Source organism: Lentimicrobiaceae bacterium (genome assembly GCA_020636745.1).
Lineage (GTDB): Bacteria > Bacteroidota > Bacteroidia > Bacteroidales > Lentimicrobiaceae > Lentimicrobium.
Genome location: JACJXH010000006.1, coordinates 115,344 through 173,014, shown reverse-complemented (window position 1 = coordinate 173,014; position 57,671 = coordinate 115,344). Strand labels below are relative to the sequence as shown.

The 57,671-nt window shown below is 40.0% G+C and carries 42 protein-coding genes and 1 tRNA gene (1 of these 43 only partly in view); 32 read left to right on the top strand and 11 right to left on the bottom strand.

The window, feature by feature from the left end; genetic code table 11:
• The first annotated feature begins 202 nt into the window (after positions 1-202).
• From gdhA to H6541_10730, 7 genes are all read left to right on the top strand, one after another.
• Complete coding sequence (gene gdhA / locus H6541_10760; protein MCB9016265.1) at positions 203-1,540, top strand: NADP-specific glutamate dehydrogenase; 1,338 nt, start codon at positions 203-205, stop codon at positions 1,538-1,540.
• A 285-nt stretch (positions 1,541-1,825) separates the two neighbouring features.
• Positions 1,826-2,281, top strand: coding sequence for a ferritin family protein (locus tag H6541_10755; GenBank protein MCB9016264.1), 456 nt, complete (start codon positions 1,826-1,828; stop codon positions 2,279-2,281).
• 143 nt (positions 2,282-2,424) lie between these two features.
• A complete protein-coding gene (locus H6541_10750) occupies positions 2,425-2,880 on the top strand; it encodes a hypothetical protein (protein ID MCB9016263.1) in 456 nt (151 codons plus the stop codon).
• A gap of 135 nt (positions 2,881-3,015) precedes the next feature.
• The gene (locus H6541_10745; protein MCB9016262.1) at positions 3,016-5,082 is read left to right on the top strand and encodes a BatA domain-containing protein; all 2,067 of its coding nucleotides are present in this window, start codon (positions 3,016-3,018) and stop codon (positions 5,080-5,082) included.
• Between the two features lie 39 nt (positions 5,083-5,121).
• Complete coding sequence (locus tag H6541_10740; protein MCB9016261.1) at positions 5,122-7,803, top strand: DNA gyrase/topoisomerase IV subunit A; 2,682 nt, start codon at positions 5,122-5,124, stop codon at positions 7,801-7,803.
• 37 nt (positions 7,804-7,840) lie between these two features.
• Positions 7,841-9,067, top strand: coding sequence for an FprA family A-type flavoprotein (locus tag H6541_10735; protein ID MCB9016260.1), 1,227 nt, complete (start codon positions 7,841-7,843; stop codon positions 9,065-9,067).
• Complete coding sequence (locus tag H6541_10730) at positions 9,061-9,933, top strand: hypothetical protein (protein MCB9016259.1); 873 nt, start codon at positions 9,061-9,063, stop codon at positions 9,931-9,933. Before H6541_10735 ends, H6541_10730 begins: the two co-directional genes overlap by 7 nt.
• An 81-nt stretch (positions 9,934-10,014) precedes the next feature.
• On the opposite strand, the gene tsaD is transcribed toward H6541_10730, so the two are convergent.
• Positions 10,015-11,034, bottom strand: a complete 1,020-nt coding sequence (tsaD, locus tag H6541_10725) for a tRNA (adenosine(37)-N6)-threonylcarbamoyltransferase complex transferase subunit TsaD (protein ID MCB9016258.1) — start codon at positions 11,032-11,034, stop codon at positions 10,015-10,017.
• 202 nt (positions 11,035-11,236) lie between these two features.
• Between tsaD and H6541_10720 the strand changes: the two genes are divergently transcribed.
• From H6541_10720 to H6541_10710, 3 genes are all read left to right on the top strand, one after another.
• Positions 11,237-15,634: a translocation/assembly module TamB domain-containing protein gene (locus tag H6541_10720; GenBank protein ID MCB9016257.1), complete on the top strand. Its 4,398-nt coding sequence runs from the start codon at positions 11,237-11,239 to the stop codon at positions 15,632-15,634.
• A 298-nt stretch (positions 15,635-15,932) separates the two neighbouring features.
• Positions 15,933-16,355, top strand: coding sequence for a hypothetical protein (locus tag H6541_10715; protein ID MCB9016256.1), 423 nt, complete (start codon positions 15,933-15,935; stop codon positions 16,353-16,355).
• 220 nt (positions 16,356-16,575) lie between these two features.
• Positions 16,576-17,832, top strand: a complete 1,257-nt coding sequence (locus H6541_10710; GenBank protein MCB9016255.1) for a nucleoside permease — start codon at positions 16,576-16,578, stop codon at positions 17,830-17,832.
• A 174-nt stretch (positions 17,833-18,006) separates the two neighbouring features.
• Here H6541_10710 and H6541_10705 read toward each other — a convergent pair whose 3' ends face one another.
• Complete coding sequence (locus tag H6541_10705; GenBank protein ID MCB9016254.1) at positions 18,007-18,594, bottom strand: bifunctional nuclease family protein; 588 nt, start codon at positions 18,592-18,594, stop codon at positions 18,007-18,009.
• Positions 18,595-18,903: 309 nt separating this feature from the next.
• Here H6541_10705 and H6541_10700 point away from each other — a divergent pair, with 309 nt between their 5' ends.
• Together H6541_10700 and gcvP are read left to right on the top strand one after the other, a co-directional pair.
• On the top strand, positions 18,904-21,438 hold the full coding sequence (locus tag H6541_10700) for a sodium-translocating pyrophosphatase (protein MCB9016253.1): 2,535 nt from the start codon (positions 18,904-18,906) through the stop codon (positions 21,436-21,438).
• A gap of 242 nt (positions 21,439-21,680) precedes the next feature.
• Positions 21,681-24,569, top strand: coding sequence for an aminomethyl-transferring glycine dehydrogenase (gene gcvP, locus H6541_10695; protein MCB9016252.1), 2,889 nt, complete (start codon positions 21,681-21,683; stop codon positions 24,567-24,569).
• A 126-nt stretch (positions 24,570-24,695) separates the two neighbouring features.
• On the opposite strand, the gene H6541_10690 is transcribed toward gcvP, so the two are convergent.
• The 3 genes from H6541_10690 to H6541_10680 are packed head-to-tail and all read right to left on the bottom strand — an operon-like array spanning position 24,696 to position 28,663.
• Positions 24,696-25,763: an RluA family pseudouridine synthase gene (locus tag H6541_10690; GenBank protein ID MCB9016251.1), complete on the bottom strand. Its 1,068-nt coding sequence runs from the start codon at positions 25,761-25,763 to the stop codon at positions 24,696-24,698.
• Positions 25,764-25,774: 11 nt separating this feature from the next.
• Positions 25,775-27,790, bottom strand: a complete 2,016-nt coding sequence (locus tag H6541_10685) for a T9SS type A sorting domain-containing protein (GenBank protein MCB9016250.1) — start codon at positions 27,788-27,790, stop codon at positions 25,775-25,777.
• Between the two features lie 39 nt (positions 27,791-27,829).
• Positions 27,830-28,663, bottom strand: coding sequence for a PASTA domain-containing protein (locus H6541_10680; protein MCB9016249.1), 834 nt, complete (start codon positions 28,661-28,663; stop codon positions 27,830-27,832).
• Between the two features lie 190 nt (positions 28,664-28,853).
• On the opposite strand from H6541_10680, the gene H6541_10675 reads away from it, so the two are divergent.
• The 5 genes from H6541_10675 to H6541_10655 all read left to right on the top strand — a co-directional run bounded on the left by H6541_10675 (position 28,854) and on the right by H6541_10655 (position 33,439).
• Positions 28,854-29,855, top strand: coding sequence for a D-alanine--D-alanine ligase (locus H6541_10675; protein ID MCB9016248.1), 1,002 nt, complete (start codon positions 28,854-28,856; stop codon positions 29,853-29,855).
• Positions 29,856-30,065: 210 nt separating this feature from the next.
• Complete coding sequence (locus H6541_10670; GenBank protein MCB9016247.1) at positions 30,066-30,398, top strand: hypothetical protein; 333 nt, start codon at positions 30,066-30,068, stop codon at positions 30,396-30,398.
• 29 nt (positions 30,399-30,427) lie between these two features.
• The gene (locus tag H6541_10665) at positions 30,428-31,636 is read left to right on the top strand and encodes a histidine kinase (GenBank protein ID MCB9016246.1); all 1,209 of its coding nucleotides are present in this window, start codon (positions 30,428-30,430) and stop codon (positions 31,634-31,636) included.
• A gap of 5 nt (positions 31,637-31,641) precedes the next feature.
• Positions 31,642-32,412, top strand: a complete 771-nt coding sequence (locus H6541_10660; protein ID MCB9016245.1) for a response regulator transcription factor — start codon at positions 31,642-31,644, stop codon at positions 32,410-32,412.
• A gap of 7 nt (positions 32,413-32,419) precedes the next feature.
• Positions 32,420-33,439, top strand: coding sequence for a hypothetical protein (locus tag H6541_10655; protein MCB9016244.1), 1,020 nt, complete (start codon positions 32,420-32,422; stop codon positions 33,437-33,439).
• Positions 33,440-33,550: 111 nt separating this feature from the next.
• On the opposite strand, the gene H6541_10650 is transcribed toward H6541_10655, so the two are convergent.
• Positions 33,551-35,464 carry a T9SS type A sorting domain-containing protein gene (locus H6541_10650; protein ID MCB9016243.1) on the bottom strand — a complete coding sequence of 638 codons (1,914 nt, stop codon included), beginning with the start codon at positions 35,462-35,464 and terminating at the stop codon, positions 33,551-33,553.
• Positions 35,465-35,908: 444 nt separating this feature from the next.
• Between H6541_10650 and H6541_10645 the strand changes: the two genes are divergently transcribed.
• Both H6541_10645 and msrA read left to right on the top strand, forming a co-directional pair.
• Positions 35,909-37,252, top strand: a complete 1,344-nt coding sequence (locus tag H6541_10645; GenBank protein ID MCB9016242.1) for a PAS domain-containing protein — start codon at positions 35,909-35,911, stop codon at positions 37,250-37,252.
• Between the two features lie 172 nt (positions 37,253-37,424).
• The gene (gene msrA, locus H6541_10640) at positions 37,425-38,072 is read left to right on the top strand and encodes a peptide-methionine (S)-S-oxide reductase MsrA (protein MCB9016241.1); all 648 of its coding nucleotides are present in this window, start codon (positions 37,425-37,427) and stop codon (positions 38,070-38,072) included.
• 51 nt (positions 38,073-38,123) lie between these two features.
• Here msrA and H6541_10635 read toward each other — a convergent pair.
• Positions 38,124-38,205, bottom strand: a tRNA-Leu gene (locus H6541_10635).
• Positions 38,206-38,360: 155 nt separating this feature from the next.
• Here H6541_10635 and H6541_10630 point away from each other — a divergent pair.
• On the top strand, positions 38,361-39,212 hold the full coding sequence (locus H6541_10630) for a hypothetical protein (protein MCB9016240.1): 852 nt from the start codon (positions 38,361-38,363) through the stop codon (positions 39,210-39,212).
• A 103-nt stretch (positions 39,213-39,315) separates the two neighbouring features.
• Here the strand turns inward: H6541_10630 and tpx are convergent, their stop codons facing one another.
• Together tpx and H6541_10620 are read right to left on the bottom strand one after the other, a co-directional pair.
• Positions 39,316-39,813 carry a thiol peroxidase gene (gene tpx / locus H6541_10625; protein MCB9016239.1) on the bottom strand — a complete coding sequence of 166 codons (498 nt, stop codon included), beginning with the start codon at positions 39,811-39,813 and terminating at the stop codon, positions 39,316-39,318.
• A gap of 124 nt (positions 39,814-39,937) precedes the next feature.
• A complete protein-coding gene (locus H6541_10620; protein ID MCB9016238.1) occupies positions 39,938-42,877 on the bottom strand; it encodes a serine hydrolase in 2,940 nt (979 codons plus the stop codon).
• Between the two features lie 383 nt (positions 42,878-43,260).
• On the opposite strand from H6541_10620, the gene H6541_10615 reads away from it, so the two are divergent.
• Positions 43,261-44,643, top strand: a complete 1,383-nt coding sequence (locus H6541_10615; protein ID MCB9016237.1) for a VWA domain-containing protein — start codon at positions 43,261-43,263, stop codon at positions 44,641-44,643.
• Positions 44,644-44,749: 106 nt separating this feature from the next.
• Here the strand turns inward: H6541_10615 and H6541_10610 are convergent, their stop codons facing one another.
• Entirely contained in the window at positions 44,750-45,442 is a 693-nt protein-coding gene (locus tag H6541_10610) for a Crp/Fnr family transcriptional regulator (GenBank protein ID MCB9016236.1), read from the bottom strand.
• Positions 45,443-45,655: 213 nt separating this feature from the next.
• Between H6541_10610 and H6541_10605 the strand changes: the two genes are divergently transcribed.
• From H6541_10605 to H6541_10570, 8 genes are all read left to right on the top strand, one after another.
• On the top strand, positions 45,656-46,045 hold the full coding sequence (locus tag H6541_10605; GenBank protein ID MCB9016235.1) for a hypothetical protein: 390 nt from the start codon (positions 45,656-45,658) through the stop codon (positions 46,043-46,045).
• Positions 46,046-46,075: 30 nt separating this feature from the next.
• On the top strand, positions 46,076-46,984 hold the full coding sequence (locus tag H6541_10600) for a hypothetical protein (GenBank protein ID MCB9016234.1): 909 nt from the start codon (positions 46,076-46,078) through the stop codon (positions 46,982-46,984).
• 44 nt (positions 46,985-47,028) lie between these two features.
• Entirely contained in the window at positions 47,029-47,445 is a 417-nt protein-coding gene (locus H6541_10595) for a c-type cytochrome (protein MCB9016233.1), read from the top strand.
• Positions 47,446-47,601: 156 nt separating this feature from the next.
• Positions 47,602-48,642: a hypothetical protein gene (locus H6541_10590; protein MCB9016232.1), complete on the top strand. Its 1,041-nt coding sequence runs from the start codon at positions 47,602-47,604 to the stop codon at positions 48,640-48,642.
• 455 nt (positions 48,643-49,097) lie between these two features.
• Positions 49,098-50,081 carry a hypothetical protein gene (locus tag H6541_10585; protein MCB9016231.1) on the top strand — a complete coding sequence of 328 codons (984 nt, stop codon included), beginning with the start codon at positions 49,098-49,100 and terminating at the stop codon, positions 50,079-50,081.
• The gene (locus tag H6541_10580) at positions 50,081-50,698 is read left to right on the top strand and encodes a cytochrome b/b6 domain-containing protein (GenBank protein ID MCB9016230.1); all 618 of its coding nucleotides are present in this window, start codon (positions 50,081-50,083) and stop codon (positions 50,696-50,698) included. Before H6541_10585 ends, H6541_10580 begins: the two co-directional genes overlap by 1 nt.
• Before the next feature lie 394 nt (positions 50,699-51,092).
• The gene (locus H6541_10575) at positions 51,093-52,592 is read left to right on the top strand and encodes a NapC/NirT family cytochrome c (GenBank protein ID MCB9016229.1); all 1,500 of its coding nucleotides are present in this window, start codon (positions 51,093-51,095) and stop codon (positions 52,590-52,592) included.
• Positions 52,593-52,932: 340 nt separating this feature from the next.
• A complete protein-coding gene (locus tag H6541_10570) occupies positions 52,933-53,277 on the top strand; it encodes a cytochrome c (protein ID MCB9016228.1) in 345 nt (114 codons plus the stop codon).
• A gap of 78 nt (positions 53,278-53,355) precedes the next feature.
• Here the strand turns inward: H6541_10570 and rho are convergent, their stop codons facing one another.
• Entirely contained in the window at positions 53,356-55,293 is a 1,938-nt protein-coding gene (gene rho, locus H6541_10565; GenBank protein MCB9016227.1) for a transcription termination factor Rho, read from the bottom strand.
• A gap of 414 nt (positions 55,294-55,707) precedes the next feature.
• Here rho and gcvT point away from each other — a divergent pair, with 414 nt between their 5' ends.
• The 3 genes from gcvT to H6541_10550 form a co-directional block, all read left to right on the top strand.
• Entirely contained in the window at positions 55,708-56,796 is a 1,089-nt protein-coding gene (gcvT, locus tag H6541_10560; protein MCB9016226.1) for a glycine cleavage system aminomethyltransferase GcvT, read from the top strand.
• Between the two features lie 70 nt (positions 56,797-56,866).
• On the top strand, positions 56,867-57,595 hold the full coding sequence (locus tag H6541_10555; protein ID MCB9016225.1) for a 2-phosphosulfolactate phosphatase: 729 nt from the start codon (positions 56,867-56,869) through the stop codon (positions 57,593-57,595).
• A 23-nt stretch (positions 57,596-57,618) separates the two neighbouring features.
• Positions 57,619-57,671 carry the beginning of a dihydrofolate reductase gene (locus tag H6541_10550; protein MCB9016224.1) on the top strand. It continues 2,005 nt past the right edge of the window, so 53 of the gene's 2,058 nt are visible here — the first part of the coding sequence; it begins with the start codon at positions 57,619-57,621; its stop codon lies beyond the right edge, outside the window.

Genomic DNA, 57,671 nt, shown 5'->3' with positions numbered 1-57,671 from the left:
AGCTTACTCAGGCACAAGTTTAGAATTAGTCTAAAGTATCTGAAAACGAAAAAATTAACTTAGTGTAAAACAAAAAAAATAAACAATAAAATAAGTTTTGGGAAATTTGGAAATCTCGTTTTTTATCCCATAAATTTGCGCTGTTATTTAGTTAACACTGTTACAAAATTCACATAAATTAATCATCCTAAACATCCACAAGATGAATCTGGAAAAAATCATGACCGACCTGGAAAAAAAACATCCGGGTGAAGTTGAGTACTTGCAAGCGGTACGCGAAGTTCTGGAGTCCATTGAAGATATCTACAATGAGAACCCTCAATTTGAAACAGCCAGTATAATCGAGCGCATAGTTGAGCCCGACCGTATTTTAAGTTTCAAAGTGCCCTGGGTTGATGACAATGGTAAAGTACATGTAAACCTTGGCTACAGGGTTCAGTTCAACAACGCAATAGGCCCTTACAAAGGCGGACTTCGTTTCCACCCGAGTGTGAATCTCAGTATCCTGAAATTCCTCGGTTTTGAGCAAATTTTCAAGAACAGCCTTACCACACTGCCTATGGGTGGTGGTAAAGGTGGCAGCGATTTTGACCCTAAAGGAAAATCCAATGCCGAAATTATGCGTTTTTGCCAGTCATTCATGCTGGAATTATGGAAAATAATTGGCCCGGAAACCGATGTACCTGCTGGTGACATAGGTGTTGGTGGACGCGAAATTGGCTTCCTGTACGGAATGTACAAAAAACTTGCACGTGAGCATACCGGCGTTCTAACCGGTAAAGGAATCAGCTGGGGCGGTAGCCTTATCAGACCTGAAGCTACAGGATTTGGCGCTGTTTATTTTGCTCAGGAAATGCTCAAAACCAAAGGTCAGGACTTCGTAGGTAAAACTGTTGCAGTTAGTGGTTTTGGTAATGTTGCATGGGGTGCAGTAACCAAAGTGAATGAACTTGGTGGAAAAGTTGTAACGATTTCAGGACCTGACGGATACATTTACGATCCAGATGGTATTTCAGGTGAGAAAATTAACTACCTGCTTGAACTCAGAGCTTCAAACCAGGATATCGTTAAACCATATTCTTACGAATTCCCGAATGCCCAGTTCCATCAGGGAAAACGCCCATGGGAAGTTAAATGCGATGTTGCATTACCCTGCGCAACCCAGAACGAACTTGGCAAGGAAGACGCCCTCACTCTTATTAAAAACGGCGTTTACTGTGTAGCTGAAGGTGCTAATATGCCTTCAACTCCCGAAGCTATTGAAGCTTTCCAGGAACATAAAGTTATGTTTGCTCCGGGTAAGGCTGTTAATGCTGGTGGTGTTGCTACTTCAGGTCTTGAAATGTCACAAAACTCAATGAAACTTAACTGGGCTTCCGAAGAGGTAGATATGCGTCTGCACCAGATCATGAAAAACATTCATGGGCAGTGTGTTAAATACGGAACTCAGGCTGACGGATATATCAACTACGTTAAGGGTGCTAACATTGCAGGTTTCCTTAAAGTGGCTAACGCTATGCTCGATCAGGGAGTCATCTAAGAGCTAATTTTCCAGCATATACTATGTTGGATAACCCAGAGCCCCGGTTTTCCGGGGCTTTTTTATTTGTTCCGTTCCTCCTCTTTGCTTTATTGTTGCAGCAGGCTTTTCATTCTCATCTCTCCTGCATTTCATTTTCAGCCTTCAGATAAACTTTTAAAACGGCATAATCCTTAAAAAGTCCGGATAAGTATTACACTGAAAATCTCAATTGACAATAAAAACCTCAACGAATGAATGATATATCACTATTTTTGCATAAGACTTTACCCAAATCTACATAATATGGAGCCATTTAAATCTATTGATGAAATTCTTCTTTTTGCCATTAATGCTGAACAGGAAGCTGTTGATTTCTACAGCCGATTATCAGCACAATCGCGCAATACTGAGATGAAACAGATTTTCAAGCAATATGCGCAGGAAGAGATGGAACACAAAGCCAGGCTGATAACTGTTCGCGAGCAAGGTCTTTTTAAGATTTCAACAGAAACAATACAGGATTTAAAAATCAGTGATTATATCATTGACGTAATGCCAGGCCCCGAAATGACTTATCATGAAGCATTGGTTCTGGCCATGAAAAAAGAGAAAGCAGCTTTCCGGATGTACCTTGATCTTGCGGCTAAGGCACCTACCGAAGAAATAAGCGCTATTTTCAACTCGCTTGCCCAGGAAGAAGCCAAACACAAGTTGCGTTTTGAGCTTGAATACGACCAATCGGTATTAAAAGAGAATTAAATTCACACCATATCACCTTGATAGCCTGTTTATTCAACAGGCTATTTTTATTTTAACCTATTACTTTTTTCATAATCAGGGATTAATAAGAAAACTACCGGGAAATATAAATGCTGTATTAACCTCTAAGCACCAACAGCCCTATGAAAAACGCAAGCTCAATCGATGAAATTCTGCTTTATGCGATAAAGTCGGAAAAGGAAACCGCAGATTTTTATCTTCATCTTTCCAATATAGCCCGAAATTCTAAAATCAGACAGACCTTTGAGCTATATGCGCGTGATGAATTTGCTCATATAAGCAAACTAACACGTGTAAGAGAAAATGGCCCGGTTGAAAATATCAGTGAAAAATTGCAAGATTTCAAACTCAGTGATTACACTATTCAGATAGACACATCCAAAAAACGCTCTTATTCTGAAGAACTTGTACTTGCCATGAGAAAGCTCAGGGCATCATCACAGCTATTCTGCGATTTAGCATCCAGAGCCCATGACCAGGAAACCAGCAAAATTTTAAAAACACTGGCCGAGGAAGAGTCAAAACACAAATTAGGCGTTGAAATTGAATACAACGACTCTCTTTTATTGTGTCACTAAACATGGCTCAAAATAACTTTATAGCCTGCTGATAAATGCAGGCTTTTTTTATGATCTTATCTTTCAGACAGCTTCAATTCAACGCGGATTTGTTTAATTTTGCATACCAATGAATTTTGCCTTTGTTAATCTGATATGCTATTTATTAATCCCTATTTACTTTTTGGACTATTTGCGGTATTGATACCCATTGCTATCCATCTTTTCAATTTCAGGAAATACCGGAAAGTATATTTCAGCAATGTCAGATTTCTGCGAGAGCTACAGCAAAAAACGCAAAAACAATCCCGGTTGCTGCATCTGTTGGTCCTTTTGCTCAGGATTTTAACCATAGTTTTTTTGGTGCTGGCTTTTGCTCAACCATATTTACCTTCTGCAACAAAAACTGCACCCGGCCAAATCAGTGTTGTCAGTATATTTATTGACAACTCATTCAGTATGGAAGCCTCAGGCACAAAAGGCCGCCTGATTGATGAAGCAAAGATGGCGGCCAGTGAAATTGCGGCTGCTTATAAACCTGACGATTTATTTCAATTGCTTACCAATGATTTTGAAGGCAAACATCAGCGGCTTGTTACAAAAGACGAATTTATAGAAATGCTCAAGGATGTGAAGCCTTCTCCATCAGTGAGATCGCTTGCAGAAATTGCACCGAGACAAGCCGATTTGCTCAATGCTCATCGCACACCATCGAAGTCAGCCTATATTATTTCTGATTTTCAACAGAGTACAATAATGGCTCATTGGCCTGAGACTACTGAGGGCATTGCATTTTATGCCGTACCAATCCAATCAGCAAATACCAACAATTTATACATTGATTCCTGTTGGTTTGAGAACCCGTTTATAAGGCTTAATCAAACGGTAAAGCTCATGGCAAGTGTAAAAAATACAGCCACATCAGATCTTGAAAAAATACCTCTAAAACTGATGATTAACGGGCAGCAGCGGGCAGTTGCTTCTGTATCAGTAAAAGCTGGCGGAAACACCCTGATTGAATTACCTTTTAATAATACCCAGGCCGGAATCATTCAAGGAATGGTTGAAATAAGCGATTATCCGGTTACTTATGATGATAATTATTATTTTACCTTCAGGGTTTCAGACAAAATTCCGGTTCTGGCTATCAACAGCAAAGATGACAACGCCTACTTACATTCAGTTTTTGCCCTTGATTCAGTGATTGATTTTTCAACAATTCAGGCTAAACAAACTGACTATTCAACGCTTAGCAATTACCCGTTAATTATATTAAATGACGTTGAACAATTATCCTCCGGGGCTATTCAGGAATTAATCAAATATACCAATCAGGGAGGTAACCTATTCATATTCCCATCCTTAGGAGCAGATCTTAACTCATTAAACCAACTTCTGGCTTCATTAAAGACCGATCAACTCATAAAAATTGATTCAGCTCGCAGTGCGGTTGCATCAGTCAACATGAAACATAGTATTTTCAAGGATGTTTTTGAGAAACAGGGCCTGAGCGAAGAAAATACTGACTTACCATTTATCAGCCGGCACTTCAAAATATCAGCATCAAGCACAGGAAGTAGTGAAGTGCTGATGACGCTGAACAACGGAGACCCATTTTTAATCACAACAAATACCGGCGAAGGACGTGTTTACCTGTGCGCAGTACCTGCCAGAGATAATGCCGGTAACTGGCCAAGACATGCCCTGTTTGTGCCTGCCATGCTTAATATTGCCTTCAACAGCGGGCATCCCGTACCCATGATGTATTACACCGGCACATCAGAAGGAATCAACCTGGGAAACATCAGGCCAGCAGAAGACAATATCTTTAAAATTTCGGCAAATAATGAATCCAATGCTTTTATCCCTGAGTTCAGAAGAATGGAAGGACAAAGCGTCATCTTTATGAACGATCAGATTAAAGAGGCTGGTATTTATCAAGTATTAAGTGGCCAGAAACTTGCAACACAACTCGCTTTTAACTACAACCGGAATGAATCTGATTTAAGTCTGGCAGACAATTCCGCTATAGAAAAACTTGCTGAAGAACATAAAGAATTTACAATATTAACGCCCGGTGGAAAACCACTGAATGAGATTATTTCGGATAGCCAGCAAAAGAAAGAACTTTGGAAGTGGCTCATCATTGCAGCTTTGCTGTGCATTGCCGGAGAAGTTATATTACTCAGAACATTCAGAAAAAATAAGGCCGTTTCGGCTTGATTTTAATACGCTTGCATGCAAAGGCATGCTAAAGAAAATATGACAGAAGAGGAGAATATTAACGATTTTACAGGAGATAACCAGGAAGAAAGCCCTGAAGTACAGCCTGTTGCCGAAATTGTTGAAATGCACAAAACCATTCAGCTATCAGGCATGTACAAAAATTGGTTTCTGGACTACGCATCCTACGTAATTCTGGAACGAGCCGTACCTGAGATACTTGATGGACTAAAACCCGTTCAGCGCAGAATTTTACATGCTATGGATGAGTTGGACGACGGCAGGTACAACAAAGTGGCCAACATTATAGGTCACACCATGAAATACCACCCTCACGGCGACGCCTCTATTGGAGATGCACTGGTTCAGCTGGGGCAAAAAGATTTGCTGATTGACCAACAGGGAAACTGGGGCAACATTCTTACAGGCGACAATGCTGCTGCCCCCAGGTATATAGAAGCAAGGCTCAGCAAATTTGCACTTGAAGTTGTTTTCAACCCCAAAACAACCAAGTGGAAAATGTCGTACGACGGACGAAACAAAGAACCGGTCACTTTACCCGTAAAATTTCCGCTATTACTCGCCCAGGGAGTTGAAGGCATTGCAGTTGGACTTGCCTCAAAAATTCTTCCGCATAATTTCAATGAACTTATTGATGCTTCCATTAAAGTACTACAGGAAAAAGATTTTGAGCTTTACCCCGACTTTATTACCGGAGGACTGGCCGATTGCTCAAAATACAATGATGGCCTGAGAGGCGGCAAAGTAAGATTAAGGGCAAAAATCAGCCAGTTAGACAAAAAAACACTGGTCATTACCGAAATCCCTTTTGGTACTACAACCGGAGGTTTGATTGACAGCATCGTTAATGCCAGCGAAAAAGGCAAAATTAAAATCAGGAAAATTGACGATAACACTGCCAATGTTGTTGAAATACTTATACACCTGACCCCTGGTGTATCACCAGACACCACCATAGATGCATTATATGCCTTTACTGATTGCGAAGTATCCATCTCTCCCAACAATACCATTATTCAGGATGGGAAACCCCGCTTCATCGGTGTCAAAGAAATCCTGAGAGAATCGACTTTTAATACAGTAGAACTACTCAAAAAAGAACTACTGATAAGAAGGCAGGAATTGATGGAAAACCTGCTGTTTGCTTCGCTTGAAAAGATTTTTATTGAAAACAGAATCTATCACGACATTGAAGAATGCGGTAGCTGGGAAGAAGTTCTTCAAACTATTGACCATGGACTCGACCCATATAAACCACAATTCTACCGTGAAATTGTAATGGAGGATATCCTAAGGCTGACAGAAATAAAAATTAAGCGAATCTCCAAATTCAATTCATTCAAGGCCGATGAGATCATTAAAAACCTGAACGATGAAAAAGCTCAGGTAGAGCATTATCTGGCCAACCTGACTGAATATGCCATCGAGTATTTCAGGAATATCAAAAGAAAATACGGAAAAAACAGAGAACGACGGACTGAATTAAGAAGCTTTGATAACATTGAGGCTGTGATGGTAGCTGCTGCCAATCAAAAATTGTATGTAAACAGAATTGAAGGGTTTGCAGGCACAAGCCTCAAAAAAGATGAATTTGTTTGCGATTGCTCTGATATCGATGATATTATTGTATTCAGGGAAGATGGAACCTTTATTGTAACAAAAGTTACTGAAAAAGTATTCGTTGGCGAACAGGTCATTCACATCGACATTTTCCGCAAAAATGATGACAGAACTGTATATAATATGGTTTATCAGGACGGGAAAGCCGGAGGAGCATTTATCAAGCGGTTTTCGGTGCTGGGAGTTACCCGCGACAAGGAATATGTGCTGACCAAAGGCACTAAAGGGTCTAAAGTACTATACTTTACGGCCAATCCTAACGGCGAAGCAGAGGTTATTAAAGTTATTTTAAAACCCAGGCCCAAACTTAAAAAACCTGTTTTCGACTTTAATTTTGGCGATTTAGCTATCAAAGGCAGAAGCTCACAAGGCAACACGCTCACCAAATATCCGGTTAAAAAGATTTCACTATCCGAAGCAGGGGTATCAACGCTTGGAGCACGCGATATATGGTTTGATGACTCCATCAGAAGGCTGAATACCGAAGGAAGAGGCCGGTATTTGGGCGCTTTCTCAGGCGACGATAAAATCCTCACCATCATGCAATCAGGCCAATACCGGCTTTACAATTTTGACATCGCCAATCACTTTGATGAAGACATGCTGATCATCGAAAAATTCAACGAGTCCAAGCCTGTCAGTGCAGTGTATTACAATGGAGAAAAAGAGTTTTATTATCTCAAACGATTCCAGGTTGAAATTACCGACAAAAAAACTGATTTTATTGGAGAAGAGCCTGATTCAAAGCTTATTGAAGTTTCAACTGACTGGCTTCCACGTTTTGTGATTGTGTTTGACGACAAAATCAACAACAAGGTATTGGACGACGAAGAAGTTATAGCCTCGGAATTTATTGATGTAAAAAGCCCAAAAGCAAAAGGCAAAAGGCTTACAACATATGCTGTAAAAAAAATAAAACAACTGGAACCTCTTCCCTATACACCACCTGAAAGCGAACAAACAGAAGAACTTTCTGAAGAACAGAAAGAACAAATAACCGAACACACTGTTGAATTGCCGCCACGGGACCATAAACTGCCTCCTGATGACGATGCCGTGCAGATGAGTATAGAGTTTTGACAACTAAAATTAACCACTAAACTAAGCTTTGATTTCAATGAAAGACAAACAAATTCTTGATGTGACTAATGATGTAAAATGGATAGGTGTGCTTGATTACGACATCGTAACTTTTGATGTAGTAATGGAGACCAAATATGGCACAACCTACAACTCCTATTTTATCGATGCAGAAAAACCTGCCATTATCGAAACCACCAAGGAAAAATTCTGGGACACATACCGCAATAAGATTGAACGCGTATGTAATCCCTCCGATATTGAATATATTATTCTTGATCACACTGAACCGGATCATTCGGGAAACCTTCACAATCTGCTTAAAATTGCCCCAAATGCAACTGTAATTGGGAGTGGGAATGCACTGAGGTACCTGAAAGATATGCTTGGTTATGAATTTAAGAGCAAGCAGGTAAAAGACGGAGATACCCTTTCGCTGGGCAATAAAACATTGAAATTTATCGGAGCGCCCAATCTGCACTGGCCTGATTCAATTTACACCTATCTGACAGAAGACAAAGTATTGTTTACCTGCGATTCCTTTGGTGCTCATTACTGCAGCGAGCTGATGTTTGACGACCTGGTGGGTGATTACGCTGATGCTTTTAAGTATTACTTTGATGTAATTCTTAAACCTTACAGCAAATTTATGGTTAAGGCCATTGAAAAAATCCGACCGCTGGATATTGAACAAATTTGCACCGGACATGGCCCTATTTTGCGCAGCACCTGGCAAAATGCAGTCAACACTTCAGAAGAACTGGCCAGACAGGCTCTGCAGCTACCCGACAAGCGAAGGGTTTTTATTGGATATGTATCTGCTTACCACAACACGGCTCAACTGGCTGAGAGTATAGCTGAAGGCATTAGAAGTGCAGGCGAAATTGACGTTCGTTTACACGACATTGAAACCATGCCTCTTGGTGAAATTGACGAAGAACTATCAAAAGCCGCTGGCTTTATCCTGGGAACACCTACCATTAATCAAAATATTCTTCTTCAGATTTATCAGGTTTTTGCGCTCATCAATCCTTTAAGGGATAAAGGGAAACTTGCCGGAGCTTTCGGTTCATACGGGTGGAGTGGTGAAGGACTCAAACTGATGGAATCAAACCTGACCACGCTCAAACTTAAGCTGGCTGGCGAAAGTTTATTTATTAAATTTACACCTCATAGCAACGAGTTAGAAAAAGCACGGGCATATGGCAATAATTTTGGCAAACTTTTGTTAGAGCAGGAATTAATTGTTGATTCTGAATGCTAATCGAAGCATTTATTATGCAAATAAAACCATTTATCAGAAAGTCTTTGATAGCTGCCTTGGCTGTTATGCTGATGTTATTAACAGGATCGTGCAGTGTTGAAAGACAACTTGCAGCTGAATTTATGAAGAAAAAGGAGCCCGTAGCAGTTTTGCTGCTGGCTCCTGATTTTATGTATAAATACAGCTACAAAATACCTCCAGTTGATAATTTCAATCAATTACCTGCTGAAGTCCAGGATTCTCTGCTGTTTTTTAACAGCGATCTGATTCAGTATCTGAATGATTCCAGCTTCTTTAACGCTTATATCAATGGTTTATCTCGCGGACTTAGACAACTCGGTTACACCGTTTACAGGGAAGCTTCAACCGGAGATTTTATCAACAATAAATCAAAAGCAATGATAGTAAATCTGGCTCAGCTGCAACTTGAAGAGTTTTACGACTCTATCAGCGATGAAGCCAGTTACAGCGATGAGGAAAATTACAATTACGGATTGTTCATTACTGCTTTAAACGTAAACAGTTGGCTTGAGCTATCACATTTAAATCAGAATGATACTGCAAAACGTGTCTTATACGCCAGTGAAACATATACCGATTATTTTGATGGAGGATTCAGATATTTTCCTCTAACAGGAGAAGTAAAATACTATTACACCATTGACACGCTCACACCTGACCAGGTGTACTATTATGCCTCAAACACCGGATATCAATATGCAGGATATCTTTTTGACTATTTGCTGAACAGTTACATTACACAACATATGCCCGATAAAAGTCAGCCAATACAGCCCTACACCTACGACAGAAACTCAGGCATGATCAGAAAAAGCAAGGGTCAGGGCTTTATCGAATTAAAATGATAAATAAAACTAATTAAACCTTTTCATCCGATATTATCCATCACAGCCAATGCATGGCTGGCTCAAAACAATTAAAACAAATCAAACCCCGGATCTTGAATAAGGCGAAAGCGACAAATCAGCAAAATCTTTATTCAGATATCTGAAATATCCTGCAACCGCAATCATGGCGGCATTATCGGTAGTATATTGAAATTCAGGAATAAATGCTTCAATTTTACCCTGCTCCTGCAGGCTGATGAAAGTACCCCGTAAGGAAGAATTGGCCGAAACTCCTCCGGCAACAGCCACCTGGTGTATTCCAGTTTGCTTCACAGCCAATAAAACTTTCTCCATCAACGAAGAAACAATGGCATGCTGAATGGAAGCACATAAATCATTCTTGTTTTTTTCAATAAAATCAGCATCTTCCTTTAATCTGTCGCGCAAAAAATATAGAAAAGAAGTCTTTAAACCACTAAAACTATAATCCAGACCCTGAATGGAAGGGCGGGCAAATTTAAATGCCAGGGGATTGCCTTCTTTCCCGAATTTATCGATAAGTGGCCCGCCAGGATAGGGAAGACTCATGATTTTAGCTGCTTTATCAAATGCTTCACCGGCCGCATCATCAATTGTCCGGCCAATTATCTCCATTTCAAAATAATTACTCACCTTTACAATTTGTGTATGGCCTCCTGAAACTGTAAGGCAAAGAAAAGGGAAGGATGGCACCTTATTTGTACGTTCAGGGTTTTGAATGAAATGTGCTAAAATATGAGCCTGCATGTGATCCACCTCAATCAAGGGAATATCCAAAGCCAGCGCGAAAGCTTTGGCAAATGAAGTTCCTACAAGCAAAGAACCCAATAAACCGGGCCCACGTGTAAAAGCAACAGCACTGAGTTCATTTTTTTGAATGCCGGCCCGCTTCATGGCTTCATGAATGACCGGAATAATATTTTGCTGATGAGCACGTGAAGCCAGTTCAGGCACAACACCTCCAAAATTGGAATGTACCAGTTGATTGGCAATAACATTTGATTTGATAACATCGTCACAAATAACTGCTGCTGATGTATCATCGCATGACGATTCAATTCCTAGAATATATGCTGGCATATTTTTTATTACAAAAGGATCAAATTAGTAAAAAAATTAATTTTAACCGGCTTGAAGCCTGTATCGTGATTTTTAAGACTTTTGTAAGTTAAAGCCTTATCTGACGAACATTGGCTGAGAACCCCGGTTTTCAAAATAATCTGATTGCAAAGTTATCAAAAAGACACTTAACATATCATTCATCGTAATTGTTTCGCTGGCAATGTTATTGCTCAGCATTTACGGCGTTTTCAGAACTTCGCGTGTACAAACATGGATGGCTCAGAAAACAGCTAAATACCTATCGGAAGAGCTGGGTACAACTGTACAGGTTGGAGGACTTGACATTTCATGGTTTCTCGACATTGAACTGCAAAACATCAGAATAACCGACAAGCATTACCGCAATATTCTAAAAGCACGATCACTCAGGCTCGATTTAGGTAAGCTCAACCGTAAAAACCGGTTTATTGGAATCTATGCCATTAGCCTTCATCAGGGCGAAATCAATCTGGTAAGACAAGCGGCTGACAGTGCGATGAATTATTCGTTTATAGTTGACTATTTCAGCCCTCATGACACCACGCCGGCTGACACTACCCTGAAGCCATGGAAACTGGGCATTTCTGGAATCAGGCTCAAAGATTGCAGTTTTTCGTACAACGACGAATTATATCAACCCATTTCCGACGGCGTTGATTACAACCATTTGAATATCAATAACCTAAACCTTGACATCCGAAAACTGGCTATTGCCGGAGACAGCATCACTGCCAGATTGAAAACACTTTCATTAAAGGAGAAATCAGGTTTTGTTCTAACCGATTTATCTGCTGTTTTTTCAGTAAAACCCACTCAAATAAGTGCAAATAACCTGCATATTCTTACGCCGGCCAGTCACATACAAATGAACCTTTCTTTCAGTCATTCGGGGTTCAATGCCTACAACAGCTTCATTGACAGTGTAAAAATGACCGGCGACTTCAGGGAAACCTCCCTTAACCTCAACGACATCAGCTACTTTGCACCTGAAATAAAGGGAATGGACAATGAAATTAAAATTGCCGGACTTGTAAAAGGGACTGTGGCATCGCTCAAATCAAAAAACCTGCAGCTTGCCTTGGGGAAACAAACCATTTTTAAAGGCAATGTTAATATGGACGGATTACCCGATATTACTGAAACATTTATCCATTTGAAGGTTAAAAAATTCAAAACCGATTATTACGATCTTGCCAACTTTAAACTTCCTGGTTATAAAAATCTGGAAATACCGGAGGCTGCAAAAAACGCAGGTATTATTGGTGTCACAGGCTATTTTACCGGGTTTATCAACGATTTTGTATCATCGGCAGATTTTAAAACCGGATTGGGAACACTGAAAACAGACTTAAGCCTGAAAACTATCAGTAAAAATAATATTGCCTACGACGGTCACCTTAGTCTTATTGACTGGGATTTGGGGAAAACATTTCCCGAATCAGGCAAACTAGGGCTTGTCGACTTCTCCTCATCTATCAATGGAATAATCATTGACTATAAAGATATAAATCTGTATTTAAAAGCCAATGTTTCGAAAATTGAGCTACTTGGAAATGAGTTTAATGGAATAACCATTGATGGAAAACTTGAAAACAGAAAATTTAACGGAAACCTAAACCTGAATGACGATCTGATCAAACTTGATTTTCTGGGACTGGTAGATTTTAGTGATAGTTTGCCCCGATTCAATTTCAAATCAAAAGTCACCAATGCTTATTTGCACCGGTTAAATTTATGGGAAAGAGACTCAACTTCATGCCTTAGCTCCACCATGGATTTTGATTTTAAAGGGTCCAACATCGACAATCTGACAGGAACCTTAAGGTTTGACAGCACAACTTATATCGAAAAAAATAAAAAATATGAGCTTAAGGAGTTACTGCTTTCCACGAATAAAAGTGCAAACGAAAATAAAACCTTACAATTGAAATCCGATTTTTTGGACGCTGTCATTAATGGGAAATACACTTTTCTCGGGTTTTACAGTTCGCTTAACAACATCATCAACACCTACCTCCCTTCTGTGCAATTTGCAGATAAAGCTGAACGCCATGTTGAGATTGAGCAACTTTTTGATTATGAAATTAACATAAAAAATATCACCCCTTTAACAGAATTATTTTTACCGCAATTTAAATTGCTCACAAATGCCAATCTTTTTGGCAGTTATAACTCTACCACCTCCACCATTTTACTCAATGGCGAAGCCAGCCAGTTCAGGTATGAAGGGCTGCTGATTTCCGACTGGTATATTCGCGGACAAAACACCGGAAGGTCGATGAGTATTAACACAGGAGCGCAATCCATCCTTTTAAAAGAGCCAACAGCAGATGACCCTGCCAAACTGGGCATTGAAAATTTTTCAATCGACACCTATATGCAGGGTGATAGCATCAGATATCAGTTTACATGGCAAAATCAGGATTCTATCTTAAAAAACCGTGGTGATATTTCCGGACAATTTTTATTTGCCGGATTCCCGGTCATCAGGTCTAATTTATCAAATGTTGATGTTGTGATCAACAATCTTCCCTGGATGGCTCATCAGGAAGGTGACATTTTGATTGACTCCACTTCTGTTGCCATTAACAATCTGATTATTTCAGGAAATAAGCAGAAACTAAGGATTGACGGGAAAATCTCTGAAGATCCGGCTGACATTTTTAGTCTGTATTTCGACAATCTCGACATTTCAAATGCTGATATGCTGATTCGCAATGACGACCTGAATTTTGACGGTTTTCTTAGCGGCAATATTTCTCTTAATGATTTTTACAATGCGCGCACTCTTCAATCCGATATCAATATAAATAGCCTTGCATTCAACGAAGAAAAAATGGGCGATGCGCACCTGTTAAGCCGCTGGGATAATGAAAAATCAGGACTCGAAATTGACGGAAAAATAATATACAAGGGCAATATTGGCACTCATAATCCCATAACTGTGAAGGGATATATATACACAGGCAAGAAATTAAAGAATAATTTTGATTTGGATATAGGACTCACCAACTATAAATTGGCTTCACTCAATCCTTTTCTTCAAGGTTTTGCCTCAAATTTAAAGGGCATGGCTACCGGCAATATAAAACTTGACGGCTCCTTTTCCGAACCTTCATTTACAGGAAGCATCCAGCTGTTGCGCACTCAGATGAAAATTGACTATTTGAATGTAACCTATTCATTTGCCGATCAGGTAACCATTGCACCTGACCTGATTTCTGCCAGAAATATCACAATTTACGATTCTTTAGGAAACACCGGCAAATGTGACTTCAGACTTACGCACCAGTATTTCAGCAATATGCTGCTCGATATTACGGTGAATGCCAATAACCTGGCCGGGCTTAACACAACTCTTAAAAACAATGAGCTATTTTATGGAAGCGCCTTTGCTACCGGCACAGTTAAAATCAAAGGACCATTTTCTGACATCAAGATGGATATCAATGTAAAATCGGAGCCCAATACCAATATTGTCATACCCATTAACCTATCAGTTGATGCCACCGAAAATGAATATATAAGATTTGTAAACAAAGCCGGGCCTGATATTCTGCAAAAGACCTTTGAAGCCAATACTTCAGGGGTTAACCTGAATATGATACTTGATGTTACAAAAGATGCAGGAATCCAGATTTTTTTACCCGAAGACATTGGAAATATCAAAGCAAACGGAAGTGGAAACATACAAATGGGGATAGACACTCGCGGAGATATCACCATGTTTGGCGATTACAGAATGAATGAGGGAACATTCCTGTTTACACTTCGCAATGTACTCAACAGGGTATTTTCAATAGAGCCGGGCAGCCTCATCTCTTTCAAAGGAAGTCCGTACGACGCAGATATTAACTTAAAAGCGGTATATAAGCTCAAAGCGTCGCTGAAGGGAATACCCGAGCTTGCCAACAACCCTGATTATGCCGGCAAATCAGAAGCTGTTGACTGTATCATTAGCCTCAACAATAACCTATATAACCCTGATATCGGATTTAGCATCCGTTTGCCAGAAGCCGACCAAAGGCTCAGACAAATGGTTTTTTCAGCTATTGATACAACCAACAATGTAGTGATGACTCAACAAATGGTTTCCCTGTTGATGCTGAAATCTTTCAGTTTTTCGTCTGAAAACACTTCTCTGGCAAGTACGGTGGGCTCTTCTTCCATTGAGATGCTCACCAATCAATTAGGCAACATGCTTTCGCAGATAAGTAAAGATATAGATATCGGACTCAATTACCGGACTGCTGACGCTCTTTCTTCCGAAGAACTTGAACTCGCTCTTTCTACCCATTTGTTTAACGACCGCGTAACTATTGATGGAAACTTAGGAGTAACCACCACAGGTTCAACACAAAACACCAGTAATATTGTTGGTGATGTTAACATTGATGTAAAAATTACACCTGACGGCAGGTTTAGGGTTAAAGCGTTTAACAAAGCCAACAACCCTTACGACATCAGTTCGTCCGTATCTACTTATAAACAAGGTATTGGCGTTTATTACAGATACGAATTTGACAAGTTTTCAGAGATTTTCAGAAAACAAAGAAAAAAACAAATTCCACCCATGTAATCAAGCTCTAAAGGCTGCTCCCCCTCTTTCTTACACCATTAAACCATCAGCAAAACGCTGAAATAACAATATTTATACATATCTGATTTTTTCTGCAGGTACAATTGTGCTTCAACAAATGGCCGCAAAACACCTTTGTTCGCCAGCGGCCAAACACTATCCGAAAATGAACACATTCAACTGAAATGCAATTAAACACTAATCTTATACTTCTCATTTTCATACACTTACAAACTCTGGCACATTATTAGCTAAGGACATACTGAACAACATAATGTTGAACTTAATATTTACAACCATGAAAGCCATTATAACCACTTTGGTCTTTTTACTGACAATCATCAGTGAAACATCGTTTGCCATCAGAATTAATTCATCGCCGGTTACAACCACCACAATAACACTTGACATTGACTCATTAACAATCCTTGATAATCCGGCTCAGATGCTTGCATTTGTAGATTCAGAAGAATTTATCAATGACATTCCGTTTAACACATCCGAAATAAGCAGCCGTTTTCTACCTGCGATAAATCAGATGCCTGAACCAGAAAAGTTCATCAATGATATTCCTTTTGAAACTTCAGCCATAGCCAGCAGATACATTCCAGCTAAAGCACTGGGAATCTGCCTGGAAGAAGAAAAATACATCAATGATATTCCTTGTGACATCCTGAAAATCGCCGAAATCGAGCTGCAAAAAACCCATCAGGCGATGTAAACCAAAATACAACCGGGATAACAGTAAATGAAATTGTTTTTGGTGAAACAATATTCCTTTGTTGCTCTCTCAATGAATCAGGGGATTACCTAAACGGTAGTCCCCTGAAATTTTTATAAAATATCCTTAAAGTAAACAAACCGGACACCTTGATTTTTGTACAAATCTTAGTACTTTAGCTCCCGCTAAAAAAAATACTAATAAAACATTCCTCCACATTATGGGTATCAAAAACCGGCTTGTTATCATGAATTTCTTCCAGTTTTTTGTTTGGGGATCATGGTTAATTACAATTGGGAATTATTGGTTTCAAACAAAAAACTGGCCCAGTGATGATTTCGGGATCATATTCTCAACAATGGGAATAGCCTCATTATTTATGCCAGCAATAGCCGGAATAATAGCTGACCGGTTTTTGAATGCCGAAAAACTTTATGGCATTCTTCACATTTTAAGTGGTCTTGCACTGTTTTTCATTCCGCAAATCAACAATCCTATTGCTTTTTTCTGGGTCATTCTGATAGCCATGGTCTTTTATATGCCAACTATCGCCCTTTCAAATTCAATTGCTTACACTGCACTTAAAAATGCACGGTTTGATGTCATTAAAAGCTTCCCTCCTATCCGGGTATTCGGTACCATTGGATTCATAGTAGCCATGTGGGTTGTCAATCTATCGGGAAACAAAAGCTCTGAAAATCAATTTTACCTGGCTTCATTAGTTTCAGTTTTATTGGGCCTTTATTCATTTTCGTTACCCAAATGTCCGCCTTTTGGCAATAAATCTGAAAAGTTAACATTTGCCAAGCGCATGGGTCTTGATGCTTTTAAATTATTCAAGTCGCGAAAAATGGCTTTTTTCTTTATTTTTTCCATGTTTCTGGGTGCAGCACTGCAACTCACCAATGCATACGGAGATGTCTATCTGGATGATTTTAAACTGATACCTGAATACGCCGACTCATTTGTAGTTAGATATTCCACAATCATTATGTCTATTTCACAAATGTCTGAAACTTTGTTTATTCTGGCAATCCCATTCTTTCTGAAACGATTTGGAATTAAGAATGTAATGCTTATCAGCATGATTGCCTGGGTACTCAGGTTTGGCCTTTTCGCTTACGGCAATCCATCCGACGGACTTTGGATGATCATATTATCCTGCATCATTTACGGCATGGCTTTCGACTTTTTCAACATCTCAGGTTCATTATTTGTTGAAACTTCAACCGATTCTTCTATCAGATCAAGTGCTCAGGGCTTGTTTATGATGATGACAAACGGGTTTGGAGCAATATTAGGCAGTACTATCAGTGGATTTGTAATTTTAAAATTCTTCACTTTAGCTGATAATGTTAAAGACTGGCATTCAATCTGGCTGGTTTTTGCTATTTATGCATTGGTAATTGCCATCTTGTTTGCTTTTCTGTTTAAACACAAACATGACCCTAAGGCTGTAAGCGAAGTGAGTCACTGATAATAAACATACCTTTTACGCTTCAATCAGCTGAATACACAAAAATTCCCTGATTTCCGGCATGCAAAACAAACAATTGCATGTTGTAAATCAGGGAATTATTTTATAAGGTATTTGCCAGAAAGGTAAATGACTGATTAAAACTGAAATAAGAAATAAAGTATCAGTGCTGATTTACTTGCCTGCTTTTCTTCTGGTAATGGAATCGCGAATCAATGAAGCCTTTTCATATTCTTCTTTTTCTATAGCTTCATTCATCATCTCTTCGAGCTCTTCTATTGAAAATTTATCATAATCATGCTCATCAGAGTCTGATAGTCCACCAGTTGCCAAATCATCAATATCAGGCTCCTCATCAATTGAAACACCGGCGCCTGTCAGCACTGCTTCGTAAGTGTATATAGGACAGTTATATCTGACAGCCAAAGCAATGGCATCAGAAGTACGAGAATCTATTTCTTTAATTTCTTTTCCGTCATCACATACCAATGTGGCATAAAATATCCCTTGGGCAAACTTACTTATAATGACTTCGGCAAGAGAAATGCCAAATGCATCAGAGAAATTTTTAAACAAATCATGCGTAAGGGGCCGGGGAATTTTAATCTGTTCAATATGAAATAAAATAGCCTGAGCCTCAAACCCATTGATTAATATAGGCAACCGGCGTTTACCTTCAGTCTCGCCCAGAATGAGTGTGTAAGCCCCACTCTGCGACTGGCTGTTAATCATACCCAATAATTTAAGCGGAATTTTTTCCATCAGGAATTGCAACTTGTTTTGGATTGATAAAAATAGAAAATAAAAATAACAGGTGGGCAATTTGCCTGAAATAAAAATTTATTCACAAAATGAAATACTAGATCAGATGAACATAAAAATTTCGCAAACGATTGCGGAATCAGGCAAATACAAATAAAAAACGCAGGAAAAACAGACTGAAAATCCCGTGAAACTGTTGATAAATAGAGGCTCAGTTAAAAAAAACAGGCCTCAGCTTGCATTGTTATTCATGCAGACTTCTCTATATTTGTAAAACTTAAAATTAAATTCAAATTAATAGCAGAACTTATGAAGAGAATCTTGACAATGCTGGCTGTCGCACTCCTGCCGGCAATTACGAAAGCAAGTGAAGCTAACCTTGTAATTCCGGCTGGAATTCACGAAGAGCCTCTTTTGTACTGGGGATTTCTAATCACACTAGCTGGTTTTTTGTTTGGGCTATACCAATTCCTGAAGGTAAAAAGAATCAAAGCTCATCAATCGATGCTGGATGTGGCCCATGTAATTTATGAAACAGGTAAAACTTACCTGATTCAACAAGGGAAATTTCTTGCAATTTTATTCATTTTCATAGGCTCGGCAGTAGCCTTTTATTTTGGCTTTTTGTCAGAATCTCACTTTGGATTCGGTGGCGTTTTAATGATTCTTGGATGGACTGTCATAGGTATTTTGGGTTCATACAGTGTTGCCTGGTTCGGAATCAGAATGAATACCCTGGCAAATTCAAGAATGGCATTTGCTTCTTTGGAGAGAAAACCTATTAAACTGTTGAACATTCCTCTGAATGCAGGAATGAGTATCGGTGTTGTACTGATTTCTCTCGAATTAATGATGATGCTCATTATTCTGATGTTTGTACCGGGCGAATATGCCGGAGCCAGTTTCATCGGTTTTGCCATTGGTGAATCATTGGGCGCTTCAGCATTAAGAATAGCAGGTGGTATTTTCACCAAAATAGCCGATATCGGTTCCGACCTGATGAAGGTTATCTTTAAAATCGGGGAAGACGATCCGAGAAACCCCGGTACAATTGCTGACTGTGTTGGTGACAATGCCGGCGACAGTGTAGGCCCTACCGCCGATGGTTTTGAAACTTACGGAGTTACCGGTGTTGCATTAATCTCTTTTATTCTTTTGGCTGTTGGCTATGGCTTAAAATCTATTGCTGATTTCAACCCCGAATTTATTACCAATCTGGCTGTTAGTCTGAATGTAGCTAATTTTGACATCACCAGTGCTGAATCTCTGGCCACTTTATCAGGCATTTTACAGGTTAAATTACTCACCTGGATATTCCTGATGCGCATTCTCATGATTGTTACTTCAATTGTTTCATTTTGGATCAATGGGGCTCTTACAAAAGCCAAATACAGCAATGCCGATGATATTGATTTTGAGAAACCACTCACATCGCTGGTTTGGATAACCTCTATTCTTTCCATTATAGTTACTTTCATCATTAGCAAACTCACCATTAGTGATCTTCCCAATAATCTTTGGATTACTTTATCGGTGATAATCAGCACCGGTACGCTTGGCGCTGCTCTTATTCCTGAATTTACCAAATTATTCACCAGCCCTAAATCAACCCACGTGAATGAAGTGGTTGAAGCTTCGAAAAAAGGTGGCGCTTCGCTGAATATACTTTCCGGATTAGTTGCCGGTAATTTCAGTGCATTCTGGATGGGCATGGTATTCTTCTTGCTGATGTTTATTGCCTATTATGCAAGCACTTTTGGTTTGAGTGATTTTATGGTTTACCCATCTATTTTTGCCTTCGGTCTTGTTGCGTTTGGTATGCTTGGAATGGGGCCTGTAACTATTGCTGTTGACAGCTATGGACCTGTAACCGACAATGCCCAGTCAATTTATGAACTTTCATTAATTGAAGAAGACAAAGCACAAAAAAGTGCTGAGATTGAAAAGGAATTCGGATTTAAACCCGATTTCGAGAAATCGAAATATTATCTTGAGGCAAATGATGGTGCCGGAAACACTTTTAAAGCAACAGCTAAGCCTGTATTGATAGGTACAGCTGTTGTAGGGGCTACCACCATGATATTCTCCCTGATTCTGGTTATCAAAGAAACCCTTGGCGTAAAACCCGAAGAAATTCTGAATCTGCTGAATCCATATTCAATTCTGGGCTTCCTGTTGGGCGGCGCTGTTATTTACTGGTTTACCGGAGCTTCTGTTCAGGCAGTGACAACCGGGGCAGCCCGAACCGTTGAGTTTATCAGGAAAAACATTAACCTTGACCCCAATGCTCCTAAAAAGGCCGATGTTGAAAAATCAAAACAGGTTGTTCAAATTTGTACTGTTTATGCTCAAAAAGGGATGTGGAACATTTTTATAGCCATTTTCTCCTTTGCCCTTGCATTTGCATTCCTTTCATCGCCTACAGGTCTGGAACCCGGAATGATTGCCTCTCAAACACTCAATTATTCACTTCCGGTTTCTCTTTTTGTCAGTTACCTGATCTCAATCGCATTCTTTGGTCTTTTCCAGGCTGTGTTTATGGCAAATGCAGGCGGTTCATGGGACAATGCCAAAAAAGTTATTGAAGTGGATATGCAGGAAAAAGGCACAGAACTTCATGCAGCCTCAGTGGTTGGCGATACAGTTGGTGATCCTTTCAAAGATACTTCTTCCGTAGCACTCAACCCTATTATCAAGTTTACCACTTTATTCGGACTTCTGGCCATGGAAATTGCACTTGCTGAACGTTTCCGGCCTGTTGCCCATTACATCGGAATCTTCTTCCTGATAACTGCCCTTGTTTTTGTCTGGAGGTCATTCTATAAAATGAGAATCAATCAATAAACGGATTTGATTTACTGTAAAAAATGGCTATCACTTAAAGGGTAGCCATTTTTTTTATAAAATCCCTTAAACACAAATCCTGATTCTTAAAAATGAAATATTCAAAATACTGTATATCTCTAATTAACAATACTATACATACAATAAAGAATCCCATCGAAATTTCAGCAGGTATTTGATAATCTTTATCTTTGCCACGAAATTCAACTGCAATTTAACACCACCAATAATATCTTTCATCCATGTCGAAACTAACAAATAACTTTATCAACCGTCACAACGGCCCCAGAAAAAATGAGGTTGGTGACATGCTTAAAACAATTGGCGCCCAGAGCCTCGACGCATTAATTGATGAAACTGTTCCTGCATCCATCAGGTTACCCAAAGCACTCAACCTTCCTGATGCCATGAACGAGCATGAATATCTGACACACCTGAAGCAATTAGGTTCAAAAAATAAATTATTCAAAACGTATATCGGGTTGGGTTATTACAACAGCATAACTCCCGGAGTTATACAGCGCAATATACTTGAAAATCCGGGCTGGTACACAGCCTACACCCCTTATCAGGCTGAAATATCGCAGGGAAGACTTGAAGCCCTGCTGATTTACCAGACGATGATTAGTGATTTGACCGGCATGCCTCTTGCCAATGCATCATTGCTTGACGAAGGAACTTCGGCTGCCGAAGCCATGATCATGCTTTTCAATTCCCGCTCAAGAGAAGCTGTAAAAGCAGGTGCAAACCGTTTCTTTATTTCTGACAAATTATTTCCTCAGACAATTGATGTACTCATTACCAGAGCAGAGCCTCTTGGAATAAAAGTTGAAACCGGCGACTGGCAAACCATTGAATTTGACAACAGCTGGTTTGGAGCAATCATTCAATATCCTGATGAGCAAGGACAAATATATGATTACCGCGATTTTGTAAATGCAGCTCATAATAAAGGAGTAATGGTGGCCGTTGCGGCCGATTTAATGAGCCTGGTTTTACTCACTCCTCCGGGCGAATGGGACGCAGATGTTGTGGTTGGAACTAATCAGCGCTTTGGCCTCCCTATGGGCTTTGGCGGACCTCATGCAGGCTACTTTGCCACCAGGGAAGAATACAAACGCAATATGCCGGGGCGAATCATAGGCGTATCGGTTGACGCTCAGGGCAACAGGGCGCTGCGCATGGCACTTCAAACCCGCGAGCAGCACATCAAACGCGAACGGGCTACTTCAAACATTTGTACAGCACAGGCCTTACTGGCAATCATGAGTGGAATGTACGGCGTTTATCATGGCCCTGAGGGCTTGCATCAAATTGCTGATCGCATCAATATTCTGACAGGAGTGCTTGCTACTGAAGTTTTAAAATATGGGTATACGCAATTGAATGAAACTTACTTCGATACAGTTCGCATTCAGGTTCCTGAAACAGTTCGTATGGCCGAACTTCGGAAGCTGGCCCTCGAAAATGAAATTAATTTCAGATACATCAGCGAACGCGTAATTGGCATTAGTCTGGATGAAACCACTAATCTGGAAGATGTAAATACACTTGTCAATATTTTTGCATCTGCCGCCCGTAAAGAGTTTAAAGATTATGTTTGCATTCCGGAAGACTGCTGCCAGATTAAAACCATACCGGATCAATTCAGACGCACATCTGCCTTCTTACAAGACACTGTTTTTAACAGCTATCATTCTGAAACGGGTATGATGCGTTTTCTGAAAAAATTAGAGGGCAAAGATTTATCACTTAACCGTTCCATGATACCACTGGGCTCCTGTACAATGAAGCTTAACGCTGCAGCCGAATTGTTTTCACTCAGCTGGCCCGAGTTTAATGCCTTACACCCGTTTGTTCCTGAAGAACAAGTTGAAGGATATCACCTGATGATTCGGAATCTCGAAAAAGCATTGTGCGAAATTACAGGGTTTGCAGGCATGTCTTTTCAGCCAAACTCAGGTGCTTCAGGCGAATATGCAGGACTTCTTGTCATCAGAGCCTACCACCACAGCCGTGGCGAAGCAGGCCGCAACGTATGTATTATTCCTGCATCAGCTCACGGCACCAACCCGGCAAGTGCAGCCATGGCAGGCATGACAGTGGTCGTGGTGAAAACCGACGAAATGGGTAATATCAATCTGATTGACCTCAAGGAAAAAGCAGAAAAATATAAAGATACTCTTGCCGCCTGTATGATAACCTATCCTTCAACACACGGTGTTTTTGAAGAAGGAATTCTTGAAGCTGTCAAGATTATTCACGACAATGGAGGCCAGGTTTACATGGACGGAGCCAACATGAATGCTCAGGTCGGCTTAACCAGTCCGGGCTATATTGGGGCAGATGTTTGCCATCTTAACCTGCACAAGACTTTTGCTATTCCCCATGGCGGTGGCGGCCCCGGAGTTGGCCCCATTGGCGTAGCCAAGCATCTTAAACCATTCCTGCCAGGTCATAAATTTGTAAAAACCGGAGGTGACACGGCCATTACTGCTGTGGCTGCAGCTCCTTTTGGAAGTGCATCTATTCTTACAATTTCTTATGGATACATTAAATTGCTTGGAGGTGCCGGACTTACAGAAGCCACCAAGTTGGCCATACTTAACGCCAACTACCTGAAAACCAAACTCGAAGGGCATTATAAAATTTTATATACCGGTAAAAATGGAAGAGTTGCCCACGAAATGATTCTCGACTGCAACGAATTCAGCCGCACAGCCGACCTACAGGTAATTGACCTTGCCAAACGATTGATGGATTATGGGTTCCATGCTCCCACTGTTGCATTCCCTGTACATGGCACTCTTATGGTTGAACCAACTGAAAGTGAACCACTTGAAGAACTCAATCGTTTTGTTGATGCTATGATTGGTATCCGTCAGGAAATCAATGAAATAATTGAAGGTAAAGCTGACAGACAGGTGAATGTGATTAAAAAAGCGCCACATACTTTATGTATGGTTGCTGATGATAACTGGGCCCTGCCATACAGCCGCGAAAAAGCAGCTTTCCCGGTCGCCTGCGATAAAACGGACAAATATTGGCCTTCAGTTACAAGAATTGATGATGCTTATGGCGACAGAAATCTGGTATGTACCTGCGCTCCTGTTTCTGCTTATGAGCAATAACGAAAAACCTGACAAAGTTCATGTTATCAACAAAAACGCCTGCTTCTCAGCAGGCGTTTTTGTTAAACTAACATCATTCTAAGTTGTTAAAAATGGGGTGGAAAAATTAATATCAATCCACTTGAATCAGCTTCGCGCAGAAATATACTTTTCCCACTTTTCAATCACCGAAGCCATATCAGCTGGCAGATCTGAGTCAAACTGCATTTGCAATCCCGTAACAGGGTGAACAAATCCTAAAGACTTTGCGTGAAGAGCCTGTCTTGGCAGCATTTCAAAACAATTTTCAACAAATTTCCTATACGATCCGCTGGTAGTTCCTTTCAGAATTTTACTACCTCCATACCTTTCATCACTAAACAGCGGATGGCCTATATATTTCATGTGGGCACGAATCTGATGAGTGCGGCCAGTTTCAAGGCGGCATTCAACCAGACTTACATAATCAAAGCTACGCAATATTCTGTAATGGGTAACGGCGTGTTTACCATGTTCTCCGTCAGGAAATACAGCCATTATCAAACGATTGGTCAAATTGCGTCCAACATGGCCTGTAATGGTTCCTTCATGTTCTTTAGGAGTTCCCCAGACTAAAGCCTGATAAGTGCGACGGATAGTGTGATCGAAAAAATTCTTGGCCAGTTTCGACTGTGCTTCTTCCGTTTTAGCCACCAGGATGATGCCAGAGGTATCTTTATCAATTCGATGCACCAATAACGGCATGGCATCCGGCGATGCGCCTGGCTGATTTCTCAGATGCCACACCAAAGCATTAAGCATTGTCCCTTCAAAATTAGCATACCCGGGATGTACAACCATACCGGCTTCTTTATTGATTACCAATAAGTAATCATCTTCATAAACTATATTGAGCGGAATATTTTCAGGCAAAACCTCAGTTTCTCGCGGAGGATGCGCCATCACCACTGAAATAACATCAAGTGGTTTTATTCTGTAATTTTGCTTAACAGCCTCGCCATTTACAAGAATATTACCAGCTTTAGCGGCTTGCTGTATTTTGTTACGCGAAGCATTTTCAATTCTGGTCATCAGAAATTTATCAATTCTGATGAGGCCCTGTTTGCGATCAGCTACAATACGATGATGCTCATACAGCTCATTTTCAACACTTTCATCATCAACAAACTCAGGTGAATCATGTTCTTCTTCCATGTAATTCAGCTCATCAACCATAAAATGAATTCTTAGCGATTGATCAGCAATTTACTTCTTCCAACCAATGCGCCATCAGCATTCAACACCTGAATTACATACAAGCCTGATGACAGATGGCTAAAATCTTCCTGACGATTGAATACTTTATCCACAACCAGACTACCTGTTGAATTATAAACTGTAGTTCTTAAATCCGTTACCTTTTCTCCTGCCGGAAGTTGTAAAACTACATAACCATTATGGCTGGGATTTGGATATACATTCAATGATTTTTCAAAATCATTTTCACTAATGCCAACAACTTTTTCTTTACCCAAAACAGGACGTATCATTAAAGCACCTTTATACAGGCTCTGGCTCCATCCTCCGAAGGTTTTATAAAATATATCGGCTGATGCATCATTATTTTTATCGTAGCCTATATTCAGGTTATCATCAGTGGTTTGTTCCCAACCCACATAAAAAGTAAGGTTAGGAAACTGACCTGCCTGAATTTTTATGACACTATCAAGTTTATAGGTAAAAAACATATTAAGGCTATCTTCATAAGAAGGTTCGTACCCAAACTTAGAATAGATGAGCTCTCCGGGTTCTCCAAAAAAGTCGTTCCACACATTCAGGTAAAAACTTTTAACATTTCCACCTTTGAGAGTTTTATTAAAGTACATCTGCAAAGCAACAAGTGAATCGGGGCCATTTAATTTGAAGCGATATGCAAGCTGCGCACCCTGAGGGGTAAGACCATAGCCTGCTTCTGCCGTACCGTCATCGTAAGAAAGATAGTTTGAAAACAGCTGAACATTCCTGATTGTATCATTTTGTCTGCGGCTAAGATTAGCTTCAGTATTAAGAATATGTGTTGTTGTAAAATACACCTTCTCCTGAGTACCTATGGGAAATAAAAAATTAACAGGCGGATGTGCAAATGGCTGATGCGATGTGTAACCGTCGGTAGAAAAAGGTGCGATAAAATAATTTCCTCCATTATAGTTAAATACAGGTTCGTTGTTTTCGCGGGTTACCTCGAAACGGTAAGATGCATTGTAGTTAATATTATTAAGATTGGTAATTCTTAAATGAATACTATCCACCATTTCATTGATAAAATTAAACCGATATTGATTATAAGGCATTGAGGTATAATTCTTTAACATCCTTGGAGCTTTAGCTGCAAAAGCAATATCCCGGTGAAGGGTATCAGCCAGGCTACGTCCAATGTTCAAATACACATAATCAATATTCCACTGGTCACCATTGCTTTGCCAATCGGGCAATATGGAGCTGGCAAGGCTGGCATAATTCCGAAATCTGAACTGAAATCCTGAAGTGTAAAACATAGCACTATCACTAACAGGAATAATCACCTGCCTGAACCAGGTACTATCTTCATTATAGAAACTACTCAGGCTTTGCCCCGGAGAGCTCCAGGCTTTACGCCAGCCTTCGATAATAACAGTATCATTTACAATAGTATCAACGCCATTAATAACCGTATCAACAGGAAAAATCAGGGTTTGCGTTTCGCCCGGGGCTAAAAATTCGAGGACCAAAGAATCGGCGCGGGCTGGAGCATTACCATTACCCTGTGGCTGATAATAAAAACTAAAATAAACAGAATCAGCACGTGTAATAGCCCTGGGCACAGGAGAGAACACCGAATCGAGCCTGATTGGTTGTGAGGTCAAATAATCGGCCATAAAAGCAAAAGGGCTGGCGTTGTCATGTAATCTTCCCAGATGGTTAATAGCATCAAGTGTTGCGACACCCACTGTAGGAGGGTAAACAGCATAATCATCGCTGATAAAGGCATCCTGATCTATCCAGCGTGCAGGATCCGGAAAAACAGTTGCACCAGAAAAATCGTCAAAAAAAGGCATCAAAAGCGGAGTATTTAACTCAACCGAAGCCTTTTGTTGTTTGGCTTTTTCAGCAACCATAGGATTTACGACTATTCCAGTGATAACTTCCTGACCATTTACAATGCCACGACAAAATATTGTTAAAATGACAAAATAAAAAATGTGCTTCATTTTACTTCTCATCATATAATTCTTGGTTCAAAAACAGCAAATCAACGCTCTCAATTAATATACAGAATCACTAACAGTTCCCAGTGTATCTGCGCCCATATTTTCGAGGTAAGTATCAAAATCAAAGATAACAGGGTCGCGAAACACCAGACTTACCTGCTGGCCGGCATTAAGCATCATACCACGCACAAAAGACGGGCTTTGCGAATAAACTCTGGCAGTTGCCGGCTCGGCATCATCTTCAAAAGTTTCCTCCCCCACACTTAAATAATTTCGCTCAAGAATTTTCCTAGCCTCATCACGGGTTTTTCCGATCAGAAACGGAATCTGGTAGCGGCCATTTCCCATGCTCTGTCCGACTTTTAACGAAATAACAGAACCTTTAAGAATACCCGTTCCCGGTTCAATATTCTGATTTCTGTATAACTGTGCCAATACCGCATTTTCAGCAATATCGGGAACATAGCTGATATTCCCAAGTTTTAAACCATAAGTTTCCAATGTCGCACTGGCCTGCCTTAAAGTCAGATCCACCAGATTAGGCATATTCACCTGTTCAGGCAATACAGCCACTGTAGTAAGGTAAATCTTGCGCATGCGTTTAACATTAGATCCCGGCTGCGGGTCCTGAATAATAACGGTACCCTTAGGTTGCCTTGAATCAAAAACAGAATCGACAACAATGACCTCAAAGTTACTGATGGTTTCGAGTTGCGAAATCTGCTCAGGCGTCAATCCCACAAGAGCAGGCACCTGAACTGATTCTCCGTGATGTGTATACCATTTCAGTGCACCCAACACCAAAATAATGATTAACAGAGTTAGCGCCACCGTTAAGATGAAGTGCTTTAGAAAAACGCGTGTTTGTATAAATTCGAAAAAATTCATGAAGTTGCCATTTAGCCGAAAAAATCTTTTAAAAGAAATACACCAGCCGGATAGGTTAATTAACTTTGCCCGCTGCAATTTATTGCGCAGCGAGCAAAGATATAAATAATTGGCGGGCTTAAGAAAAGCCGGAATATGATAATTTTGCATTCTGCAACCAAAGAGATTCAACTTCTTGCATAAAACAATTATGAAAAAAAACATTGCACTGCTTACCGGAGGCTATTCTGAAGAATTTGACATTTCTGTAAAAAGCGGAAAAGTAATAGCAAGCCAACTGGATAATGAATTGTTCAACACCTATCAGATTACAATAAACAGGGATAGATGGGTTTATACAACTGAACAGGGCAAGGAATATAATATCGATTTGAATGATTTCTCGCTTCGGTTGCCAGACGCTGTAATTCATTTTGATGCTGCTTTCATTGGTATTCATGGCACACCGGGAGAAGACGGCAAGCTACAGGGCTATCTTGATATGATGCATGTACCCTATAATACTTGCGGCAGAGTAACTTCATCACTTACGTTCAATAAGTTTTTCTGCAACGGCTTTGTAAGTAACTTAGGTATAAATGTGGCAAAAACCTTTTATCTGCATCGCCGCGACCGGATAAACGAGGACGAAATACTAAAATACACAGGACTTCCATGCTTTGTAAAGCCCAACAGTAATGGGTCAAGCATTGGCATTTCAAAGGTAAAAGAAGCCGGTGAGTTACAGGCGGCTATTTCAAAATCTTTTGAAGTTGACGATGAAACACTCGTTCAGGAATTTATTCCGGGAGCCGAAATTACCTGTGGCATTTATGAAAAAGATGGCAAGCTGAATATATTACCGCTTACTTTGGTTGTAAGTCATAAGGAGTGGTTTGACTATGAAGCAAAATATACTGATGGAATGGCTGATGAAATTTCGCCAGCACCCATTGATGAAAAACTGGCCATCCAATGCCGTGAAATTTCTGCCATGCTTTACCGAAAGCTGAACTGCAAGGGAATTGTAAGAATTGACTATATTTTAACCCCTGAAACATTTCCGGGAGGTCAGCAATTTTATTTTCTGGAAGTCAATACAATACCTGGCCTTTCCGAGGCAAGTATCGTTCCCCGGCAGGCCGCCAGCGTGGGCATTAGCCTGAAGCAGCTGTTTACTGATGTCATGAATGAAACCCTGAATAATTATTAGATTCATTCCTTAATTTTGCTTTACCTGAATTCACAAGAGCTGTAATTCAGGCAAATACCAAAATCTGCTCAACACTTCACCTGTTTATTCAATCAATTCACACACGTTGAATGTCGGTTCGCATGAAATGCGTTTCGCTGACCTTCATGGCGATATATCTTTGTTTCATCAACAGTAAATAACTGATAAACAAACTTAAAACCCAAAGCCATGAAAACTTTAATTCTTTCAACAGCCATTGCCCTGATGATGTCGCTCAGCCTTTCTGCAGCAACCGATGGAACCAAAACCGCCTCCGCAACCAAAGTTCAGATTTTTCAGACTAACCCAGAGAGTGTAGACGTTTATGTCGCCAAAATATCTGACGACTTGTTAAAAATAAGAATTTACAGTGAATCAGGAACACCTTTGATGACCACCAGAGTTAAGAAGCAAAAAACCAGGTACATCCGCTTTCATATGAATGAACTTCCTGAAGGGAAATACAAGGTTTGCGTTGAAAAAGACAATGAACCTATCTCGAGCTTCAACATTTCCAAATAGTCATATAAACACAAAAAAATACAGTAAAAATGTCAATCGCTCTGAATAACATGGCATTACCACACAATTACCCTGAAAGTACCGGCTATCTTACCGGTACTTTTCAGGATAATGGCAACACCTGTTCTTTCAGAACAAAAACGAAGACTTCAGCTCCTTACATCAATTTATTACCTTTGAAGCTTAATTTTCAACCCGAGATGATTTTCAACATCTTCAAAAAACCTTTATTAAGGTTGTTGTCAACGCTTCTGCTGAGTTTCCCGCTCAAGATGCTTCTTGATGTAATCTTTGGATTACTTTATCGCAATTACTTAATATTAAGACCCTTAGAAGAATACATTGGCGCAGCTTTCATCACTGTTTTAACGCTTGAAATTGTCTTCTTCATCAAACAAAAGCTTAACAGAATACTACCTTGGGAAAAGAGTCCGACGCGCAGACTGGGCATTGAACTTGGCATAAATCTGCCTTTCATGTCTGCTGTTATTTTTCTGCTGAGTTTTCTTGTCAATATATATTTCATCAAATCGGTATTTATCAAACTAAGCGACCAGATTCTTACCACCCTGTATTACATAATAATTCTGGTTATCATACCAGCATTCACTGAATTTGCGCTTTTTCTTCTCAACAAATGGAAATTGAATATTGCTGAGATGGAGCGTTACAAAAAAGAAAATGCAGAATACAAGTTCGAAACTTTAAGGACTCAATTAAATCCGCATTTTCTTTTCAACAGCTTTAACACCTTGTCATCGTTAATTTTTGAAGACCAGCAAAAAGCAGCCAACTTTATACGCGATCTTTCTGATGTTTACAGATATGTATTAGAAAACAAAAGCCGCGACACTATCTTACTAAGCGAAGAAGTCAGGTTTATCAAATCGTTCGTATACCTATATCAACTAAGATTTGACAACAAACTTACAGTTGTCATTCAGATTTCTGACGACCTTCTGCACAAACTGATTGCGCCCATGACTTTGCAGTTGCTGGTAGAAAACGCAATCAAGCACAATATCATATCTCAAAAAAAACCGCTTGAGATAACCATTACCTCGAATCAGGATGCAAGCATTGTGGTAAAAAACAACCTTCAGAAAAAAAACACAGAAGTGATTTCATCAGAAATAGGCTTAAAAAACATTATCAGCAGATATGCCTATCTTACAGGCAGACCCGTTGAGATAACAGAAAATGAAAACGAGTTTGTTGTTAAAGTCCCCTTAATCTGACTGTTATGAAAGTATTGATTGTTGAAGACGAACCTTTTGCACAACAGGAACTCATAAGGTTATTGAATACCACCTGTGACGATGTTGACATACTCGAATGCATTGATTCGATTGAGGACACTGTGCAATGGCTCAGGGCAAATCCCCTGCCCGATTTGATTTTCCTTGACATTCAACTTTCAGATGGGTTGAGCTTTGAGATTTTCAGGCAGGAAAAAATACTTTGCCCGGTAATATTTACCACCGCATATGACGAATACGCTATTCAGGCGTTTAGAGTCAACAGTATTGATTACTTACTTAAGCCTGTTAAACCATCAGATTTAGCTGCAGCAATTCAAAAATTTGAAGCAGTGAGTAACTTGTACAAATCAACAAACAAGCCGGCAATAGACCTGAGCATGCTTGAACAGCTCCTCAGGCCTGGCGATAAAAATTACAAAACAAGGTTTATAGCCAGGTTAGGTGACCAAATAAAACACATTCCGGTTGAAGACGCTGCATGGTTTTATGCTGAAGACAATGTCGTGTTTCTGGTTACTGCAAGCAACAACCGGTTTATTATTGATTATACGCTGGACCAGGTAAGCCTGCAATTGGATCCTGCACAATTTTTCAGAGTGAACCGTGGATGCATTGCATGCATAAAAAGCATTGGAAAAGTTAGTCGGTACTTCAATGGCAGATTGCTCATTGAATTAAACCCCGCTTCACCAGAGCCCGTTTATGTAAGTCGTGCAAAGGCACAGGAATTTATTCAATGGCTTGACAAATAATATCAAGATGAAGAACTTGACTTTTCAAAACAAAACCATAAAAATCAGCTTTCTTTTGCTGATAACCGCGTTGTTATCTTCCTGTTACAAACAACAGGTAATTATAGACCGGATACCCCTCAATACACCCGAAGGAAGTGATATTTTCATTACCGGAAATTTCAACAATTGGGATCCGGGCGATGACAAATACCGGATGACACGCCAAAGTGACGGTACATATTCCATTACTTTACCACGTGGAATTGGCAAACTAAACTACAAATTCACCAGAGGCGACTGGACCCGCGTTGAGAAAAACCAATGCGGATACGATATAAAAAACAGAAGTCTCAACTATGGAGAAAAAGAAACCCAAATTAATCAGGTTGAATGCTGGGGAGACACAGAGCCTATGAACTGTGTTCAAAAAGTAATTGTCATACGTCAGCTTCCTGACAACACACCCCAGGACGCTCTTATTTACATGGCTTGTCAATTTAACAACTGGAATCCCGGAAACATTAATTATTCACTGCAAAAACACCCCAAAGGCTTTTATTACATTAACATTGACAACTATGGTGATTGCTTGTATTTCAAATTTACACTTGGCGATTGGTGGACAGTAGAAACCAATGCCAGTGGCCGCGACATTGACAACCGCCAATTTTGCTTCGACGGAAAAGACACACTTTTTGTAAAAATTGAAAAGTGGAAAAGCATTAAATATAAAAAGACCGGGAAAGTAACATTTGTAATCAATAAGCTTCCCGCATTAACATCTGCCGGAGATCCAATTTTTTTGACGGGAGACTTCAACAACTGGAATCCGGGAGAACAACAATATATCTTTAAACCGGATAGTACAGGGAAACGAATGATTACGCTTCTTACTGACGAAGAACTGATATCCTACAAAGTTACCCGTGGAAACTGGAAAAGTGTTGAAACACTTCCGTCAGGAATGGATATTCCGAACCGCACTTTTATTAACGGACAATCCGACACTGTATATCTGCAAATTGAGCGCTGGAAAGACCGGTAGGTGCGCAAAGTTACTGCCATCAAAAGGATGAGCATTCAGTTGTACACATTCTCAAAATGCGTTTACACACAACAAGCCAAAGCCAGCCAGCACAGGCACAAAAGTCACCTGTTAATGAACCAATAACAACCTCGCAGATTCAGTAAAAAACCGATTTTGTATTGTTACCAGGTAAAAGCCCGCCTTTAATGCTGACATATTCAGCCTGTAAAATGGCTGAGCAGGCACTCCTGCAGGACTTTCATAAACAATTCTACCTTGTGTATCTGCAATACTAATCCGGGTTGACTCATCTGATTCGTCACCCATCATTACAAAAAATTCACCCTGCGTCGGATTTGGGTAAATACGAGGCACAACTTTAATATAATTTTCGCGCAACAAGCTGTCAGCGCCAAAAGCATTGGTAACTTTAAGTTTTACATCGAAGAGGCCTGTTTGATTATAAGCCACTCCTTTGGGATGTTGCATATTTGAAGTACGGGGTTCGCCGCCTTCAAAATACCAGTTCCAAAGCGAAGGGTTGCCCGTTGACTGGTCAAAAAAATCTAATGTAGTTCCAACAAGGATAATGGCTGTATCAGCTTTAAATCTGGCCAAAGCCATATTTGAATTAAATGAGCCGTTGATACTGGTTAAACCTGTATTTAACGGATCGAGCCAGGGTTTAAGCCTGACCGAATCTGCGATACCGTTTGATTCCCACGAGAATGCCAGTTTTCCGTAATAATCAGGGCCGGTGAGATTTGAGCACCCCGACTCACCTCCGGTTAGTTGCCCTATCAATCTGCCCATGTTATCAAAAACTGGAGAGCCTGATGAGCCACCTTCGGTAACTCCATGGCCATTTTCCGTTGCACTCCAAACAACTCTGAAATGCGTTCCCGCAACGTCACCCCATTCACTTGATGTTAAAGGAGCTGTATAAGTTGAGATTTTCTTAACATCGCCTGCAGGATGATGAATACCCACACCGGCCGGGCTCATTTCACCGGTTCTGCTCCATCCGGCGTAAAATGGCTCATAGCTGGCTGGTATGGGTTCATTTAAGGTAACAAGGTAAAAATCACTTCCATCGTTGCCATTTGGAGAACTACTTGCCAGTTTAACAGCACCTGTGAGACTTTTTGAAGCCTCTACGGTTTCATCATCGCAGGATTGTGTTTCATACAAAAAGTAAAAAATCCATTGGGCAACATCAGAAGGAGTGGCGTAGGTTTCTGAGAAGGAGCGGGCACAATGGTCGGCTGTTAAAACAAGCGGGGAAAAATCACCTGCGGTATTATTGATGATGGTTCCTGTGCACCAATATGCAGCATTCCCGTTTTTAATCTGAATTCTTACAACACTTTTGCCCTGTTTTCGCCAGTTGTCGCCTTCACTACAAGCCATGTTTACTTCACATGAACCTGAATTGCTACCCTTTAAATTGCGTTCGCCGGCAAAATACATTGGTTTATAAACATAAAGCACTTCGCTGATGGTAAAAGGAGAAGAGCTAAATGAGCCATTCGGTTCAAAATATTCAAGAGTAATATTTTCTCCCTTAATAATTTCAGTCGAAAAAAGCCCGTCAGGTTTATTGTTCTTTTCCGTAAAGGCTCCAATAACTTGCTTTTTATCCTGTGAAAAAATAAACAAACGGGCACCAGCTGGAAGTTTAAAATCGCTGAAATACAAACCCAAACCAACTGCTCCTTCGACTGAAATGACAGTTGTCCATATCTTACTTCCATCAACCAAACTGGAAACCTGGCCTGAAGTTGAAGGGTTCAGATTTACAGGAATAGTAACGCCCATTCTTTCGGGAAAGCCAGATGATTCATTTTTATAATCTTCCAACTCAAGCATTTGGGCGTCGGGGTGTTCGAGCCTGACAATACTTTCATTCCGGAACAAACCAGGGTTGGCAAAGAGCAATGGCGTACCTCCTGAGCTGAGCTGGGAAAAAGCATCAGAGGATAACAACAACGCAATAAGAGCAAGCAAATAGAGCTTCAATATATATTTGAATTTTGAAATCATTGTCCCTGTTTTTAGCTGGATATTCTAGTGCCTGTTTAAGTGAAAGAGCAAACAGATTGTTCAATATTAATAGGTAATTTAATCAAATGTAATCAGTTGCTTGAATTCAGGCTGGCAGGCTGCCACACAAAATTAAATAATAAAACAGCAACAAAATTTAAAAACACAATGGAAAATATAGCAGGCGTCACAACCCCATCCTCTAAGATACAATTACATTTAATACAATATCAGAGCTTTTGAAAATAAACATCATGACTCAATAAAATCTTCGTCAAACAAATCACATCAACTTAAAAAAAACAAAAAAGCATCTGGCAAAAAAAAGAATTAAATCAGCTGTTACAATTCATAAAAAATAAGATTAACTCATAAAAGATTTCATCCGGGAAATTACTACCGGGCTTGAGCTAACCAATCTACCCCATAATAATAAAGGAATCTATGAAATTTCTAAGAAACAAGATTGTTGTACTTATCTCAATTATTGCGTTTGTAAGTATAGGTTTCATTATTTTTCTTCAACTGTATTTCAGTGCATCCGTAGAACGGATTAAAAGAACATATGCTGAAACTCAGTTAAACCAGTTGCAAAGTCAAATCATTATTAATGAAAATTCAACCGATCACGCGGTTTGTCAATTTGCATCAAACAAAACGATATTGTCTGAAGCCGCAAACGAAGAAAACGATATCACCAGCATTCAACATCAACTAAATGCTACTGGATTACAATTTCTGATAGTCACTGATGCCAACATCAAGCCTTCAAAAATTTTTTGCAATAATAACCATCGGAAAACGCACTTACTGCCATCAGATACAAGTATATTTCACAAGTCACTTGGCGATGGCAAAATCACCAGATATTTTATATGGGACAATGATTCTCTTTTTGCCATTTCTGCAATAAAAGTTGCTTTATCCAATCAGGAGAAAGCCGGAACATCACCAGGCTGGCTATTTGCAGGCAGGTACATAAATGAGGAATACTCTAAAAACCTCATATTGCATGAACCCGGCACGGTTGAAATAAAAAAGGAAGCCCAACCGGCCCAGTCAGTTATCAATAAAAAAACATCAATTTATACATCTGACTTACCTTTATACGGCTGGGACAATGAAGCTGTAGCAACCGTAGAACTTCAAACACAGCCAGAATTAATGAAGGTATTATCAGGTCATCAGTTTTTGCTGCTGATAGGCATGATGGTAAGCATTTTCGTATTTACCATTTTTATTGGATTGTATTTAAACAGGTATTACATTCTGCCCATCAGATACATTTCGCTGGCACTAAAGAACAAAGACCCCGAATATATTAAAGCAATAAACGATAACGACCCTGATATCAAGACATTGCAAAGCATGATTATAAATATATTTAGTCAGGAGAGAATGCTGTCGGATATGATTCATCAACGAAATGACGATCACATGAATACTTTTCATGCGGCCATCCTTTCAAAAATCAACGAAGCAGTTTATGCTACTGACCATAAGGGCATAATTACTTACTGGAATAAATCAGCCGAAAGCTTATACCTGACCAAAGAAGAGCATGCTGTTTCAAAAATAGCCGCTGTACTCATCCGCAACCTTTGGGCCAAACCCAACGACGAAGAAATCCATTTAAACGAATTGAAAACAAATGGGGTTTGGCAGGGTAAGCTCAAACAGGAGATTCCTGATGGCAGCGAAATCATGGTTGATTTAAGTATCTCATGCTTATATGATAATTACGGAGCGCTTCTGGGGCATTTGTATATCGTAAGAAAAGGTCATTAATCTAATTCTTTATTTAAATTTCAGACCTTATTAAAGGAAAAAACCTGCAAAACACCCTGAAATTTACCTCAATATATGTGCTTTCATCCTGTTAATGCTTGCGAAACATTCATCATTTCAGGGCATAGTTTTTGAACACCCTGCAATATTTTATGTTTAATGAAGAAACAAAATGAAATCATCCACCATTTTCATTCTGATTCTCGCATCAATTTTTCAGATACAGACAGGCTGCACTTCTGAAAGCACACATAATAACATCCGTACTATGAATCCACAAATTGCAACTGACACCGCTACTTTTGGCGCTGGCTGTTTTTGGTGTACTGAAGCTATTTTTCTTCAACTTAAAGGAGTCATACAAGTAGAATCAGGATATTCAGGAGGTAAACGTGCTAACCCTACCTATGAACAGGTAAGTTCAGGCGCTACCGGGCATGCTGAGGTTACCCAGATTATTTATAATCCGGATATCATATCTTTTACCGAATTACTTGAAGTTTTCTGGAAAACACACGACCCTACCACACTAAACCAGCAAGGTGCTGACATAGGCACCCAATACCGCTCAGTGATATTCTACCATAATACAAACCAGAAAAAGCTGGCAGAAGAATACAAAGAAAAACTCAATAAAAGTGGAGCCTGGGAAAAACCACTGGTAACTGAAATCAGCCCATTTACAGCTTTTTACAAAGCCGAAGATTACCATCAAAACTATTACAACAACAATAAGCAGGCACCATATTGCAGATTTGTAATAGGCCCGAAATTAGATAAGTTTCAAAAAGTATTTGGAGACAGATTTTCAAAGCAATAACTAATCCATTTGGACCAGACATAAAAAAAACCGCAAAAGCGGTTTTTTTTGTGCGGATGAAGGGACTCGAACCCCCACGCCTCTCGGCACCAGATCCTAAGTCTGGCGCGGCTACCAATTACGCCACATCCGCTAAGGAGGCGCAAAGATAATTCTTTTTTGTTATCCTGGCATAATTTTTCAAAACTTTAAACAAACTAAATAACTACTAAACCTTTCAAATGGCCAACTGTTTAATTAATTGAATATCAAACCGTACTATCCACAAACCATTTTATTTTTTTAACAATGAAAAACATATTCATCACTTTTACAGCTATACTTCTTGTATCAGCTTCACTGGTTTCGGCCCAATCATCATTTCAGGACACTGCCATCACAAAATTATGGGAAGCCAGTGACAATTTGTTAACACCTGAATCTGTGCTGTATGATGCACATGAAAATGTACTATACGTTTCCTGTGTTAATCATAATCCATGGTCAAAAGATGAAAACGGGTATATTGCCAAATTAAGTGTCGACGGAAAAACCATCAATAACCAATGGGCTACAGGATTAAGTGCACCTAAAGGGATGGGCATAACCCATGGCAAATTATATGTAACAAACATAGATGAAGTTGTTGAAATTAGTCTGGAAACAGGAATTATCGCGAATCGTTACACACACCCGCGAGCCATTAACCTGAATGATATTGCAGTTAGCAGCGATGGCATTGTATATGTTTCGGACAGCAAAGGAGATTGTATATTTAAATTACAAGATCATAAACTTCAGATTCTCACCGACTCGCCAGAAGTTAAAGCCAGCAATGGACTGTTTCTTGAGAAAGGTCTTTTGCTTTGCGGACAGCAAAACAGAATAGCAGCATTAAATCTGCAGACACTTGAGGTAAGCTCATTTATTGAAAATACAGGGGGAATTGACGGCATAGAAGCAATTGGTATTGAAACCTATCTGTTTTCTGACTGGGCTGGTCATATCTACTTTGCCCAACCCGGTTCAGAGAAGAAGCTTATACTCGATACAACTCCTCTTAAAATAAATGCTGCAGATATTGGCTTTGACAGGACCAGGATGATTTTATTTGTGCCAACATTTTTTCACAACTCCGTAGCAGCATACAAGTATAACTAGCTCTATTCTCATTTAGTTTACATACGTATGGTATTCACATCTCAATCTATATTCAACTAAAAAGGGCGCATAAGCGCCCTTTTTAGTTTCTGTTTATCGTATCTCAGATGGCATTTAACGCTTTCTCATAATCAGGCTCCTGAGCAATTTCAGGAACCTGCTCGGCGTACTTAACCACTCCGTTTTCGTCAGCAACAACGACTGCACGTGAATGAAGTCCGGCCAAAGGGCCATCAATTATCTCCACACCGAAACTTTTACCAAAACTGCCGGTACGAAAATCAGAGGCAGAAACAACATTCTCTAATCCTTCAGTAGTGCAAAAGCGACTGTGTGCAAAAGGGAGGTCCTTGGAAATACACACCACCACCGTATTATTAAGCTTACCAGCATCGGAATTAAAACGCCTTACAGATGAAGCACAAACAGCAGTATCCAAACTTGGAAAAATGTTATAAACCACTTTTTTACCTTTGAGTTCATCAGCCGACAACTCGCTGAGATCTGTTTTTACAAGTTTAAAATCAGGAACAGTACTTCCGACTACAGGTAAATTTCCGATAGTGTTGATGGGATTGCCTCCCAATGTAATTTTAGCCATTTTTTTTGTTTTTTTATATTGTGTTAATTAGGTTCAGAAACCAGATAATGCTCCGTAAACAATATACCATCAAAGGTGTTCAACCAAAATAATATTTTTTTTTGGTTGTAAAGGCAGGCTTTTGTCACATACCTTTAGTAATGGCCTCATATATAGCTTCATGAATCCTGGTCCTGATATTCATCTGAGTAATTTTATTATTTCCGGCATCAGGAAAAACCCGGTTGCTCAAAAACACATAAATCAGGTTGTTTACTGGGTCGGCCCAGGCATAGGTACCGGTAAAGCCTGTGTGACCGAAACTGGCAGGCGAGGCGCTATCACAGGTTGGGCCGGGTTGTCCGGGAATAAGCGCGGGCTTATCAAAACCCATGCCTCTGCGGTTATTATTGCCGGCAAATTGCACTTTTGTAAAATCAGCAACAACCGCTGTATCCAGATATACTTCTCCGCCATACACACCTTTCTGCAAAAGCATTTGCATTATAACAGCAACATCCAATGCATCTGAAAACAACCCGGCATGACCTGCAACGCCGCCCAGCATGGCTGCAGTGGGATCGTGCACATCACCATGAACCAGCTGATGCCTGAACAAAGTGTCATTTTCAGTTGGTGCAATCCGATTTAGATCAAACCTTTCCCGGGGAAGATACCCCATTGTGGGCAAACCCATGCGGTTGTAAAAATTTTGCTGAACGTAAACATTTAAATCCTGCGACGTTATCTGCTTAAACGACTCAGCCAGCAATATAAAGCCTAAATCGCTGTATTTATATTCGTGCTTTTTCAGAAGCGGAGACTTAATAATTGAATCAATGATGGTATTGCGAAAATCTTTATTCATGTAAAAGTTTTGGGCTACCCTCAGCGTAAAATCAGGCCCATGCTCAGTTCTGAACAACAATGAATCTGAATATCCTTCTTTTTGAATCTTTTTATAGAACGGAATATATGGCTGCAAACCAGCCTGATGAGCCATTATTTCGCGAATAATCAGATGTGATTTATTGCTTTTTCGCAATGGCTTGAAATAATGGCTAAGCTTTTGGCCGGGGTCAATCAAACCATCTCCTGTCAGCTTCATTGCTGTAAGTGTAGTTGCAAAAACTTTGGTAAGCGAAGCCAAATCAAAAAGATCATCATTTTTCAACGGGATGTCAGAACCATATGTAAAACTGCCAAAAGCTTTACGATAAAACACTTTACCATCCTTCACAGCCACAAGCTGTGCGCCAGGGAAAGCCCCTGATTCAATACCGGCCATCACAATTGAATCTACTTTCTGCAGGCTGTGTGAAGAAATACCAACTTCTTCAGGAATGGTAAAGGCTAATCTGACAGGATCTCTGTCGAGGCCAGAACCAACAGGAAACTTGTCAGTTGAAGTAACCGGCAGCCTGCCTCCAACAGCTATTCCTCCAAAAACTGCCTGAGCTGTAAGGCTCTGCATAACAGCATTATCCTGGTAGGCAACAATGGTTGCAGCATAGTTGTCAATATTACTGAAAGAAGCCAATGCATAAGGACTTGAAAAAAGACAAAGCACGGTTTCTTTAATTTTGCACAGCGAATCGGCAAATGCAATTCCCTGAGCGTATATTCCGAATTTTTTCTGAGGCAAATCACTCGTTTTTACAAATCCAGTAATCACCAGATTAAATGGCTCAAGCAAACGTAAAATTGAGTCGCATGCATTTTTCCCTGGGTCTCTCGGAAGATGAAAGTGAGTTACCGGAGCATAATCAGACAATGCCTCCTGAAAAGGGACAATACTTGTGTCACCAATAACCACCGAAGCAATTTTGCAGGATTCAAGTGATTTCAAAGGGATTATATGGCGGGCATCATTAACAAGTGTAATGGCCTCAGTATTAGCTCTGCGGGTAATCAGTGAGGCCTTCGGGCTATTTAAATCTTCTGTCAGATTACTGGTATTAACAAAGCAATTACCACCTAAGCCTGATTCATATTTCCAATTTAGCACTCTTTTACACTTATCATCAATCAGTGACTGAGAGATATAACCACTGTCAATAGCTCTGCGGATATTTGTAATGGCCACCCTTGCATCAATTGGAAGAAGCAAAATATCATTTCCAGCCTTTAAGGCTTCGGCCTCAACCATTCCCGGATCAGAAAAATTGGTAAGACCTTTCATATCCATAGCATCAGTAATAACCATCCCCTGAAAGCCCAACTTATTCCTGAGCAAATCATTTATAATGGGTGAGGAGAGTGTTGCAATAGACCGGGCAGAAGTATCAAGGGCGGGCACTGCCAGATGTGAAACCATGACACCTTTTACACCATTATTTATCAGATATTTAAACGGAAATAATTCAATTGAATCGATTTCGGCCAATGATTTATTGATCAATGGCAAAGTATAATGAGAATCATTGCCGGTATCGCCGTGTCCCGGAAAATGTTTAGCAACAGCAATTAGTCCATTATCCTGCATTCCTTTCATATACCAGCAAGCTTTGACTGCTACATTTTCCCTGTCCTGACCAAAGGAACGGGCATTGATAACCGGGTTAAGTGGATTATTATTGACATCTGCAACAGGTGCAAAGTTAATTTGCACACCCAGTCGCTTCATCTGGCGTGCGATATCGGCCCCCATTTCGTAAATCAGGGAATCACTATGAATGGCACCCAGGGTCAGTTGTTTAGGAAACCATGATACACTATCGAGCCTCATGCCCGGTCCCCATTCGCCATCAATGGCAATAAACAAAGGTGTTCGGCTTAGTGACTGAAGCCGGTTGGTCACCATAGCCTGCCTTACCGGCCCTCCCTGAAAAAAACAAACGCCTCCAATCTTAACATTCTTAACCAAATCAGACAACTCATCAACATAAATGCTATCACGATTCGAATAAGCCCGCAACATAAGCAATTGAGCTATTCTATCATCAGGAGTAAGAGTTGCAAACACAGAATCAACCCAGGAGGTAGCTGCTGCATTGTTAATACCCTGCGAAAAGGCAATGCCATTCAGGAAAAGTGCAAAAAAAGAGACTGCCAAAATTTTGCTAAAAACATTAAACTTTACCATACACGAAAAGAAATAAGTGAAATTTTACGCCCAAATTTACCCAGCCAAAGGTACTACGATGCCTTTAATACTTTTAGATTTTATTGAAAAATGAGTTAAAGGAATTGAAAAAGCTATATTTTTGAAGGGAAAAGGCATTGCACTGGATTTTTAGACAAAAAGGGAGAGCCATATCGGACATACACATATTTAATTGATATTGTTTACCCGATGTAAATGCATTTTTCAGAATCATACAGCTTGTTGAAAATATGGCAAGGCCTGACTGCCGGAATTTGTCACACACTCAACAGAACCTTTAAAATTTAACGTAAAATAGTTTATGGGCTCGTTTATGAATGCATGAATTAAGCCGATAAAAATCAACCGGAAATAGCCCAAACATGACAAAAAAGAAGTTTCTGCTCATATTCATTCTTTTCCCATTGTTTATTTCTGCCCAAAACAAATCGAATCAAAATGAGGGAGAACCATTAAGCAGAATACTGTTTGTTTTTGATGCTTCGCAAAGTATGGTAGGCAGATGGCAGAGCGACATAAAGATGAATATTGCAAAAAAAATGATGAGTAGTTTGCTCGACAGCCTGTCGTCATTTGACAATTTGCAGGTTGCACTTCGCGTTTACGGGCATCAGAAGCCATATCCGCCTGCAGACTGTAATGACACCAAACTTGAGATTCCTTTTTCGTTTGATAATTTCAGCAAAGTCAAAACACGAATCCAAAGCCTTGAACCCAAAGGAACTACCCCCCTATCTTATGCGCTTGAACAGGCTGCAGGCGACTTTCCGGCCTGCGATAATTGCAAAAATATCATCATACTCATCACTGATGGTATTGAAGAGTGTGCAGGTGATCCATGCGCAGCTTCCATTGCTCTGCAGAAAAGTGGTGTGGCCATGAAACCTTTTATTATTGGCATAGGACGTGATTTTAAGGAAGCATTCAATTGTGTTGGCACATATTATGACGCCTCCAGCGAAACAGCCTTTCAAAAGGCTTTAAGCTCAGTAATTAGCCAGGCACTCAACGCCACAACATTACAGGTTAATCTGCTTGATATAAACAACAAGCCAACAGAAACAAATGTGAATATGACTTTTTATGATCATGCAACAGGAAAGTTGAAATACAACTTTATACACACCCTGAATCACATCGGGCTTCCTGACACCATGACACTTGACCCAATGCTCAATTACGACCTGGTGGTTCACACTGTTCCGCCTGTCCGGCTCGACAGTATAAGCCTGACCCCCGGGTCGCATGTTACGGCCACGCTGAGTGCTCCACAAGGTTATCTGAATCTGAAAATAGGAGCAAATGAGCGTATTGTTAAAAATCTTCAGGCCATTATAAGACAGCATGGAAAAATGCAAACTTTATGTGCACAGGGGTTTGGCGAAACAAAAAAATACATTTGCGGCAAATATGATATTGAAATACTCACATTACCAAGGCTTTACCTTAACGATGTAACCATTTCTCAAAGTCAGACAACAACTATTGACATACCACTGCCCGGGATAGTTGTGATCAGAAAAAGTGTGAATGGTTATGGCAGCCTTTTTATAGAAAGAAACGGCCAGCTTGAATGGGTTTATGATTTGAGGGAAAATGTATTGCAGGAAACGCTGGTTTTACAGCCGGGGAACTACCAGGTTATATATCGTTCTAAAAATGCAGAAAGGGCCATGTACACCATAGAAAACTCGTTTACTATACTTCCGGGAGGAACGAGTAACATCAACCTCTTTTCATATTAGTAAAATAAAGGCAACACAGCATTGTTGGAAGACCTGTCAATCATAAAAATCAGAGAATTAGCATTATCTCGGTTCCAATCAACACCCAACATCCTTCAGTAAAAAATTAGCCATTACGGCTGATGGTTTCAAGCATGGGTATATTCAGCAATTCAATTACATTTCCATCAATGGCAACCAACCCATCTTCTTTAAAAGATTTTAAGGCCCTGATGGCACTTTCTTTCGTCATACCCGACATATCAGCCAAATCCTGTCGCGTAAGAAATGAGGTAAATGGATTGGCCTGGTAAACCCCCTTTGACAGATGTAGCAAGGTGCCTGCCATGCGACCTGGAATTTGTTTTTGAGCCAGGCTGCTAATCTGGCTAAACATATCAATGGCCTGCATACTAATTTTTGTAATAAAACTATTGGCAAACGCATTATTTGTCTTTACCAGCTCCTGAATAACTTCAGAACTCACCAGGCAAGCGGTTGTATCTTCACATGCAATTGCAGTAAAATGATGTCTTTTATCCACATACGCTCCAGGAACGAAAATATAATCTACAGGCTTGGCAAATCCAACAATAAGTTTGCGATCGTGCTCTCCCTCAATGTATAATTTGACAAGCCCCGAAGTTACACAAACAAAATCATGGCAAGGTGAACCCTGTTTAAAGATAATTTCACCAGGGTTATAATGCATACTCACCCGGCATGTTTCCACCCTTTCCAATTCATCTGTTTTTAAAGAATCGAAAATTTCAGAACGGGCCTGACAAAGCAAACATCTGGCATTCATCACTTTACTCATAAATATTGTTTTCTTTAAATAAAAAACACATTCAACACGCAGTAACAAATATAAAGAATCATTCTACATAATGTGCAAAATCACTCATTTAAATGATATAAATCAATCAAAACAAAGAATAAATCACCACGTGCCTGCAAATATATCACTATTTCTACAGATGTTCATAACTGTATAAGTAGTTTCTTTGAACTGTTAAAGAAAGCAACCATTATGAAGAAATTAACATCCAGATTTACACCGACAATCGCCATCGCCGCGATTGCAATTATGGCATTACTAAGTGGATGCGAATATGAATTCGTTGAACCGGAAAGAGTTCCTGTACCAACAGAAGAAATCAGTTTCGCAACAGACATCATGCCTATTTTTAATAGCAGTTGCAATATGAGTGGCTGTCATGCAGCAGGTGCATTCTCACCTGATCTTTCACCGTCAAACGCATACAACAGCCTTACACAAAACAACTTGATAGACCAGAACACACCATCAAACAGTTTGATTTATACCAGTGTGAGTTCAGGAAGTATGAAAAGTTTTGCAACGGCCACAGATGCAAGTGTAATTCTTGCCTGGATACAGCAAGGCGCTAAGAATAATTAAATCATTTTAATGAACACAAAGCTACTCATAATGAAAAAACTCAGCCATATAAAAAGAATAAGTGCCCTTGTAGCCATTGCCATGCTGCTAAGCCACTTTACAGGATTTGCACAGGAAGAAACTTCCGAAGCACCTGTTAAAGAACGTCCGGCACGTCCGGCATTTGAAAGTGGACTATTGTTCGACGGAGCAACCACCACACTGCAACCATCCAAAACACTGGAAATGATTATTCAGCATCGTTTTGGAACAATGGATAATGGAGCAACCGATCTTTTCGGCATTTGGGCACCATCAAATATTCGTCTTGGCTTAAACTACAGCATCCTTGACAACCTGATGGTTGGAATAGGAACTACCAAGTTTAACAAAATGCAGGATATTCAGATAAAATACAATGTTCTTCAACAAACCCGGTCAAACAAAATACCGGTCACAGTGTCTGTTTACGAGGTAATTGGAATTGACGGAAGCGCTGACGGCAAGTTTGGTGTAAACTATAAATTCAGCAACCGCTTCAGCTATTTCAGCCAGATTATAATATCACGCAGGTTTAACGATAAGTTCTCACTGCAGATAGCGCCAGGCTTTACTCACTACAATTCAATGGACTCTCTTACAGACCACGACCGCGTTTCAATTTCATTTGCCGGAAGAGTTAAATTTTCACCACAAAGTTCAATTATTATTGGAGGCGATTTCCCTTTACAGATTCAGGGAATTTCAGAACATACCAAAGAAGTGAACGATATTGTTGGCACTGTGAAGCCTAATCTGAGTATCGGGCTTGAGGTTTCAACCAGCACACATGCATTTCATGTTTACCTTGCCTCTGCTCAAGGCATTTTACCTCAGGAGGATATTATGTTTAATAAGAATGATTTCTTTGACGGAGGTATTCTTATTGGTTTGAACATAACCCGCCTTTGGAATTTCTAATCAACTTAACCATTTTTTAAATCATAAACCAAAATCGTACTACCATGAAAAATCCGGTTAAACTCATCGCAATTTTCACCACAGCAATTTTTATGCTGACCATAAACCTGGCCATGATTCAGAAACCAGGCAGCCCATGGGTTATTCCTGCAAAATATAAAAGTATGAAAAGTACTATTAAAGCAGGTGACGCATCCATCAATACAACTGGTAAAGAGTTGTATAATAAAAACTGCAAATCATGCCATGGTGCCAAAGGACTGGGTGATGGCCCTAAAGCTGCCAGTCTGAAAACAAGCACAGGCGACTTTTCAACCAAAGCATTTCAGGATCAAACTGACGGTGAAATCTATTATCAATCTATAATTGGTCGTGATGAAATGCCCAATTTTGAAAAAAAGATTACGGATGAATCTGATCGTTGGGCAGTTGTTTATTACATGCGTACCATGAAAAAATAGCATGCACTGAACTTTTGTTTTTACTTCCTTCTAACCTTAAGACAGAGTTACCGGGAAAATCAACTGCTGCTGCAGGTTAAAAGGAAGCTAGAACAACTGTTTAATTTAAATCCACACAAACAAAATCACACTTTCACAAACAAAATTCACAGAAAAATGAAACAAAAACATCTATTATTAACTGCCATCGCAACAGGATTGCTGATTGCCGGCAATTTATTTATGACCGGCTGTACCAAGGAGGGTCCTCAGGGACTCGCCGGTAAGGATGGCACAAATGGCACAAATGGTACCGATGGAACTGCCTCATGTATTGTTTGTCATAGCAGCAATCAGGTATTATATGCCAAAGAGCTTCAGAGCGCCGCTTCCATGCACTCATTGGGAACAGCATTTGCAAGAAATACCGGTGAATGTGCAGTATGTCACACAAGCCAGGGTTTCCGTGGCAATCTTGACGGCAGTTACGATTGGACAGCAACAGGAGCTAAAATCGACAATCCTGTTCCACCCAATTGTTATACTTGCCATGCCATACATGAAACTTACGAAGCAGGTGATCTTGCTTTAACAGTGAGTGGAGCAGTTGCACTCAGAAACACCAATGGTGCCACCCACGATTTTGGCAAAGGCAATGTTTGCGCCAGTTGCCATCAGGGACGCACTGTTGAGCCTTTCCCAGTAGTTGGAGGAGCTGACATTGTTGTTACCAACACCCGTTACGGTGTTCACCATGGCCCACAGGCAAATACAATTGCCGGTGTTGGCATGGGATTATTTGAAGTAGGCACAGGCCTTGTTAACTCAGCTCATTCTACCCAGATTGCTGACGCTTGCGTAACCTGCCATATGGCTAACGGTTCAGGTAACACTTCAGGAGGTCACACTTTCTGGATGGGAGAAACACTCAACACTACCGGCTGTACAACTGCAGGCTGCCACGAAGGTGAAGATGTAGCTGCTTTTACTGAAGAATTCCAGGCTGAAATCGCCACCTTACTCGCTGAATTAAAAGTGAAACTTGATGCTACAGGCATTACCAGGGAAGGTAGCGACAACTCGGTAAGCGGAACATATCCTGCTCTTGTTGCAGGTGCTTGCCTCGATTACAAAGCATTGACCGAAGACAAAAGTCTTGGTGTTCATAATCCAAAGTATATCAAAAAGTTACTCCAGAACCTCAACGAGGCTTTATAGTAATTATCCAATTTCCAGCAAAAGAGGCTCCATAACCGGAGCCTCTTTTGTTTTAGTCTTATCCGGATTGATCTTGGTTTCAATTGATTATTTCTCCTCCGGAATCCTGGTCCTGCTATGCAGTTAATCAAATCATCCTTCCTCAAAAACAAAGTAATTAAGCCTTTGAATCAGTCAACACCCAAGCATCCATCTACCCTTATCCTGACTGGAATTCATTGAAAAAGACAAGCATAAATCAGGTTACTTTCCACTTCAACGGTGATATATATCAATATTTTTAACGAAAAAATCACCGTTTATAAATGATAATGTCACTTGTTGGTACAATATGGCTGTTTATATATATATGTACCTTTGAAAGTGTTATTCACCGGCGAAACGGAACATTTCCAGAACCTGAATTATTTTGCAATTGACCAATGAAATTGTACTACTAAATATTATTCACAAAAATGACTTCACCATTTTCACGAATTTACCGGAAAATCCCAGTGCAAATCATCATGGCTTTTACGATAGTCTTATGGGCTTCCGTAGCTGCAGTTGCACAAAATCCAAGGGCATCAGCCAACGCTGAACTCAACGAAAACTGTTTAAAATGCCATGGTCAGTCAAAATACAAGTACATGAACCCCGAAACAGGTTCAGAGGTGACCAAAAAAATGTATCGGGAAACCATCATCAACCGTGATGAATTCTACGAATCAAATCACAAAAGTTTTAAATGTACCGATTGCCATTCTGACGATTACAACACTTTTCCTCATCCCGGAGAGCTAAGAATGGAAACCAGTTATGCGTGTAATGACTGTCATGGAGGTGACGAGACCTATGCCAAATTTCAGTTCGAAAAAATTGAAGAAGAATTTCAGGCCAGTGTACACTCTACCAAGCACAGCGAAGTATTTAACTGCTGGATGTGTCACAATCCTCACACCTACAAAATCAGTGCCCGTTCTGAAGATAAAATAAAAGACATTGTAGCTTACGACAATGCCATTTGTTTGAATTGTCACGGAGATATCGATAACTATCAGTTACTGACTGACAAGGATAAACCTGATATTATTAAAATACATGAATGGCTACCCAATCAGGAAACCCACTTTAAAAATGTACGTTGCATTGAATGTCATGCCAGAACCAATGATTCTATTTTAGTAGCCCACAATATTCAGCCAAAAGAAAAAGCAGTCAGAAGGTGCGTTGAATGTCATTCAACCAACTCAATACTGATGGCTTCTCTTTATAAATACAAGGTTAAAGAAGGCCGCAACAAAGCTGGTTTCTTTAATGGAGTTATCATGAACGAAGGATATGTAATCGGTGCAAACCGCAATTACTACCTTGGGTTACTGAGCATAATCATGTTTGGCTGTGTTTTGGCAGGAATTGCAATTCATGCTTCATTAAGAATCTTAAAACGAAAAAAATAATGTCTGAAAAATTGTATTTATACCCTGTTTGGGTAAGACTATGGCACGCCTTGAATGCCATCCTTATCATCACCCTGATAATAAGCGGTGTAAGCATGCAATACTCAAATCCGGATAATCCATTTATCCGTTTTGACCTGGCAGTTAAATTGCACAATATCAGTGGAATTACGCTAACAATTAGCTATCTGATTTTCCTGATTGGAAATATCATCACTCCCAACGGAAAGTACTACAAATTGTCATTAAAAGGATTGTTCAACAGACTGATGAAACAGTTTATATACTACACCATCGGGATTTTTAAACATGAAACCCCTCCTTTTCCGGTTACAAAAGAGCGCAAATTCAATCCATTGCAGCAATTTACATATGTTGTGGCCATGTATTGCCTGGTTCCGGTTGTCATCCTCACGGGATGGGCATTTCTTTATCCTGAAGTAGTTTTTGCCAAATTTTTAAGCGGCAACCTCTTTAAAATCAACAACATTATTCATGTTATTATTGGATTTTTCCTTTCTTTTTTCATGATCATCCACATTTATTTCTGTACAATTGGAGCAACTTTTGTCAGCAATTTCAAGAGTATGATAAATGGATTCCATGAATCACACTAAGGACAATAAACTAAACCCCAAAAAATAAAAATAGAATACTGGCCTTTATTAATAACCCCAAGCAGTTAAGCCTGTAATTAAAGCGAGGCGGACAAAAATATTTTTGTCCGCCTCGCTTTAATTTTACAATGAATGGTTTTCCAAAATATCTGAAATATAAAACCATCAAAACATTTAGCCTGTGTTCGAAAAATCACACCACAGACCCAACATCCTTAACATTTGATAATCTTCCTGTTAATAATACATATCCAAGGCTTTACCTGGCAGGCATTTCAGTCGAACAATTTAGACTGTATACAAATTACACAAAACAATCACATCCCATCAATATAGTTAGTTTTATCCATATCTTTACTATAAACAACCATTTAAGTACTTAAACCGAACAAACATGAAAACGCCTAAAAAACTTTACAACTGGCTTAGTGTCACAGGTTTCATACTTGCAGGGAACAGCATATTTCTCATCCTTATTTTACTTCTGTTTTCCCTTTTCTCGTCGCAAAGCAACTCATACCTTGGGTTATACATCTACATCATTTTACCGGCATTTCTTGTATTAGGGCTAATATTGATACCCCTGGGTGTATTGCTGCGTATCAAAAAAAATGTCGGAGCTGAGCGAGAAGAAGGCGCCTGGCCTCTCATTGATTTTAATCAACGTAAGCAACGCATCAGTATGATTAAAATTATAGTGTTTACATTGATTTTTGTTACAGCTTCAGCAATGGGCAGTTACAGGGCCTTCCAGTATTCTGAATCAGTTGAATTTTGCGGCACACTTTGTCATAAAGTGATGGAACCCGAGTATGTAACATACCAACACTCAGCTCACGCCAGAGTTACCTGTGTGGAATGTCATGTTGGCGAAGGTGCTGACTGGTATATTAAATCCAAAATGTCAGGATTATATCAGGTCTATTCAGTATTGTTTGAAAAATATCCCAAACCAATCGGCACTCCCATTCATAACCTGAGGCCGGCGCGCGAAACATGTGAAAGATGCCACTGGCCTGAAAAATTCTATTCCAGGAAACTGCGCAGCCAACGCTCATTTTTAACCGACTCGGCCAATACAGAGTGGAATGTATCCTTACTGATGAAAATCGGCCCTCAATTCAGCTCCATGGGACTTGCTGAGGGCATCCACTGGCATATCAATAAGGATTTCAAAATTGAATATGCATCTGCTGACGAAAACCGCGAAAGCATTCCATGGGTTAAACTTACAAATATGAAAACCGGAGAGGTAAAAATTTTCTATGATGAAGAAAACCCCATCGATCAAAAAGCACTTGATTCACTGGAAACCAGAGCAATGGACTGTATGGATTGTCATAACCGACCCTCTCATCTATACAAATCAGCTCCTGATTACATCGACAATGCCATGATTTCAGGTCTATTCTCAAAAAACATTCCCTATATAAAAAATGCAGCAATGGAAGCTTTGAAAATTCCATTTGACAATAAAGATACCGCCATGAAAAGCATCCGGGAAACGGTGCTGGCATTTTATCAGGACGAATATCCTGATGTGCTTGAAAAAAACAAAGAACCCATTGAAAAAGCTATTCTTGCCATTCAGGGTGAATACCAGTTAAATGCATTCCCTTACATGAAGGCAGATGCTAGTAAATATCTGAATCATATAGGCCATCTTGAGACTGAAGGATGTTTCAGGTGCCATTCTGATAAACACAAAACTTCCAAAGGAGAAACCATCTCAAGAGACTGCAATCTGTGTCATACAATCATCGCACAAGGCCCTACCGGAAATCTTACAACTGCTTCTATTGATTCAACGCTGGAATTTGTTCATCCGGTAAAAATCAGAGGTGCATGGAAAACCAGCTTCTGCTCCGACTGCCACAAGGTGTTGTATGAGTAAACTCAAATCTGACCGTAAACTAAGTGCAAATGAACTTAACTGATGCAATACAGTTCATTCAACCAGAAATACTGTCAAGGATTCCTGCTTTTTTATCTCCTTTTACCTGATTTTTTTCACGCGCTAAAAATGAGCAGGAATTCGTTTGTAAATGCAATTTTACATCTATGTATATAGATATTTTGCATTATTTCTTTTACAAGTGCAACTTTCTTATTATCTTTGGAATAGAAGTTGCAATACACATTTCTAAAACCTAAACAATTACATTATGAAAAATCAAATCAGGCTTGCCGCATGCTTATGCACTGTTTTTGTATTCTTCACCGCATCAATGGCGATGGCACAAAAGGAAGGAGGCCCATGGACAATTCCAGCCAAGTACAAAACAATGAAAAGTACCATAAAAGCCACAGATCCTTCGGTAATGACAACGGGCAAAGAATTGTATAATAAGAACTGTAAATCCTGCCATGGCTCAAAAGGACTGGGCGATGGGCCCAAATCTGCCAGTCTTGAGTACATAGTACCTCCATTTAACTCCAAAGCATTCTCGGCACAAACAGATGGCGACCTTTACTACAAATCATTTGTGGGGCGAAAGGAGATGCCAAACTTTGAGAAGAAAGTAACGGATGAAGCTGACAGATGGGCAATTGTTAACTTTATCAGGACATTAAAGTAAAAAGTCATTTTAAAAGGAAGAGGCTGTATCCAAAAAGATACAGCCTCTTCCTTTTATTAAATATTTACCAGTTTCAGATTATCCATTCATTGAAATAAGGAATTCTTCATTGGTTTGTGTGTATCTCATTTTATCTTTCAAAAATTCCATAGCCTCCAAAGGATTCATATCAGCCAGATGGTTGCGGAGCACCCAGATGCGCTGGAGGGTTTCCTTATCGAGCAGTAAATCTTCGCGACGCGTACTGGAAGCAACAATATCAATAGCCGGGTAAATTCTCTTATTTGATAATTTCCGGTCAAGCTGAAGCTCCATATTACCAGTACCTTTGAATTCTTCAAAAATTACCTCATCCATTTTTGAACCTGTATCAATAAGAGCGGTAGCAATAATAGTGAGAGAGCCTCCATTTTCAATTTGACGGGCAGCTCCGAAAAAGCGTTTGGGTTTTTGAAGAGCATTTGCTTCAACACCACCGGAAAGCACTTTTCCGGAAGCAGGTGAAACTGTATTGTAAGCCCTTGCCAAACGGGTAATTGAATCAAGAAGGATAACTACATCGTGCCCGCATTCAGTCATTCTTTTGGCTTTTTCCAGAACGATATTAGCAATTTTTACATGGCGCTCAGCTGGTTCGTCAAAGGTTGATGCAATAACTTCAGCATTTACACTACGCGCCATGTCAGTTACTTCTTCCGGGCGTTCATCAATAAGTAAAACGATAAGATAAGCTTCGGGATGATTGGCTGCTATTGCATTGGCAATTTCCTTCAACAAAACGGTTTTACCCGTCTTGGGCTGAGCAACAATCAACCCGCGCTGCCCCTTTCCGATAGGCGCAAACAAATCAATAACACGGGTGGATAAATTAGAGCCCGGGTGACCTGTAAGTTTGAATTTTTTTTCAGGAAAGAGCGGCGTAAGGTAATCAAAAGGAATTCGGTCACGTACTTCATCTGGCGTACGTCCATTAATCAATTCAACCTTAATCAATGGAAAATATTTCTCGCCTTCTTTAGGCGGTCTGATTGTTCCTCTAACGGTATCACCAGTTTTTAACCCAAAAAGTTTGATTTGCGACTGAGAAACATAAACATCATCCGGAGAGTTCAGGTAATGATAATCGGAAGAACGCAGAAAGCCGTAACCATCGGGCATAATTTCCAGCACGCCATCACTTGAAATAAAACCATCAAACTCCCATGTATATTCTTCTCTTTTCCTTTCGGGAAACCGCTGTTGACGCGGATTGTTGTACTCACGGCTATAGCGCTCACCTGAAGGCCTGTAAGGCTCGGGTTCGGGATAACGTTCAACAGGAGGAGGTGGTGGTGGCAATGGGGGTGTAAAATCTTCAGCGGGAGGTGCAACCGGAGCGGGTGTTGAAGCGATGACTTCTTCTACAGAAATGTCTTTTTGTACTATATCTTCTATTGGGTCTTCAATAATGGGTGCGGTGCTCAGCAAAATCGCTTCTTCATCAATATGATCGCTTTTAGAAACAGGCACTTCAAACTTTCTCTGACGGGGCAAAGGCTCACGTTTTGGCCTGCCTCTGCGGGGTTTGTCTGTATCTGCTACCGGGTTTTCAGGTTTTGGACGAACAGGTTTATCTGGTTCATTTGAAGCCGGAGCATTGGGTTTAGCAGGATTAGGTTTAGAAGGGCTGGGTTTAGGTTCAGTATTTTCAGCAATTTCAGCCTTGCGCTCGGTTGCAGCAGATGCAGCTACCGACGGGTTAGAAGAAGCAACCGGGCTTCCGTGGGCAGGCTTTTTGGGCTGCGGTTTACCTTTGTTGAAGCGATCGTCTGAAATGCGCTCACGCTTGTGTTTGTTTTCTCTGGCTGCTTTTTCTTTTTCAAGCATCTCACGTGAAGGGTTCAACGCCTGATAATCAAGAATCTGGTAAACAAGTTCCTGCTTTTTATGAGAATCAATTTTGGGTATATTCAACCCGCGTGCAATGTCTTTTAAATCCTCAAGCGACTTGTTGTTGAGTTCAATGATATCGTACATAAAATAATGGTTAATTTGTGATCGTAGAAATAAGGATCGGGAAATAATGTGATTGTTTAAATGAAAATCCACTCCGGAATGATCCGACTATCCTGTCCAACCTGATGAGTACTGGTATAAATACTGAGAGCGGGATTGAAATGATTTTGAGTACGCAAATATACGAATAATTTAGCTCACAATACATAGCCGATAAAATTTTAATCTTTTTATGTTCAATCAATTAAAATGGCAAAAATTCCTGTCGCGATATTTTTGTGTGAATTTGCCTGTCATTAAATAAACGACAAAATACATAAACAGTCGGGCAACATCAAAAAACAAATATATTAAGCCCTTATTTTAGAAAAAACCTACGTTGATTTCAAAAAAATCACGTAGGTTTGCCCCATAAAATTCAATAACATCTTCATTATGAAACATACTGCATTTAGTGCTCTTCATGAAGCATTTGGCGCTAAAATGGTTGAGTTTGCCGGATTCTATATGCCGGTTCAATACGAAGGATTACTAACTGAACATGAAACCGTACGCAAAGCGGTTGGTGTTTTTGACGTATCACACATGGGTGAATTCTGGGTAAAAGGCCCTAAAGCACTTGAATTTGTTCAGTGGGTTACTTCAAATGACGCATCAGTGCTGGTTGACGGAAAAGTGCAGTACAGCTGTTTCCCCAACGACAAAGGCGGCATTGTGGATGACCTGCTTGTATACCGTATCAACAACGAAACTTTCCTTTTGGTTGTAAATGCAGCCAATATTGACAAAGACTGGGCATGGGTAAATTCACAGAATACAATCGGAGCCACTTTATACAATGCTTCTGACGAAATTTCCCAACTGGCCATCCAGGGACCTCTTGCATTAAAAGCCATGCAAAAGCTCACTGACACCACCATTACCGATATGGAGTATTACACTTTTAAAAAAGTGACCTTTGCCGGCATTAAAGATGTAATCTTATCAACTACCGGGTATACAGGCGCAGGTGGATGTGAAATATATTTTGCCAACGAAGATGCACCGGCCATTTGGAAGGCTGTGTTTGAAGCTGGGGCAGAATTCGGAATCAAACCAATAGGACTTGGAGCCCGCGACACATTACGACTTGAAATGGGATTCTGCCTTTATGGCAATGACATTAACGACACCACTTCACCTATCGAAGCCGGGTTGGGTTGGATTACCAAATTTGCCGACCACAAGAACTTTATCAACAAAGAGGCTTTACTTCGCCAAAAAAATGAAGGAGTTCAGAAAAAACTCGTGGGCTTTGAAATGATTGACAAAGGCATCCCCAGACAACATTACCCCATTATGGATGCAGATGGCAATACCATCGGGGAAGTCACATCAGGCACCCAGTCTCCTTCATTAAAACTGGCCATTGGTATGGGATATGTGCCAGTTGCAATGGCTAAACCAGGAACCGAAATCATGATCAATATCCGCGATAAAGCGTTAAAGGCTAAAGTTGTCAAATTACCATTTTACAAAGGCTAATTTCATTTTAAGCAAAACACCCGTATACTACACACAAGTATGCGGGTGTTTTTATTCAATCGACACAAAAATGCCATTAACCATAGAAACCATCCTCAGTCCGGCCCTCTACCCTTTCAGAACAACTGAGGAGTCTCACATTACTGTTGTTATTGATATTCTGAGATTTACAACCTCTGTTGTCGCAGCTTTTGACTTTCATGCAGCAGCAGTAATACCCACCATGACCCTTGAGGAAGCCCGGAAACTGAAAGAAAAAGGATACAAAGTGGCAGCTGAAAGAGACGGTCTTAAACTCGATTTTGCTGATTACGGAAACTCTGCATCAGATTTCATGAATCCTGATATTGAAGGAAAAACAATAGCCTATTCCACCACTAACGGTACAAGAGCCATTATGCTGGCGGCCGCAAACGGGCCTGTTGTAGCTGCATCATTTTCTAATCTTTATGCTGTAGCTGAATGGTTATCCACCCAAAAACAAAACATTGTTATTTTATGCTCAGGCTGGAAGAATCAATTTTGCATTGAAGACACCTTGTGTGCCGGAGCATTCATCAGCAAGCTTACAGAAACCACTGCTTTTGAAATCTCCGGTGATGCTTCGGTCATGGCAGTCGGGTATTGGGAAGCTGCGCAAAACAACCTGGCAGCCTTTATAAAAAAAGCTTCGCATCACCAACGATTATTGAACCTTGGAGTAAATCCTTTGCTTGAATACACTATCAAAACGGGCATCTCCAATGCTTTACCGGTATTTGAAAACGGATGGCTCACTGACAAGAATAAAAACAAATAACCTCTCACAACCTTCATCAGATTATGAAAAAATTAATCTTTCTTAGTTTAATCGTTATGAGCATTTTCAGCACTTC

Bases quoted from the DNA above. Each gene is read 5' to 3' on its own strand.
- gdhA (MCB9016265.1), top strand. From the start codon at position 203: ATGAATCTGGAAAAAATCATGACCGACCTGGAAAAAAAACATCCGGGT.
- H6541_10755 (MCB9016264.1), top strand. From the start codon at position 1,826: ATGGAGCCATTTAAATCTATTGATGAAATTCTTCTTTTTGCCATTAAT.
- H6541_10750 (MCB9016263.1), top strand. From the start codon at position 2,425: ATGAAAAACGCAAGCTCAATCGATGAAATTCTGCTTTATGCGATAAAG.
- H6541_10745 (MCB9016262.1), top strand. From the start codon at position 3,016: ATGCTATTTATTAATCCCTATTTACTTTTTGGACTATTTGCGGTATTG.
- H6541_10740 (MCB9016261.1), top strand. From the start codon at position 5,122: ATGACAGAAGAGGAGAATATTAACGATTTTACAGGAGATAACCAGGAA.
- H6541_10735 (MCB9016260.1), top strand. From the start codon at position 7,841: ATGAAAGACAAACAAATTCTTGATGTGACTAATGATGTAAAATGGATA.
- H6541_10730 (MCB9016259.1), top strand. From the start codon at position 9,061: ATGCTAATCGAAGCATTTATTATGCAAATAAAACCATTTATCAGAAAG.
- tsaD (MCB9016258.1), bottom strand. From the start codon at position 11,034: ATGCCAGCATATATTCTAGGAATTGAATCGTCATGCGATGATACATCA.
- H6541_10720 (MCB9016257.1), top strand. From the start codon at position 11,237: ATGTTATTGCTCAGCATTTACGGCGTTTTCAGAACTTCGCGTGTACAA.
- H6541_10715 (MCB9016256.1), top strand. From the start codon at position 15,933: ATGAAAGCCATTATAACCACTTTGGTCTTTTTACTGACAATCATCAGT.
- H6541_10710 (MCB9016255.1), top strand. From the start codon at position 16,576: ATGGGTATCAAAAACCGGCTTGTTATCATGAATTTCTTCCAGTTTTTT.
- H6541_10705 (MCB9016254.1), bottom strand. From the start codon at position 18,594: ATGGAAAAAATTCCGCTTAAATTATTGGGTATGATTAACAGCCAGTCG.
- H6541_10700 (MCB9016253.1), top strand. From the start codon at position 18,904: ATGAAGAGAATCTTGACAATGCTGGCTGTCGCACTCCTGCCGGCAATT.
- gcvP (MCB9016252.1), top strand. From the start codon at position 21,681: ATGTCGAAACTAACAAATAACTTTATCAACCGTCACAACGGCCCCAGA.
- H6541_10690 (MCB9016251.1), bottom strand. From the start codon at position 25,763: ATGGTTGATGAGCTGAATTACATGGAAGAAGAACATGATTCACCTGAG.
- H6541_10685 (MCB9016250.1), bottom strand. From the start codon at position 27,790: ATGATGAGAAGTAAAATGAAGCACATTTTTTATTTTGTCATTTTAACA.
- H6541_10680 (MCB9016249.1), bottom strand. From the start codon at position 28,663: ATGAATTTTTTCGAATTTATACAAACACGCGTTTTTCTAAAGCACTTC.
- H6541_10675 (MCB9016248.1), top strand. From the start codon at position 28,854: ATGAAAAAAAACATTGCACTGCTTACCGGAGGCTATTCTGAAGAATTT.
- H6541_10670 (MCB9016247.1), top strand. From the start codon at position 30,066: ATGAAAACTTTAATTCTTTCAACAGCCATTGCCCTGATGATGTCGCTC.
- H6541_10665 (MCB9016246.1), top strand. From the start codon at position 30,428: ATGTCAATCGCTCTGAATAACATGGCATTACCACACAATTACCCTGAA.
- H6541_10660 (MCB9016245.1), top strand. From the start codon at position 31,642: ATGAAAGTATTGATTGTTGAAGACGAACCTTTTGCACAACAGGAACTC.
- H6541_10655 (MCB9016244.1), top strand. From the start codon at position 32,420: ATGAAGAACTTGACTTTTCAAAACAAAACCATAAAAATCAGCTTTCTT.
- H6541_10650 (MCB9016243.1), bottom strand. From the start codon at position 35,464: ATGATTTCAAAATTCAAATATATATTGAAGCTCTATTTGCTTGCTCTT.
- H6541_10645 (MCB9016242.1), top strand. From the start codon at position 35,909: ATGAAATTTCTAAGAAACAAGATTGTTGTACTTATCTCAATTATTGCG.
- msrA (MCB9016241.1), top strand. From the start codon at position 37,425: ATGAAATCATCCACCATTTTCATTCTGATTCTCGCATCAATTTTTCAG.
- H6541_10630 (MCB9016240.1), top strand. From the start codon at position 38,361: ATGAAAAACATATTCATCACTTTTACAGCTATACTTCTTGTATCAGCT.
- tpx (MCB9016239.1), bottom strand. From the start codon at position 39,813: ATGGCTAAAATTACATTGGGAGGCAATCCCATCAACACTATCGGAAAT.
- H6541_10620 (MCB9016238.1), bottom strand. From the start codon at position 42,877: ATGGTAAAGTTTAATGTTTTTAGCAAAATTTTGGCAGTCTCTTTTTTT.
- H6541_10615 (MCB9016237.1), top strand. From the start codon at position 43,261: ATGACAAAAAAGAAGTTTCTGCTCATATTCATTCTTTTCCCATTGTTT.
- H6541_10610 (MCB9016236.1), bottom strand. From the start codon at position 45,442: ATGAGTAAAGTGATGAATGCCAGATGTTTGCTTTGTCAGGCCCGTTCT.
- H6541_10605 (MCB9016235.1), top strand. From the start codon at position 45,656: ATGAAGAAATTAACATCCAGATTTACACCGACAATCGCCATCGCCGCG.
- H6541_10600 (MCB9016234.1), top strand. From the start codon at position 46,076: ATGAAAAAACTCAGCCATATAAAAAGAATAAGTGCCCTTGTAGCCATT.
- H6541_10595 (MCB9016233.1), top strand. From the start codon at position 47,029: ATGAAAAATCCGGTTAAACTCATCGCAATTTTCACCACAGCAATTTTT.
- H6541_10590 (MCB9016232.1), top strand. From the start codon at position 47,602: ATGAAACAAAAACATCTATTATTAACTGCCATCGCAACAGGATTGCTG.
- H6541_10585 (MCB9016231.1), top strand. From the start codon at position 49,098: ATGACTTCACCATTTTCACGAATTTACCGGAAAATCCCAGTGCAAATC.
- H6541_10580 (MCB9016230.1), top strand. From the start codon at position 50,081: ATGTCTGAAAAATTGTATTTATACCCTGTTTGGGTAAGACTATGGCAC.
- H6541_10575 (MCB9016229.1), top strand. From the start codon at position 51,093: ATGAAAACGCCTAAAAAACTTTACAACTGGCTTAGTGTCACAGGTTTC.
- H6541_10570 (MCB9016228.1), top strand. From the start codon at position 52,933: ATGGCACAAAAGGAAGGAGGCCCATGGACAATTCCAGCCAAGTACAAA.
- rho (MCB9016227.1), bottom strand. From the start codon at position 55,293: ATGTACGATATCATTGAACTCAACAACAAGTCGCTTGAGGATTTAAAA.
- gcvT (MCB9016226.1), top strand. From the start codon at position 55,708: ATGAAACATACTGCATTTAGTGCTCTTCATGAAGCATTTGGCGCTAAA.
- H6541_10555 (MCB9016225.1), top strand. From the start codon at position 56,867: ATGCCATTAACCATAGAAACCATCCTCAGTCCGGCCCTCTACCCTTTC.